The 50,573-nt window shown below is 68.9% G+C and carries 51 protein-coding genes (1 of these 51 running past the window's edge); 29 read left to right on the forward strand and 22 right to left on the reverse strand.

What is annotated here, in order from left to right; translation table 11 throughout:
* The 3 genes in view from DI276_RS42615 to DI276_RS42625 are tightly spaced (at most 10 nt apart) and all read right to left on the reverse strand, a layout consistent with a single transcriptional unit that may run on beyond the window.
* A protein-coding gene (locus DI276_RS42615; RefSeq protein WP_112274688.1) for a hypothetical protein crosses the window boundary here: on the reverse strand, window positions 1-135 show its 5' portion. Its footprint begins 111 nt before the window's first position; only the first 135 of its 246 coding nucleotides appear in the window; it begins with the start codon at window positions 133-135; its stop codon lies beyond the left edge, outside the window.
* Window positions 136-145: 10 nt separating this feature from the next.
* Window positions 146-511 carry an Imm63 family immunity protein gene (locus DI276_RS42620; RefSeq protein ID WP_112274690.1) on the reverse strand — a complete coding sequence of 122 codons (366 nt, stop codon included), beginning with the start codon at window positions 509-511 and terminating at the stop codon, window positions 146-148.
* Window positions 508-933: a winged helix-turn-helix transcriptional regulator gene (locus tag DI276_RS42625; protein WP_112274692.1), complete on the reverse strand. Its 426-nt coding sequence runs from the start codon at window positions 931-933 to the stop codon at window positions 508-510. The genes DI276_RS42620 and DI276_RS42625 overlap by 4 nt, the downstream gene beginning before the upstream one ends.
* An 80-nt stretch (window positions 934-1,013) precedes the next feature.
* Here DI276_RS42625 and DI276_RS42630 point away from each other — a divergent pair, with 80 nt between their 5' ends.
* From DI276_RS42630 to DI276_RS42650, 5 genes are all read left to right on the forward strand, one after another.
* Window positions 1,014-1,670, forward strand: a complete 657-nt coding sequence (locus DI276_RS42630; RefSeq protein WP_112274694.1) for an SDR family oxidoreductase — start codon at window positions 1,014-1,016, stop codon at window positions 1,668-1,670.
* A gap of 113 nt (window positions 1,671-1,783) precedes the next feature.
* Window positions 1,784-3,232 carry a multicopper oxidase family protein gene (locus DI276_RS42635; RefSeq protein ID WP_112274696.1) on the forward strand — a complete coding sequence of 483 codons (1,449 nt, stop codon included), beginning with the start codon at window positions 1,784-1,786 and terminating at the stop codon, window positions 3,230-3,232.
* A 154-nt stretch (window positions 3,233-3,386) separates the two neighbouring features.
* Entirely contained in the window at window positions 3,387-6,506 is a 3,120-nt protein-coding gene (locus tag DI276_RS42640; protein ID WP_112274698.1) for an efflux RND transporter permease subunit, read from the forward strand.
* Window positions 6,499-6,939 (forward strand): hypothetical protein, encoded by a 441-nt coding sequence (locus tag DI276_RS42645; protein WP_112274700.1) that lies wholly within the window; start codon window positions 6,499-6,501, stop codon window positions 6,937-6,939. Before DI276_RS42640 ends, DI276_RS42645 begins: the two co-directional genes overlap by 8 nt.
* Before the next feature lie 6 nt (window positions 6,940-6,945).
* Window positions 6,946-10,122, forward strand: coding sequence for an efflux RND transporter permease subunit (locus DI276_RS42650; RefSeq protein ID WP_112274702.1), 3,177 nt, complete (start codon window positions 6,946-6,948; stop codon window positions 10,120-10,122).
* 61 nt (window positions 10,123-10,183) lie between these two features.
* Here DI276_RS42650 and DI276_RS42655 read toward each other — a convergent pair whose 3' ends face one another.
* The 3 genes from DI276_RS42655 to DI276_RS42665 are packed head-to-tail and all read right to left on the reverse strand — an operon-like array spanning window position 10,184 to window position 12,398.
* A complete protein-coding gene (locus tag DI276_RS42655; RefSeq protein WP_112274704.1) occupies window positions 10,184-10,702 on the reverse strand; it encodes a hypothetical protein in 519 nt (172 codons plus the stop codon).
* Window positions 10,699-11,469 carry an ABC transporter permease gene (locus tag DI276_RS42660; protein WP_112274706.1) on the reverse strand — a complete coding sequence of 257 codons (771 nt, stop codon included), beginning with the start codon at window positions 11,467-11,469 and terminating at the stop codon, window positions 10,699-10,701. Before DI276_RS42660 ends, DI276_RS42655 begins: the two co-directional genes overlap by 4 nt.
* Window positions 11,466-12,398 (reverse strand): ABC transporter ATP-binding protein, encoded by a 933-nt coding sequence (locus tag DI276_RS42665; RefSeq protein WP_112274709.1) that lies wholly within the window; start codon window positions 12,396-12,398, stop codon window positions 11,466-11,468. Before DI276_RS42665 ends, DI276_RS42660 begins: the two co-directional genes overlap by 4 nt.
* A 236-nt stretch (window positions 12,399-12,634) precedes the next feature.
* On the opposite strand from DI276_RS42665, the gene DI276_RS42670 reads away from it, so the two are divergent.
* The 4 genes from DI276_RS42670 (at window position 12,635) to DI276_RS42685 (ending at window position 17,017) form a co-directional block, all read left to right on the forward strand.
* Complete coding sequence (locus DI276_RS42670) at window positions 12,635-14,101, forward strand: BTAD domain-containing putative transcriptional regulator (RefSeq protein ID WP_198681253.1); 1,467 nt, start codon at window positions 12,635-12,637, stop codon at window positions 14,099-14,101.
* The gene (locus DI276_RS42675; RefSeq protein WP_112274713.1) at window positions 14,098-14,787 is read left to right on the forward strand and encodes a response regulator transcription factor; all 690 of its coding nucleotides are present in this window, start codon (window positions 14,098-14,100) and stop codon (window positions 14,785-14,787) included. Before DI276_RS42670 ends, DI276_RS42675 begins: the two co-directional genes overlap by 4 nt.
* Before the next feature lie 215 nt (window positions 14,788-15,002).
* Window positions 15,003-16,256, forward strand: a complete 1,254-nt coding sequence (locus tag DI276_RS42680; protein ID WP_232837301.1) for a sensor histidine kinase — start codon at window positions 15,003-15,005, stop codon at window positions 16,254-16,256.
* Window positions 16,257-16,297: 41 nt separating this feature from the next.
* The gene (locus tag DI276_RS42685) at window positions 16,298-17,017 is read left to right on the forward strand and encodes a phosphatase PAP2 family protein (RefSeq protein ID WP_112274717.1); all 720 of its coding nucleotides are present in this window, start codon (window positions 16,298-16,300) and stop codon (window positions 17,015-17,017) included.
* A gap of 20 nt (window positions 17,018-17,037) precedes the next feature.
* On the opposite strand, the gene DI276_RS42690 is transcribed toward DI276_RS42685, so the two are convergent.
* Window positions 17,038-18,234 (reverse strand): MFS transporter, encoded by a 1,197-nt coding sequence (locus DI276_RS42690; protein ID WP_112274860.1) that lies wholly within the window; start codon window positions 18,232-18,234, stop codon window positions 17,038-17,040.
* An 80-nt stretch (window positions 18,235-18,314) separates the two neighbouring features.
* Window positions 18,315-19,271 (reverse strand): LysR family transcriptional regulator, encoded by a 957-nt coding sequence (locus tag DI276_RS42695; RefSeq protein WP_112274862.1) that lies wholly within the window; start codon window positions 19,269-19,271, stop codon window positions 18,315-18,317.
* An 85-nt stretch (window positions 19,272-19,356) separates the two neighbouring features.
* Between DI276_RS42695 and DI276_RS42700 the strand changes: the two genes are divergently transcribed.
* From DI276_RS42700 to DI276_RS42725, 6 genes are read left to right on the forward strand one after another with little or no spacing between them, the layout of a single operon-like run.
* Window positions 19,357-20,319 (forward strand): cyclase family protein, encoded by a 963-nt coding sequence (locus DI276_RS42700; protein WP_112274719.1) that lies wholly within the window; start codon window positions 19,357-19,359, stop codon window positions 20,317-20,319.
* A gap of 37 nt (window positions 20,320-20,356) precedes the next feature.
* The gene (locus DI276_RS42705) at window positions 20,357-21,487 is read left to right on the forward strand and encodes an FAD-dependent monooxygenase (RefSeq protein WP_112274721.1); all 1,131 of its coding nucleotides are present in this window, start codon (window positions 20,357-20,359) and stop codon (window positions 21,485-21,487) included.
* A gap of 19 nt (window positions 21,488-21,506) precedes the next feature.
* On the forward strand, window positions 21,507-22,445 hold the full coding sequence (locus DI276_RS42710) for a VOC family protein (RefSeq protein ID WP_112274723.1): 939 nt from the start codon (window positions 21,507-21,509) through the stop codon (window positions 22,443-22,445).
* Between the two features lie 9 nt (window positions 22,446-22,454).
* A complete protein-coding gene (locus tag DI276_RS42715) occupies window positions 22,455-23,411 on the forward strand; it encodes a fumarylacetoacetate hydrolase family protein (protein ID WP_112274725.1) in 957 nt (318 codons plus the stop codon).
* On the forward strand, window positions 23,408-24,151 hold the full coding sequence (locus tag DI276_RS42720) for an SDR family NAD(P)-dependent oxidoreductase (RefSeq protein ID WP_232837302.1): 744 nt from the start codon (window positions 23,408-23,410) through the stop codon (window positions 24,149-24,151). Before DI276_RS42715 ends, DI276_RS42720 begins: the two co-directional genes overlap by 4 nt.
* Window positions 24,152-24,173: 22 nt before the next feature.
* The gene (locus DI276_RS42725) at window positions 24,174-25,340 is read left to right on the forward strand and encodes an alpha/beta hydrolase family protein (RefSeq protein WP_112274740.1); all 1,167 of its coding nucleotides are present in this window, start codon (window positions 24,174-24,176) and stop codon (window positions 25,338-25,340) included.
* Here DI276_RS42725 and DI276_RS42730 read toward each other — a convergent pair.
* From DI276_RS42730 to DI276_RS42745, 4 genes are all read right to left on the reverse strand, one after another.
* Entirely contained in the window at window positions 25,337-25,840 is a 504-nt protein-coding gene (locus tag DI276_RS42730) for a GNAT family N-acetyltransferase (protein ID WP_112274742.1), read from the reverse strand. The genes DI276_RS42725 and DI276_RS42730 overlap by 4 nt on opposite strands.
* Entirely contained in the window at window positions 25,818-26,414 is a 597-nt protein-coding gene (locus DI276_RS42735) for a dihydrofolate reductase family protein (protein WP_112274743.1), read from the reverse strand. The genes DI276_RS42730 and DI276_RS42735 overlap by 23 nt, the downstream gene beginning before the upstream one ends.
* A gap of 87 nt (window positions 26,415-26,501) precedes the next feature.
* Window positions 26,502-27,074: a dihydrofolate reductase family protein gene (locus DI276_RS42740; protein ID WP_112274744.1), complete on the reverse strand. Its 573-nt coding sequence runs from the start codon at window positions 27,072-27,074 to the stop codon at window positions 26,502-26,504.
* Window positions 27,071-27,964 (reverse strand): ornithine cyclodeaminase family protein, encoded by an 894-nt coding sequence (locus DI276_RS42745; RefSeq protein ID WP_112274745.1) that lies wholly within the window; start codon window positions 27,962-27,964, stop codon window positions 27,071-27,073. Before DI276_RS42745 ends, DI276_RS42740 begins: the two co-directional genes overlap by 4 nt.
* Window positions 27,965-28,008: 44 nt before the next feature.
* On the opposite strand from DI276_RS42745, the gene DI276_RS42750 reads away from it, so the two are divergent.
* Window positions 28,009-28,326: an ArsR/SmtB family transcription factor gene (locus DI276_RS42750; protein WP_112274746.1), complete on the forward strand. Its 318-nt coding sequence runs from the start codon at window positions 28,009-28,011 to the stop codon at window positions 28,324-28,326.
* Window positions 28,323-28,772, forward strand: coding sequence for an SRPBCC family protein (locus DI276_RS42755; RefSeq protein WP_112274753.1), 450 nt, complete (start codon window positions 28,323-28,325; stop codon window positions 28,770-28,772). The genes DI276_RS42750 and DI276_RS42755 overlap by 4 nt, the downstream gene beginning before the upstream one ends.
* Before the next feature lie 159 nt (window positions 28,773-28,931).
* Here DI276_RS42755 and DI276_RS42760 read toward each other — a convergent pair whose 3' ends face one another.
* From DI276_RS42760 to DI276_RS42770, 3 genes are all read right to left on the reverse strand, one after another.
* Window positions 28,932-29,939: a hemolysin family protein gene (locus tag DI276_RS42760; RefSeq protein WP_112274866.1), complete on the reverse strand. Its 1,008-nt coding sequence runs from the start codon at window positions 29,937-29,939 to the stop codon at window positions 28,932-28,934.
* Window positions 29,940-29,953: 14 nt separating this feature from the next.
* Complete coding sequence (locus DI276_RS42765; protein ID WP_112274755.1) at window positions 29,954-31,261, reverse strand: hemolysin family protein; 1,308 nt, start codon at window positions 31,259-31,261, stop codon at window positions 29,954-29,956.
* Window positions 31,262-31,369: 108 nt separating this feature from the next.
* Window positions 31,370-32,386, reverse strand: coding sequence for a LacI family DNA-binding transcriptional regulator (locus tag DI276_RS42770; protein ID WP_112274868.1), 1,017 nt, complete (start codon window positions 32,384-32,386; stop codon window positions 31,370-31,372).
* A 122-nt stretch (window positions 32,387-32,508) separates the two neighbouring features.
* Between DI276_RS42770 and DI276_RS42775 the strand changes: the two genes are divergently transcribed.
* From DI276_RS42775 to DI276_RS42785, 3 genes are read left to right on the forward strand one after another with little or no spacing between them, the layout of a single operon-like run.
* Window positions 32,509-33,651, forward strand: coding sequence for a Gfo/Idh/MocA family protein (locus DI276_RS42775; protein WP_112274757.1), 1,143 nt, complete (start codon window positions 32,509-32,511; stop codon window positions 33,649-33,651).
* A gap of 22 nt (window positions 33,652-33,673) precedes the next feature.
* Window positions 33,674-34,678: a dihydrodipicolinate synthase family protein gene (locus tag DI276_RS42780; RefSeq protein WP_232837303.1), complete on the forward strand. Its 1,005-nt coding sequence runs from the start codon at window positions 33,674-33,676 to the stop codon at window positions 34,676-34,678.
* Window positions 34,660-35,466: a sugar phosphate isomerase/epimerase family protein gene (locus tag DI276_RS42785; RefSeq protein WP_198681261.1), complete on the forward strand. Its 807-nt coding sequence runs from the start codon at window positions 34,660-34,662 to the stop codon at window positions 35,464-35,466. The genes DI276_RS42780 and DI276_RS42785 overlap by 19 nt, the downstream gene beginning before the upstream one ends.
* A gap of 112 nt (window positions 35,467-35,578) precedes the next feature.
* Here the strand turns inward: DI276_RS42785 and DI276_RS42790 are convergent, their stop codons facing one another.
* Window positions 35,579-36,613, reverse strand: coding sequence for a serine hydrolase (locus DI276_RS42790; RefSeq protein WP_232837304.1), 1,035 nt, complete (start codon window positions 36,611-36,613; stop codon window positions 35,579-35,581).
* Between the two features lie 50 nt (window positions 36,614-36,663).
* Here DI276_RS42790 and DI276_RS42795 point away from each other — a divergent pair, with 50 nt between their 5' ends.
* Window positions 36,664-37,347, forward strand: a complete 684-nt coding sequence (locus tag DI276_RS42795) for an SDR family oxidoreductase (RefSeq protein ID WP_112274870.1) — start codon at window positions 36,664-36,666, stop codon at window positions 37,345-37,347.
* 6 nt (window positions 37,348-37,353) lie between these two features.
* On the opposite strand, the gene DI276_RS42800 is transcribed toward DI276_RS42795, so the two are convergent.
* Both DI276_RS42800 and DI276_RS42805 read right to left on the reverse strand, forming a co-directional pair.
* Window positions 37,354-38,706 (reverse strand): FAD-binding oxidoreductase, encoded by a 1,353-nt coding sequence (locus DI276_RS42800; protein ID WP_112274768.1) that lies wholly within the window; start codon window positions 38,704-38,706, stop codon window positions 37,354-37,356.
* 84 nt (window positions 38,707-38,790) lie between these two features.
* Window positions 38,791-39,216 (reverse strand): MarR family winged helix-turn-helix transcriptional regulator, encoded by a 426-nt coding sequence (locus tag DI276_RS42805; protein ID WP_112274771.1) that lies wholly within the window; start codon window positions 39,214-39,216, stop codon window positions 38,791-38,793.
* An 82-nt stretch (window positions 39,217-39,298) separates the two neighbouring features.
* Between DI276_RS42805 and DI276_RS42810 the strand changes: the two genes are divergently transcribed.
* Complete coding sequence (locus DI276_RS42810; protein WP_112274773.1) at window positions 39,299-40,171, forward strand: hypothetical protein; 873 nt, start codon at window positions 39,299-39,301, stop codon at window positions 40,169-40,171.
* Here the strand turns inward: DI276_RS42810 and DI276_RS42815 are convergent.
* From DI276_RS42815 to DI276_RS42825, 3 genes are read right to left on the reverse strand one after another with little or no spacing between them, the layout of a single operon-like run.
* Window positions 40,155-40,958, reverse strand: coding sequence for an alpha/beta fold hydrolase (locus DI276_RS42815; RefSeq protein WP_112274775.1), 804 nt, complete (start codon window positions 40,956-40,958; stop codon window positions 40,155-40,157). The genes DI276_RS42810 and DI276_RS42815 overlap by 17 nt on opposite strands.
* A 10-nt stretch (window positions 40,959-40,968) precedes the next feature.
* The gene (locus DI276_RS42820) at window positions 40,969-41,400 is read right to left on the reverse strand and encodes a cupin domain-containing protein (protein WP_112274777.1); all 432 of its coding nucleotides are present in this window, start codon (window positions 41,398-41,400) and stop codon (window positions 40,969-40,971) included.
* The gene (locus DI276_RS42825) at window positions 41,397-42,881 is read right to left on the reverse strand and encodes a diguanylate cyclase domain-containing protein (RefSeq protein WP_232837305.1); all 1,485 of its coding nucleotides are present in this window, start codon (window positions 42,879-42,881) and stop codon (window positions 41,397-41,399) included. The genes DI276_RS42820 and DI276_RS42825 overlap by 4 nt, the downstream gene beginning before the upstream one ends.
* A 147-nt stretch (window positions 42,882-43,028) precedes the next feature.
* Here DI276_RS42825 and ruvC point away from each other — a divergent pair, with 147 nt between their 5' ends.
* From ruvC to DI276_RS42860, 7 genes are all read left to right on the forward strand, one after another.
* The gene (ruvC, locus tag DI276_RS42830) at window positions 43,029-43,595 is read left to right on the forward strand and encodes a crossover junction endodeoxyribonuclease RuvC (protein ID WP_198681254.1); all 567 of its coding nucleotides are present in this window, start codon (window positions 43,029-43,031) and stop codon (window positions 43,593-43,595) included.
* Window positions 43,596-43,625: 30 nt separating this feature from the next.
* Window positions 43,626-44,207 (forward strand): Holliday junction branch migration protein RuvA, encoded by a 582-nt coding sequence (gene ruvA, locus DI276_RS42835; protein ID WP_112274786.1) that lies wholly within the window; start codon window positions 43,626-43,628, stop codon window positions 44,205-44,207.
* Window positions 44,204-45,229 carry a Holliday junction branch migration DNA helicase RuvB gene (gene ruvB / locus DI276_RS42840; protein WP_112274788.1) on the forward strand — a complete coding sequence of 342 codons (1,026 nt, stop codon included), beginning with the start codon at window positions 44,204-44,206 and terminating at the stop codon, window positions 45,227-45,229. Before ruvA ends, ruvB begins: the two co-directional genes overlap by 4 nt.
* A gap of 89 nt (window positions 45,230-45,318) precedes the next feature.
* Entirely contained in the window at window positions 45,319-45,672 is a 354-nt protein-coding gene (gene yajC / locus DI276_RS42845; protein ID WP_198681255.1) for a preprotein translocase subunit YajC, read from the forward strand.
* A 129-nt stretch (window positions 45,673-45,801) separates the two neighbouring features.
* Complete coding sequence (gene secD / locus DI276_RS42850; RefSeq protein ID WP_112274799.1) at window positions 45,802-47,574, forward strand: protein translocase subunit SecD; 1,773 nt, start codon at window positions 45,802-45,804, stop codon at window positions 47,572-47,574.
* A 1-nt stretch (window position 47,575) separates the two neighbouring features.
* On the forward strand, window positions 47,576-48,730 hold the full coding sequence (gene secF, locus DI276_RS42855) for a protein translocase subunit SecF (RefSeq protein ID WP_112274812.1): 1,155 nt from the start codon (window positions 47,576-47,578) through the stop codon (window positions 48,728-48,730).
* 23 nt (window positions 48,731-48,753) lie between these two features.
* Window positions 48,754-49,245, forward strand: coding sequence for an adenine phosphoribosyltransferase (locus tag DI276_RS42860; RefSeq protein WP_112274814.1), 492 nt, complete (start codon window positions 48,754-48,756; stop codon window positions 49,243-49,245).
* Between the two features lie 310 nt (window positions 49,246-49,555).
* Here the strand turns inward: DI276_RS42860 and DI276_RS42865 are convergent, their stop codons facing one another.
* The gene (locus tag DI276_RS42865) at window positions 49,556-50,011 is read right to left on the reverse strand and encodes a hypothetical protein (protein ID WP_119724501.1); all 456 of its coding nucleotides are present in this window, start codon (window positions 50,009-50,011) and stop codon (window positions 49,556-49,558) included.
* Window positions 50,012-50,573 lie beyond the last annotated feature (562 nt).

The following is a 50,573-nucleotide window of genomic DNA, read 5'->3' on the forward strand; positions in this document are numbered from 1 at the left end:
CGCGATGTAGCTGGCGCCTCCGCACAGGTGGCAGACCGTGCGCGGTTCGGGCGTGACGGCGAAGAGGTCGTCCGGGTCTTCCTCGTCCTCGAAGTCGTCGTCCTCGGCGAACTCGTCCTCGTCGTCCTCACTCATGGTGCACAACCTAGTGGGTCGGCCGGGATGCACGCGCACGCTCCGCCCAGCGCGGGTCCAGCGTGCCGAGCAGCTCCTCCTGCCGCCGGAACGCCGTGAACCGCTGCTCCTCGCCGGGAACCGGGTGCTGCACGGCCCACGAGTACGCCATCGTCCGCGTGACCTCGAACAGCGCCCAGTACAGGATCTCGTCGAGCTTCGTCGTCTCCTTCGCGAACAGCCGCTGCCCGCGCTCGTACGCGACCAGCCGGTAGACCGGCCCCTCCGACACCTCGATGAACGGGTGGCCACCGTCGAAGTTCTCGAACCCGACCATCCACGAAGCGCCGATCTGCTGCCGCAGAGCCTCCAGCCGGGTGGCCAGCTCGGACTTCACGACGCCGCCGAAGAACGGGTCAGCGACTCCATGGAAGCCTCGCCGCCGCACGACGCGCACACGACGCGTGGCTCCAGCAGGTGCCCACAAGAGTGCTCGTACACGAGCGGGAGGGGCCCCTCGGTCACGTAGGCGTCGCCCCACTCCTTGAGCATCAGGAGCACGTTGTGCAGCGCGCGGCCCGCGTCGGTCAGGTGGTACTCGTGCCGTGGCGGATGCGAGGAGTACTGGTGCTTCTCCAGCACGCCGAACGCGACCAGCTTCTTCAGCCGCGCGGCGAGCACGTCGCGGGAGGCGCCGGTGTTCGCGGCGATCTGGTCGAAGCGGGTGTTGCCGAAGAAGACCTCGCGCAACGCCAGCAGTGACCAGCGTTCGCCGACTACCTCCAGCGCGTTCGCGACGGAGCAGCTTCGAGGGGCCATGTGACCATCCTAGCAGTGGGTTGGCAAATCCAACTGACTGCCGCTACGGTTAGTTGGAAATCCCAACTCAGGAGGTAGAGATGGAACTCAACGGTGTTGCGGTGCTGGTGACCGGTGCCAACCGCGGGCTCGGCCGGGCGTTCGCCCAGGAGTTGCGGAAGCGCGGGGCGAAGGTCTACGCCGGTGCGCGCAATCCGGCGTCCGTTGTGGACGAGGGCGTGGTCCCGGTTCAGCTGGACGTGACCGACGATGCGTCCGTCGCGGCCGCGGCCAAGGCGCTCGGCGACGTCTCGATCGTGATCAACAACGCCGGGGTGGCCGTCGGCGGCGCGGATGTTGACAGCATCAAGGCAGAATTCGACGTCAACTTCTACGGGCTCGTCCGCACGACGGACGAGTTCGCACCCATTCTGAAAGCCAATGGCGGTGGCGTGCTCGTCAACGTGCTGAGCGTGCTGTCGTTCATCGGCTGGCCTGGTGCGCGCGGCTACGCGGCGTCCAAGGCGGCCGGGTGGTCGCTCACCCAGTCGACGCGGGAAGCGTTGCGAGAGCAGGGAACTCGCGTCATCGCCGTGCACGCCGGGTTCATCGACACGGACATGGCGTCCGGAGTCGACGCCCCGAAGATCGCGCCGGAGGACGTCGTTTCCCAGGTGCTGCAAGCGATTCAGAACGGTGATGACGAGGTGCTCGCGGACGACCTCACTCGTTCGGTGAAAGCCGCACTGGCCTCTTGAGACGGTTTCGGGACTAGGTGTTCCCCCTGAGCGTCCGGCGTAGGTTTCCGCCGCATCCGAACCGCTGCGGGAGCGTTCTCACGCATCCGCCTGGGGCGCTTAGGGGAACAACGATGCTCAACAGACGAGGCGTGCTCGCCGCGGGTGGTCTCGCGGCAGGCGTTTTCGGTGTGCCGCAACTGCTCACGCCCGCTCAGGGGCACGAAGCGCACGGGACTGAGTTTCAGGAGTCGAAGACCTTCACCGGAGCCAAACCGGAGATAGTGCCGTGGACACGGCCGATGCCCGTGCCGCCGGTGCTCAGACCACTGGTGTCGACACCGAAGCAGGAGATCTACCAGCTCTCGATCGACCGGACGACCGCGGAGATCCTGCCCGGCCTGCAGTCGCCCGTCATGGGGTTCGGCGGGCAGTTCGTGGGCCCGACGATCAAGGCGAAGACCGGTCGCAAAACGCTGATCATGCTGCAGAACAAGATGGACGAGGCCGCCAACGTCCACCTGCACGGCGGGCACGTGCCGGCCGAGCACGACGGCCACCCGAAGGATCTCGTCGAGCCCGGCCGCACCCGGCTCTACCTCTACCCGAACACCCAGCAGGGCACGACCCTCTGGTACCACGACCACAGTCACGGCAACGAGGCCGCACACGTCTACTTAGGACTGCACGGCGCCTACGTCATCGAGGACGACTCCGAGCGCGCGCTGAACCTGCCGTCCGGCGCGTACGACGTCCCGATCCTGTTGCGCGACATCCAGTTCGACGACAGCGGCAACATCGTGGTCTTCGACGACCCGGCCAAGCGCACGGTCGTCCTCGCGAACGGCGTCCCGCAGCCCTACTTCGAGGTCGCCGCGCGCAAGTACCGGTTCCGCCTGATCAACTCCGCCAACCAGCGCGTCTTCAAGCTCAGGCTGACCGGCGACACGTTCACCCGCATCGGCTCCGACGGCGGCCTGCTCGCCAATTCCGTCGAGGCGGAGGAGCTCATCCTCTCCTCCGCCGAACGGACTGACGTCGTCATCGACTTCACGAAGTACCCGGTCGGCACCAAAGTCCTCCTGACCGACGCCGCCGCGGGCGAGATCCTGCGCTTCGACGTCGTCCGCCGCGCCTCGGACTCGAGCCGCGTCCCCGCCGTGCTGCGCCCGCTGCCCGCGATGCCACTCTCCACAGTGGACCGCGAGGTCGACCTGGCGTTCGTCTTCAAGCCCAACGAGCGCCCGGACGGCGTGATCAACGGCAAGGTCTTCGACATGGACCGCGTCGACTTCACGATCAAGCGCGGCTCCACCGAGACGTGGCTCATCAAGAGCTCCGACCCGGCCGGCGTCAAGCACAACTTCCACCTGCACCTGGTCCAGTTCCGCGTGCTGGAGCGCAACGGCGGCCCGCCCCTGCCGAGCGACGCGGGCCTCAAGGACACGATCCCGATCAGCGCGGGCGAGACCGTCAAGGTGCAGGCCACGTTCACCGGCTACACCGGCCGCTACGTCTACCACTGCCACTTCCTCGAGCACTCGTGGATCGGCATGATGGCGCAGCTCGAAATCGTGCCCTGAGCCGAGTGGAGGAGTCCCCGCGCGAACGGCCGAGGCCGCCCAGGTGACGAGCACGGTGTGAGAGGACTATGAGGCTGCTATGAGCGGCCTGTGACCAGGTGCGTTCATCTTCGCTCCATGCCTGCAGGGTCATCGGAGTGAAGGGTCCCCGGCCATGATGCGTTGGATCGTCGGGTCGAGCCAGAAGTACCGCCGTCTCGTCCTGGCGGTCGCGGTCGCCCTGATCGCGCTCGGCTTCGTGCAGCTGCGCAACAGCAGCGTTGAGGCACTGCCCGAATTCGGGCCAGTGAGGGTCGACGTCCAGGTGGAGGCGCTGGGACTGTCCGCGGAAGAGGTCGAGAACCTCATCACGAACCCCATCGAGAACGAGTTCTTCAACGGGATTCCGTGGCTCGCGAAGCTGGAGTCGCGCACCATTCCCGGTCTCACGTCGATGGAAATGACGTTCGAACCGGGCACGGATCCCATCCGTGCCCGGCAGGTCGTGCAGGAGCGCCTGACCATGGCGCCGGCGCTGCCACAGGCGTCGTCCAAGCCGCCGCTGGTGGTGCAGCCCCTGTCGTCCACCGGCCGGTTGATGATGATCGGGTTGTCGTCCAAGGACAAGTCGCTGATCGACATGTCGCTGTTGTCGCGGTGGACGGTCGTGCCGCGGTTGCTCAGCGTGCCCGGCGTGGCGAACGTGGCGATCTGGGGCTTCCGCGACCGGCAGTTGCAGGTGCAGGTCGACCCGTCACAGCTCGCGACGAACGCCGTGACGCTGGACCAGGTGCTGCGCACGTCGGCCAACGCGCTGTGGGTGTCACCGCTGACGTTCGTCGAGGCGTCCACGCCAGGGCTCGGTGGCTTCGTGGACACGAAGAACCAGCGCATCGAGATCCAGCACAACCAGCCGATCAAGACGGCCGCCGAGCTCGGCAAGGTGACGATCCAGGGTGCGGAGGACCGCGGCCTGAAGCTCGCCGACGTCGCCTCGATCACCGAGGACCACCAGATCCTCATCGGTGACGCGGTCGTCAACGACCAGCCGAACCTGATGCTCGTCGTCGAGCGGTTCCCCGGCAGCAGCGTCTCCGAGGTCACCAAGAACGTCGAGGCCGCGCTGAACGAGCTGCGGCCCGGCCTGCCCGGCGTGCAGATGGACACGACGGTCTACCGGCCGGCGTCGTTCGTCGACCGGATGAAGGAGAACCTGGTCGCGACGCTGCTCATCGGTGCTCTCCTGCTGCTGCTCGTGCTCGGCGCCTTCCTGTTCCACTGGCGCAGCGCGCTGGTCAGCCTCGTCACCGTGGCGGCATCGCTCGGGGCGACCGTGCTCGTCCTGTCCTGGTTCGGAATACCGCTGAACCTGATGACGGTGGCGGGCCTGGTGATGGCGCTGGCTGTGGTGATCGACGACGCCGTCGTGGGTGTGGAGAACGTCCGGCAACGGCTGCGGGAGCGCGGTGAGACGTCCGCCGGCGACGTGATCGGCGCGGCGATCGTCGAGGTGCGGGGGCCGTTGTTCGTCGCGGCGGTCATCACCGCGGTGTCGGTCGTGCCGCTGCTCGTGCTCGACGGTGTGCGGGGCGCGTTCCTCACGCCGGTGGCGGTCGCGTTCCTGATCGCGACGACGGTGTCGCTGCTGAGCGCGTTGATCGTGGCGCCCGTGCTGGCCACGATGCTGCTGGCGAAGGAGTCGTTGGCGCACAAGCCATCCCCGGTCGCGGCCTGGATGGAACGCCGCTACGACGGGCTGGTGTCGTACTTCGTGCGCTTCCGCTTGGCGGGGTACGCGCTCGGTGCGGTGTTGCTGATCGCGGCCGCGGTGGCGCTGCCGTTGCTCGGTGCCCAGCCGCTGGCGCCGACGCTGCAGGAACGCGACGTGCTGATCAAGTGGGAGGCAGCTCCCGGCGCTTCCCGCCCGGAGATGAACCGGATCACGTCCGCGCTCACCGCCGAACTGCGCTCGACGAACGGCGTGCGCAACGCGGGAGCGCACACCGGACGCGCGCTGGCGTCCGACCAGATCGTCAACATCAACTCCGGTGAGGTCTGGGTCAGCATGCGCCCGGAGGCCAACTACGACAGCACCTTGAACGCGGTGCGCTCGGTCGTCGAGGGCTATCCCGGCATCCGCAGCGAGGTGGTCACCTACTCGGACCGCCAGGTCCGTGACGTCCTCAGCCGCGGCACGACCGCCGACCTCGTCGTGCGCGTCTACGGCAACGACTACGGCGTGCTCAACGACAAGGCGAACGAGGTGCTGGGCATCATCAAGGGCATCGAGGGCGTCACCGACCCGCGGATCAACTCGACCGAGGTCCAGCCGACCATGGAGATCGAGGTCCTCGTGGACCGCGCGGCGAAGTACGGCCTCAAGCCCGGCGACGTCCGCAGGCAGTCCGCGACGCTGGTCGCGGCCACCGTGGCGGGCAACCTGTTCGACGACCAGAAGATCTTCGAGGTCGTGGTGTGGGGCAAGCCGGAACTGCGCCGCAACCCCGACTCCGTCAAGAACCTGCTGATCGACGCGCCGACCGGTGGACCGGACGGCGGGCCGACCCAGGTGAAGCTGAGCGAGGTCGCGGACGTCCGGGTCTCGCCGAAGCCCGCGATGATCACGCACGACCAGGTGTCGCGCAGCATCGACGTGGTCGCGAACGTCCGCGGCCAGTCGCTGGCCGACGTCACGGCCACCGTGTCCGACCGCGTCAAGGGTGTGAGCTTCCCGCGTGAACACCACCTCGAGGTGCTCGGCGAGAGCCAGGCCCGGTCGGCGTCGGACTTCCGCGTGTGGACCTACATCGCGGGCGCCGCGGTCCTGATCTACTTCCTGCTCCAGGCGGGTCTGCACAGCTGGCGGCTGGCCACACTGCAGTTCCTCCTGCTGCCGGCGGCTCTGTCGGGTGGCGTGGTGGCCGCCGTGCTCGCCGGGTCCTCGATGTCGGTCGCCGCGTTGCTGGGCCTGCTCGCCGTGCTGGCTGTGGCCGTGCGCACCGGCGTGCTGCAGATCGCTGCGCTGCAAGGACAGGCGGCCACCGGTCCCGATGTCGTGCGGAGTGCGCGAGAACGGTTCACCCCGGCGGTGACCGGACTGCTGGCGACCGGCCTCGTCCTCGTGCCGTTCGCGGTCTACGGCGCCGTGACCGGACTCGAGGTTCTCGCCCCGCTCGCGCTGGTCGTGGTGGGCGGCCTGGTCACCACCGCACTGGTGAACCTGTTGGTGCTACCCGGTCTCTACCCCCAGTTCGCCGCTCACGAGAAGACAGCTGAGGAGAACGCGGATGTCTAGCCAACGATGGGCCGCGGCGGCCCTGATCGTCCTCGGCCTGGGAGCGGCGGGCTGCAACGCCCCCACCTCGGCCACCGGTCCCGCCCAGGAGAAGCCGGCGAAGGTGGAAGCGATCCAGGGCAAGAGCGTGAAGAGCGTGACCCTGACCGACCAGGCTGAGAAACGCGTCGGCGTCGAGACGACCACGGTCGCCACCGCCGCCACCGGAACGGTGGTGCCGTATCAGGCGGTGCTCTACACACCGGACGGCAAGACCTGGGTCTACACCGTCGCCGGAACGCGCCAGTACGTGCGCGAGGAGGTCACCATCGCGAACGTGGGCGGCAACGCGGGCGACGAGGCGTTCCTCTCCTCCGGCCCCAAGGCGGGGACCACGATCGTCAAGATCGGTCTGATCGAGCTGTACGGAGCCGAACTCGGCGTCGGGAAGTAGCCGGCCATGATGCGATGGATCATCGGTTCGAGCCTGAAGCTCAAGTTCCTCGTGGTCGTCGGCGCGTCGATGATGATGTTCTTCGGCATCCTGCAAGTGAAGGACATGTCGATCGACGCGTTCCCGGAGTTCGCGCCGCCCCGCGTGGAAATCCAGACCATCTGCATCGGACTGTCCGCCAAGGACGTCGAAGAGCTCGTGTCGGTGCCGTTGGAACAGGGGCTCAACGGCATCGAGGGACTGACCGCGATGCGGTCGAAGTCCGTGTCCCAGCTGTCGTCGATCGTGATGATCTTCGAACAGGGCACCGACCTGATGAAGGCGAGGCTGCTGATCCAGGAACGCGTCAACGCGATCACGCCGCGGCTGCCGCGGTGGGCGAACCCGCCGTTCATGATCCAGCCGTTGTCGTCGACCAGCCGCGCCATGAAGATCGGCATCTCGCAGGCGGACAAGTCCGACCATGCCCACGTCGACATGGCGCTGCTGGCGTACTGGACGCTGCGGCCGCGGCTGATGCGCGTGCCGGGCGTCGCGAACGCGGCGATCTGGGGCGACCGGTGGCACGTGAAGCAGGCGCTGGTAGACCCGGATCTGATGGTGAAGCACAACGTCACCATGCAGCAGGTGCTCGACTCGGCGGGCAACGCCGTGGACGTCGGGCAGCTGAAGTTCAAGGGTGGCTTCGAGATCGGCACCGGCGGGTACGTCGACACGGCCAACAACCGGTTCCCCGTGCAGCACCAGCTGCCGCAGCTGAGCGGGCAGCAGCTGGCCGAGATTCCGATCGAGACCAAACCCGGCCAGCCGAAGGTCTACCTCAAGGACGTCGCCGAGATCCGCGACGACGTCATGCCGCCGTCCCTGCTGACCGGCGACGCCGTCATCAACGACGGCCTCGGCATCATGATCATCATCGAGAAGCTGCCGTGGGCCAACACGCTGGAGGTCACGAAGGGCGTCGAAGAGGCGATCAAGGACTTCCAGCCGGGCATGCGCGGGCTGGAGGTCGACACCGAGATCTTCCGGCCGGCGACGTTCATCGAGACGTCCGTGGGCAACCTGGGCCGCGCGATGCTGATCGGCTTCGGCCTGGTGGTGCTGATCCTGATCTTCTTCCTGTTCGAGTGGCGGGTCGCGCTGATCAGCGCGATCACGATCCCGTTGTCGCTCATCGCCGCGGGGCTCGTGTTGAACGCCATGGGTGCGACGATCAACGTGATGATCCTGGCAGGCCTGGTCATTGCGCTCGGCGTCCTCGTGGACGACGCGATCATCGACATCGAGAACATCGTGCGGCGAATACGCCAGCACCGCCGTGAGGGCAGTGACAAGTCGACCGCGGCCATCATCCTGGAGGCCTCGATCGAGGTACGCGGCCCGATCGTGCACGCGACGCTGATCATCCTGGCGTCGACGGCACCGGTGTTCCTCCTCAGTGGACTGACGGGTGCGTTCTTCCGGCCGCTGGCGTTCGCGTACGGGTTGTCGATCCTGGCGTCGCTGCTGGTGGCGTTGACGGTGATCCCGGCACTGGCGCTGATCATGCTGCGCAACGCCCCGATCGAGCAGCGCGAGTCGCCGTTGGTGCGGTGGCTGCAACGCGGCTACACGGCACTGCTGGCGAGGATCGTGCCGCGTCCGGGTGTGGCGTACTCGAGTGTGGCCGTGGTGATGGTCGCGGGCATCGCGGTCGCGCCGTTCCTCGGCCAGAACCTGTTCCCCGCGTTCAAGGAACGGGACTTCCTGATGCACTGGGTCGCCCAGCCGGGCACCTCGCGCGAGGAGATGGTCCGCATCACGCAGCAAGCCAGCAAGGAGCTCCGCGCGATTCCGGGCGTGCGCAACTTCGGCGCGCACATCGGCCAGGGCACGCTCGCCGACGAGGTCGTCGGCATGAACTTCACCGAGAACTGGATCAGCATCGCCCCGGAGGTCGACTACGCGAAAACCGTTGCCGCCGTGCAGAAGGTCGTCGACGGCTATCCGGGTCTGCAACGCGACGTGCAGACCTACCTCAAGGAACGCACGAAGGAGGTGCTGACCGGGTCCAGCGACGCGATCACGATCCGGATCTACGGCGACGACCTCGACGGCATCCGGCAGAAGGCCAACGAGGTCAAGGACCTCATGGCCGGGATCGACGGCATCATCGAGGAACACGTGACGCTGCAGACGAACATCCCGCAGGTGGCCGTGGAAGTCGATCTGCAGAAGGCCTCGCAGTACGGGATCTCCCCCGGTGAGGTGCGGCGCACGGCCGCCGCGTTCATCTCCTCCGAGGAGGCCGGCGACATCTGGCGCAACGGCAAGAACACCGAGGTGCACGTGTGGTCGCAGCCCAAGGCCCGCTACAGCGTGGAGTCGGTGCGCCAGTTGCTGATGGACGCGCCGGACGGCCGGAAGGTGCCGATCGGTGACCTCGCCTCGGTGAAGGTCGTGTCCACACCGAACCAGATCCTGCGCGAGAACGGATCACGCCGGATCGACGTGGGCGCCAACGTGGCCGAGGGCGCCGCGCTCGGTGACGTGGCGGGCGAGGTCGAGCGGCGGCTGGCCCAGGTTTCGATGCCCGCCGGGTTCCACGCCGAACTGCTGGGCGAGTACAAGGAGGCCACCGCGGCACAGAACCGGTTGCTGCTCTTCGCCGGTGGCGCGGTGATCGCGATCCTGCTGATCCTGGTGACCGCGTTCGGCAGCTGGCGGCTGGCCGTGCTGGTGATGCTCACGTTGCCGATGGCACTGGCCGGTGGCGTGTTCGGGGCGTGGCTCACCGGCGGGATCCTCTCGCTCGGGTCACTCGTCGGGTTCTTCACGGTGCTCGGCATCGCGGCCCGCAACGGAATCCTGATGATCAACCACTTCCAGCACCTGGAACGGGAGGAGGGTGTGCCGTTCGGCCGCGAGCTCGTGCTGCGCGGCGCCCGCGAACGTCTCGCGCCGATCCTGATGACCTCACTGGCCGCCGGTCTGGCCCTGGTGCCACTGGCCATCGCCGGCGACCTGCCCGGCCACGAGATCGAGCACCCGATGGCGATCGTCATCATCGGCGGCCTCTTCACCTCCACCTTGCTCAACCTCTTCGTGACCCCGTCCCTCTACCTCCGCTTCGCCGCCCCCCGCCGAGCCAAACCAACCCCGTCCCCCGAACCAGCCCCGCCCCCCGAACCGGTCCCGGCCTAGCTGAAAACGATGAACGGCGCTTTTGTCCACCTCACGTGGACAAAAGCGCCGTTCATCGTTCTCACGCCGTGTTGCGAAGGCGGCGGCGGACCGCGAAGACCGCGAGGCCCAGCAGGATCGGCACGATCACCGCGATCGGCAGTGCTCCGCCGGCGCTGAGCGTGCGCCGGCCCGCCACGTCGACGTGGATCGGCGGACTGACCGACAGCGACTCGGAGCCGTTGGGCAGCACGACCGCGTAGACGTTGAACACCCCGGCGTTCACCGCCTGGACGTCCCACGACACCTCGGCGCGCTCCCCGGGCCTCAGCGGCGGCAGCGACTGCGTCGGCGCGGCGGTCCAGTCCTCCAGGTCCACGTACACGTCGTTCAGCGAGGCGACGTTCAGATGTGCGATCAGCTTCCCGGTCGGCGACGAACCGGTGTTGGTGACCGTCGACCTGATGTTCAGGTACTGCCCGACGGTGCCGGTGATGCGGGACTCCGACACCGCCACCTCGACGGTCGCCGACGCCATGGCGGGGAACAGCGTCAGCACCAGCAAGGCGAGCAGCAGTCTCGTTCCGATGCGCGATCTCATCCGGAACCAACCCCTCCCGTGAGCCGGACGATGCGCGGCCCGGTCACGGCCAGCGCCACGGCGGTGGCCAGCACGGCCACCACCGGTGAGATCAGGTACGACAGGTCCTGGGTCCACGAGTGCCCCTTGAGCAGGACCAGGCCGATGTAGTGCATCCCGGCCGTCACCGGGTTGATCCGCACCAGCAGATCGCCCACCGACGACGTCGGCATCGCGGGCAACTGCGTCGGCGCGAACAACGCGAGCAACAGGAACAGCGACGCGGCCAGGCTCACCTTGTTGGTGGAGGACCTGGCGCTGATCAGCAGCCCGATCGCCGCCATCGACAGCGCCAGCAGGGTCCCGATCACCAGGCCGAGCAGCACCGCCTCGCCCACCACCGCGACACCCTTGCCGAGCACCCACAGGTACGGCAGCGCGACCACGAAAACCGCTGCCCACAACGACATCGCGGCCACCAGCTTGCCCAGCACGATCGCACCGCGGGACACCGGCGTCAGCAGCAGGCTTTCGAGGGTGCCGCGCTCGCGTTCGCCGCTGATCGCGTCCGCGGCGACGACCAGCGTCAGCAACACCCCGACCGCGACGGCGATCTGCAGCACCAGGTTCACCGACTCCCGCTGTTCCAGGAAGTTCAGGATCTGGTTGGTGGCGGCCAGGTAGGTCACCACGCTGAGCAGCACGGCGTAGGCGAACGTCAGCACCGGGCCGCGGCCGCTCAACCACAGGTCACGGCACTCCTGGCCGGCGATGACCCGCGCGTTCACGGCGTACCTCCCCGCGTCATCGCCAGGAAGGCGTCGCTCAACCGCGCGCCGTCGACCTCGAACGACAGCACCGTGACCCCTGCGCCGAGCACCGCGGACAGCACGTCGTTCAGGCCGTCCGCCGACGTGACCGTGACGACGTCCTTGGACACCTCGGCCGACACGCCGGGCACGCGCCGCACTGCCTCGGCCGTCCGCGTCACCTCGCCCGGCGGGACGCGCAGCCGGCCGGACTGGCGGCTGGCCGGCTCCGTGCTCGTCACCTCCGCCACGCTGCCGGACACCACGACCTTGCCCTGGTTCATGATCAGCACCGCGGAGCACACCTGCTCGACCTCGGGCAGTGTGTGCGTCGACAGCACGACGGTCGTACCGCGCGCCTCGGCGATCGTCCGCACCAGCGTGAGCACTTCCCGCTGCCCGGCGGGGTCCAGGCCCAGCGTCGGCTCGTCGAGGAACACCACGGAAGGGTTGTTCACCAGCGCCCGCGCGATGCCCAGGCGCTGTCGCATGCCGCGGCTGTAGGTCGCTATCCGCGACTGCCCGCGGTCCGCGAGGCCCACCTGGCCGAGCAGGCGCACGGCCGTCTGCCTGGCCTCGTCACCGGACAGCCCGAAGAGCCTCCCGTGGTACATCAGATATTCCAATCCCGTCTGATATGCGGGATAGCCGGCGCTTTCCGGCAGCACGCCGATGCGCGCCCGGATCTCCGCCGGCCGGGACGACGGCACACCCGCGACGGCGAAGTCGCCGCCGGTGGGTGCCAGGACGGTCGAGAGCATGCGGATCGTCGTGGTCTTTCCCGCCCCGTTCGGGCCGAGCAGACCGATCACCTCTCCCTCGTGCACGGTGAAGCTCACCGAGTCGACCGCTGTCCGGGAACCGAACCATTTCGACAACTCACGAGCTTCGAGAGTGACACCTGACATGACACCTCCTTTGCCGTTCGGAGTAACTGCCCATAAGTGGACTTGATGGAGATAAGAGGACCGTGAGAATGAATTCAATTGGCTTCTTAAGTGCCTTCAACCTGCAGCGATAGCTCATGCACAGCCGGTGATTCACGCCAATGGAGCAACAACGAAATGCGCGACTCGACCGATTCACAGATAGGGGAACTGCAGGGGAGGGGGCCGCCGCCGTGGAGTTTCGGCTACTTGGCGCAGTGGAGGCTTGGGAACAAAAACTTCAACTCGATCTGGGGCCGCGCAAACAACGGTTCGCCTTCGCGGTGCTCGCGTTGCACGCGAACCAGCTCGTGCCGGTGGAGCGGCTGGTCGACCTCACCTGGCCGGCGCAGCCACCGCGCACCGCGCAGCACGCGATCCACGTCAGCGTGTCGCGGTTGCGCCGGGCGATCGCCGACGCGAGGTCAGGCCAGAACGACGCGGACATCATCACCCGCGGCTCCGCCTACATGCTGAAGGTCAACCCGCTGTCCGTGGACGTCCACCGGTTCCGCACGCTGGTCGCCGGCGCCAGGCAGGAGACCGACGACGCGGTCAAGGTGTCGCTCCTGCGACACGCGCTGTCGATGTGGCACGGCCCGCCGCTCGCGGACGTGACCACGCCGGATGCCGCCGCCGTGCTGTGCCAGGGACTGGAGGAAGCCCGGCTGGCCGCGCTGGAGGAGTGCCTGGACGCCGAACTGCGCCTAGGCCGGCACACCGCGGTCGTCGACGAGCTGACCGACCTCGTGGCGCAACACCCGCACCGGCAACGACTCCAGGCGCTGCTGATGCTGGCGCTGTACCGCTGCGGCCGGGTGACCGACGCACTCGACGCCTACCGAGCGGCCCGCGTCCGGCTCGCCGACGAGCAGGCGCTCGAACCCGAGGCGCGGCTGAGCGACCTGCACCGCGCGATCCTGCGTGCCGACCCGGCGCTCGAGGCACCTCTCGTGCGCGCCCTCGCCAGAACCCAGCTGCCGCACGAGATCTGGTCGTTCGTGCGCACCGACCCGCTGTCCGACGATATCGCCGTTGAGGTGCGCGACCTGTCGAAGTGGTACGGCAGGCGGCAGGCCGTGGCCGGGCTGAGTTTCACCGCGCGCAAGGGTGAGGTGCTCGGGCTGCTCGGACCGAACGGCGCGGGCAAGACCACCACCCTCCGCATTCTGTCCACTGTGGTCAGTCCGACCAGCGGGGAGTTCTCCGTCGCCGGCGTACCCGGTACCAGGGAGCACGACCTGCGCAGGCGCATCGGCGTGCTGCCCGAGAACGCCGGATATCCAGGCCACCAAACGGGTGTGGAGTTCCTGACGTACCACGGGCGGCTCTTCGGCCTGACCCGCGCCGAGGCGCGCGAGCGTGCCGTCCGCTTGCTCCGTCAGGTCGGGCTCGGTGACCGCGGCGGCGCCCGCATCGCCACCTACAGCCGCGGCATGCGCCAACGCCTTGGCATCGCACGGGCTTTGGTGAACGATCCGGAGGTCGTGTTGCTCGACGAACCCACGATCGGCCTGGATCCACCCGGTCAGCGGGACGTCCTCACGCTGGTGCGCACGGTGGCCGAGGCACGTGGAATCACGGTGGTGCTGTGCACGCACGCGTTGCCCGAGGTTGAACGGATCTGCACCGGTGTGCTGATACTGGAGCGAGGCAGGCTGGTGTCGAGTCAGGTGTTGACATGACCCCGTTGGGCCGGGTGCTGGTGATCGAGGACGAGACGTCGCTCGCCGACGTGCTCGCGGAAGGCCTGCGCCAGGACGGCTTCGAGGTCGAGACCGTCGCCGACGGCCTGCTCGGGCTGGACGCCGGGCTCACCCGCCCGTTCGACGCGATCGTGCTCGACCTGATGCTGCCGAGCCTCTCGGGTCTCGACCTGTGCGCGCAGCTGCGCCGCGCGGGCATCCGGGTGCCGGTGCTCGTGCTGACCGCCCGCAACGGCGAACTGGACCAGCTGCGCGCGTTGCGCATCGGCGCGGACGACTTCCTCACCAAACCGTTCTCGTACCGGGTGTTGCTGGCCCGGCTGCACGCACTGCTGCGGCGCTCGGGACTGCGGCGGGCGGACGTGCTGACCGCCGGTGACCTCGCACTGGACCGGGTGGCCCGGCGCTGCCGCCGCGGCGAGACGGCGATCGAGCTGACGCCACGCGAGTTCGCGTTGCTGGAGCTGCTGATGTCGCGGCCGGGTCAGGTGGTCTCGAAGCGGTTCGCGCTGGACGAGGTGTGGGACTCGGCCATCCCGGCCGGGTCGAACGTGCTGGAGGTCTACGTCGCCTATCTGCGGCGCAAGATCGACCTGCCGTTCGGCAGGCACGCCGTCGAGACCGTCCGCGGCTCCGGCTACCGGCTGGCTCCCGATGGCGGGTAGTGCGATGACCACAATCTTCACCGTGTCGTTTGGGCGCTCAGCAGGGCACCTCGCGGCACCACCCCCGCGCCCCCATATGCCCGATGTGAGGGCGCGGGGGTGGTGCCGCGATGCACCCGCCTGAACGCCGAAACAACGCGCCAAAGGTTGGTGGTCACCGCACTCGCCGGCGATCCGGGGTCCGCGTCCGGCTGACCGCGCTCGCGGTGCTGGTCGTGGGACTGGGTCTGGTCGCGGGCGGCGCGGTGGCGCTGACGTTGGTCCGCGACCAGCTCATCGGCAACGCCGAGGCGGAGGCCCGCCGGCAGGCCGGCTCGTTCGCCCCGATGATCTCCAGCGGTCTGCCGGCCACCATGCCGTCGCTGGTCCAGGTCGTCGCGCAGGACGGCACCGTGCTCGGCGCGAGCACCGAGCTCGCCCACACCAGGTTGTCGGCGCTGTGGCCGGAAAACGGTGTGGTGACCGGTACTTCGCGGTTGCCCGACGGCGAGCACCACGCCGTCGCCGGGGTGCCGGCCTCGATGCTCGGCCGGCCCGTCGCGGTGTACGCGGCAGTGTCGCTGGAACACGCCGACGAGGGCGTAGAAGCGGCCACGACGGCGTTGGCGATCACCTTGCCGCTCCTGCTGATCGCGGCCGGCGGTACCGCGTGGCTCGTGGTGGGCCGCACCTTGCGCCCGGTGGAGGCGATCAGGGAACGGGTCGCCGAGATCACCGCGAGCCAGCTCGACCGCCGCGTGCCGGAACCGCCGTCCGACGACGAGGTGGGCAGACTCGCCCGCACCATGAACGAGATGCTGTCCCGCTTGGAAGAGGTGCACGAACGTCAGCGCCGCTTCGCCGCCGACGCCGCCCACGAACTGCGCAGCCCACTGGCGAGCGTGCGCACCCGGCTGGAGGTCGGCCTCGCCCACCCGTCCCGCACCGACTGGGTCCGCCTCGCGGCCGACCTGCACCGCGAATCGGTCCGGCTGGGCGACCTGACCGACGAACTGATCGTGCTGGCACTGGCGGACGGCATCACCGACCCCGTCGAGCAGGTGGACCTGGACGAGGTGGTCCTGGCCGAGATCGACGCGGTCCGCACCCGCGGAGCCGTGGAAGTCGAGCTGTCCCCGTTCTCCGCGGCCAGGTTGCGCGGCCGGGCAGGCGAGCTGAGCCGCGTGGTGCGCAACCTCCTGGACAACGCCGAGCACCACGCCCGGCACCGGATCACGATCGGCCTGCGGTCCGCGGAAGGGTTCGCCGAACTGATCGTCGCCGACGACGGCCCCGGCGTCCCCCTTCCGGACCGCACCAAGGTGTTCGACAGGTTCTTCCGCTCCCAACGCGCCCGCGAACGCGACACCGGCGGCGCAGGACTGGGCCTGGCCATCGTGCGCGAGGTGACCGAACGGCACGGCGGCACGGTGTGGCTGGCCGACTCGGCCGAGGGCGCCTGCTTCCACGTGCGCCTGCCCCTGGCCTGATCCTCACGATCCTCTAATGAACCGGCCGCACTGTTGGTGAGATGAGATTCCGCGCGTCCGATGCCAGATTCGGCATCCGATCCGTGCTGACGCTGGCGGCGCTCACGATCGCGGCCGTCCCGTTCGGCCTGCTCCTCCTGCTGGTGCGAACCAGGTGGACACCTCTGCTGTCCGTCGACCACAGCGCCTGCGACCAGTTGCACCGCTACACCGCCGAGCACCCCGCCTTCGCCACCGCGATGAAAACGATGAGCACCCTCGGTTCCTCAGCGGTCTACCTGACGGGATTCGCCCTGGTGACAGCCTGGCTGCTGTACCGCCGCCGCCCGAGACCGGCCGCGTTCACCGTGGTGACCGTGACCGGCAGCGCCGTGCTCAACGCGGCGGTCAAGCGGGCAGTCCAGCGAGCCCGTCCGGTGGTGACCGACCCGCTCACCACCGCCACCGGCCTGAGCTTTCCCAGCGGCCACGCCCAATCCTCCGTGGTCACCTACGCCACTCTGCTGCTGATCTTCTGGCCGGCGATGCGTGCCACCTGGCGCCGAGTCGCCGTGACGGTCGCGGCGGCGATGGTGCTCGGCATCGGCCTGTCTCGAGCCGCCCTGTCGGTGCACTACGTGTCCGACGTGCTGGCGGGCTACCTGCTCGGCATGGCCTGGTTCGTCACGATGACCGCGATGTTCGCCGCCTGGCGCCAGGAACGGCGATCTGCTTCTTCGGCCGTCGGGACGACAGGACTTGAACGACCCGGTGCCGGCTGAGTCAGCGCTCCACCGCGCCATCAGGCGACACGGAGGAACCGGACGCCGAGGGCCACGAGAAGGGCGGCGGCTCCCACCGCGAGCAGGGCCGCGGACAGGCCACCGAAGGCGCCGGCGAGAGCCAGCACGGCGAGCGGGCAGGCGAACTGACCGATGAACACGGCCGAGGTCCAGACTCCCGTTCCCCTGCCGCGTTGTTCGAAGGTCAGCGAGCCCAACGCCCAGGTGAGCAACGCGGGGAGCATCAGGCCGTTGCCCAGTCCGGCGATCACGGCGCTGACGGCTGCGACCGGCACGGTGCCGGCGAGTGCGAGGCCGAGGATTCCGAGGCCGCAGAGGACGAACGCGGCCGGGATGGTGATCGCCGGACCGAAGCGGGCGACGCGGGCGTACATGGCAGCAGCGATCGCGGTGGCCAGCGCGCCGATGGCGCTGACCGCGCCGATGGTGGCGGTGGACGTCACGCCGATGCGATCGAGCACATAGGACAGTTCGACGATGAGGACGTAGAACACGAGCCCACCGACGAGGCTGACGCCGACCGGGACCAGCAGGGTCCGCCACGGCAGTGCGGGCAGCTTCGCTCGCGGCTGAGCAGGCGGCTGCCAGATGTGGCGGGCGGCCAGGAACGCGAGCGGCAGGCTGACGGCGTAGAGCCAGAACGGGGTGCGCCACCCGTTCGCGCCGAGCAGTCCTCCCACGGCGAAGAACACGGTCGCCGCGACGGTGGTGTAGACGACCTGGAGCCCGAAGTAGCGCTGTCGCTGGGCGCCGTGGAAGTAGTCGGCGAGCAGGGTGGTGCAGCAGGTCATGATCGCGGCCTCGGTGAGGCCGACCAGCACGCGGCTGGCGAGGATGAGCGGCAGGGAATCAAGCCACAGCGGCGCGGTGCCGACGAAGGCGTAGACGACGAGGGCGCCGACCAGCAGCCGCTTCCGTCCGAGGCGGTCGATGATGCGGCCGGCCAGGGGCGCGGTGAGGCCGATGACGAGGGCGGGCACCGTCAGCACGATCGGCGTGAGCGTGGCGACGCCGGGAGTGTCGGCGAAGGCGTTCTGGATGGCGGGGAGAACGGGTGCGAGCAGCACCGCGCCGAGCACCGACAGGCAGCTGGACAGCAGGAGCACCACGGCTTGGGCGGTGCCGGCGGGTTTGCCGGTGGCCGGGTCCTGGACAGGCGCGGCGACGGGGTGCGCGGAAAGCGTGTGATCCGACACGGGCATCTCCGGGGGTAGGCGCCGGTCCTCGATGACCTGCGTCACGCCGAAGTGTCAGCAGCCGTGCACGGCCAGGGAAATCACTTCTGCCTAAGTGGACTATCCGTGCCGTCGATGTGGATCTCGTCGCCGGTCATGACCGCGGTCGCGCGCACGAAAAGATCGCGCAGGTAACGATGTTCGGGGTCGTCGTCGTGCATCGGGTGCCACCACATGGCCTCCACCAGCGGACTGACCTCGACCGGGCACGGCAGCACGCGCACGCCGAGGTCGGCAGGGACGCGGTCCGCCAGACGCCGCTGGAGCAGGGCGACCCGGCCGGTGTCGCGGACCAGACCCGGCACGGTCAGGAACGTCTCGGTGACCACCTGGATGTGCGGCTCGACACCGGACATCCGCATCTGCCGCACAGCGGGCGTGAACGCGGTCGGCCCGTGGTAGGTGACCACCCACGGCATGGTCGCCAGCTGCTCGACGGTGAGGGCGTCGCCCACCTCGTCGTTGGCGGACGCGACGAGGCACACCCACTCGTCGCGGTAGAGGTCGCGGTGGGGCAGGTCCTCGACGAACCCGTGCGGGATGATCATGAGATCCGTGCCGACCAGGGTCCTCGCGGCATCGTCGACCAGCGCAGTCGTGTTGGAGATCATCCGCAGCCTGGTCCGCGGCGCCTCCGCGGCGAGCAGCCCCGCCACCGCCGAACCGAGGGTCGCCACCGCGTAGTCGCTGATCAGGACGGAGAACTCGCGGGTCGACGACGCCCGGTCGAAGTCCGGTTCGGCGGCGAAGACCCGCTCCGCACCGGACAGCACCACCCGCACGCGTTCCTTGAGCTGGATCGCGAGCGGGGTGAGCCGGTACTGGTTGCCCGTCCGCGTCAGCAGGTCGTCGTGGAAGTGCCGGCGCAGACGAGCGAGCTGGGCCGACACCGCCGGCTGACTGAGTCCCATCTGCTCGGCGGCACGGGTGACGCTTCGCTGCTGCAGCAGCGCGTCCAGCGCCACCAGCAGGTTCAGATCCAGGCGCGCGAGGTTCACGACCACAACGGTATCAACGGCAGTGATACGCAGCATCAGTGAATTCGGCTTCCCTGATGCGCACGCTGACCGCGATCGTCTGGTCATGGACCGGAACGATCCCGAGGGCGCGATCGCGGCGGCGGCCAAGCGGTGCTCCAACTGGGGCCGCTGGGGCGCCGACGACGTCCTGGGCACCCTGAACTTCCTCACCGACGCCAAGCGCAGGGAAGGCGCGGCGCTCGTCCGCAGGGGTGCGAGTTTCTCGTTGGCCCAGCGGTTCGACGCGAACGGCCCGCAACGGGGCTGGCGGCGGCGCACCAACCCGGTGCACACCATGCTCGACACCGGCGTGGACGCCGAGCGCGGCACCCAGGGCTTCCCGCACGGCATCGGCGGCGCCGACGACGTGATCTTCATGCCGTTGCAGGCCTCGACGCAGTGGGACGGCCTCGGCCACATCTTCGACCACGGGCTGGCCTACAACGGCCGCCGTGCCGGTGACGTCGTGACCAGCGAGGGCGACCGGATCACCGGCATCGAGACCACGGCCGGGCTGATCGCGGGCCGCGGGGTGCTGCTGGACGTCGGGCGAGTGTCCGGTGTGGACGGTGAGCTGCCCGACGGCTTCGCCATCACCGCCGAGCACCTGGACGCCACGATCGCCGCACACGGGCCCAGCGCCCGGATCGGCCGGGGTGACCTCGTGCTGGTGCGGACGGGACGGCTGGCCAGGGCCAGGCGGGAGGGCTGGGGCGACTACGCGGGCGGCGACTCCCCAGGCCTGTCCTTCACCACGCTGGACTGGTTGCACGGCAACGAGATCGCCGGGATCGCGACCGACACGTGGGGCCTCGAGGTGCGGCCCAACGAGTTCGACGGCGCGTTCCAGCCGCTGCACCAGGTGGCGATCCCGCACATCGGCCTGTTCCTGGGCGAGATGTGGGACCTCGACGCGCTCGCCGAGGACTGTGCCGCGGACGGCGTCCACGAGTTCTGGTTGACCGCCGCCCCGTTGCCCGTGACTGGCGCGGTCGGCGCCCCGGTCGCCCCCATCGCAGTCAAGTAGTCGAAGTCAAGCAAACCGCACGGACGAAGGAGTCCTCATGCCCGCGGTGAACAACGTGCTCGTGATCGGCGGTGGTCTCGCCGGGACGGCCGCGGCGATCCAGCTCGCGCGCCACGGTGTGGCCGTCGATCTCATCGAGGTCAAGCCCGACATCGCCGCCATCGGTTCCGGGATCACGTTGCAGGGCAACGCCTTGCGCGAGTTGCGGCGGCTCGGGGTGTGGGAGCGCGTGAGCCGGGCGGGCTACGCGTACGACAGCCTCGGCCTGCGCGCACCCGACCGCGACGGCACCCTGCTCGTCGAGCTGCCGGACGTGCGCAGCGGTGGCCCCGACCTGCCGGCCACGATGGGCATGCCCCGCCCGCTGCTGGCGCGAATCCTGCTGGACCAGGCAACCGCGACCGGGGTGAAGACCAGTTTCGGCGTCTCCGTGGCCGGGCTGGAGCAGGATGCCACCGGAGTCGAGGTCACGTTCACCGACGGCGCGGCGGGCAGGTACGACCTCGTGGTCGGTGCGGACGGCATCCGTTCGGCGACCCGCCGGATGCTCGGCATCGAGCTGGAACCGAAGCCGACCGGCATGGGGATCTGGCGCGTGTTCGGCCCTCGCCCGGCGAGCGTGACTCGCACCGACCTGTACTACGGCGGTCCGTGCTACCTCGCCGGGTACACCCCGACCGGCGAGGACTCGCTCTACGCCTACGTCGTCGAGGACTCGTCCGACCACAGTGGACTGACTCCGGAGCAACGGCTGGAACGAGTGCGTGAGCTCGCCTCCGCCTACCACGGACCGTGGGACGAGATCCGGTCCGCGCTCACCGATCCGAGCCGCGTGAACTACACCAACTTCGAGACCCACCTGCTGCCGGCGCCGTGGCACCGCGGCCGGGTCGTGCTGATCGGCGACGCCGCCCACTCGTGCCCGCCCACCCTCGCGCAGGGCGGCGCCCAGGCACTGGAGGACGCGGCCGTGCTGACCGAACTGCTGATCGACGCCGATGCCTTGGACGACGACCTGTGGGACGCGTTCACCGCACGCCGCCACGACCGCGCCGCGGAGGTCGTGGCGGCGTCGAACCAGCTCGCCCAGTGGCTGTTCGACCGCGAGCAGGGCGACGCGCCCGGTCTCATCCGCCGCATCGCCGGCCTCGTGTCCCACCCCGCGTGATCGCACTGGAGGAATCACCGTGACCGACCGCCTGATCACCCACCTGAGGCACGTCGACCTCGCCGTGCCCGACCTCGCCCGTCAGCAGGACTTCTTCACCGGCGCCTGGGGGCTGACCGCCGAGCACGGCGACACCGGCATATCCTTCCTGGCAGCGGAAGGCTCGCCGGAGCAGTACGTGGTCCGGCTGCGCCAGGCCGCCGACAAGCGGATCGACCTGATCGCTTTCGGTGCCGCCAGCCCCGCCGACGTCGACGCCCTCGCCGCACGACTGGCCGTCTCGGGTGTCACGCTCGTCAGCGAACCGGGCGTGCTGCAGACCCCCGGCGGCGGCTACGGGTTCCGGTTCTTCGACAACGAGGGACGCACCATCGAGGTGAGCGCCGACGTCGCGATCCGCAAGCACCGCAAGGTCGAGGAGGGCGAGTCCGTCCCGGTGCGACTGTCGCATGTGGTCGTCAACTCAGCGGATCCCGAGGGCACCGTCGCGTTCTACGAGCGTCACCTGGGCTTCCGCCTGTCCGACACGCTGATGCACCCGCGGATGGGCGAGATGATGTGGTTCATGCGGGTGAACTCGTGGCACCACAGCATGGCCATCGCCCGCGGCCCGCACCCGTCGCTGCACCACGCGTCCTTCGAGCTGCGGGGCCTCGACGAGTACATGCGCGGCACCGGCCGTCTGCTGCGAGCCGGGGTCGAGAAGATCTGGGGTCCCGGCCGGCACCTCGCGGGCAACAACACCTTCAGCTACTTCCTCGACCCGCACGGCAACACCGTCGAGTACACGACCGAGCTGGAACTGGTCGACGAGGACAGCTGGCACCCGCACCTGTACGACTTCAGCCGGCCCGAGGTCTCCGACCAGTGGGGCACGGCCAACGCGATGAACGAGTTCGTCGCGCAGAAGTCCTTCAACGACCCCGACAAGGGCCTGTTCGTCGCCCCGCCCGTGTGAGGACTCCCGATGCGTTTCGCCACCTACGAACTGGACGGCTCGGTGCACGCGGGCGTGGTCTCTGACGACGGCCTGCACGCACTGCCTTCCGGCACCACCGTCCTCGACCTCGTCCGCACCGGACTACCGGCGGCACTGGCCGCCGGCACCGCAGCGCTCACCGGCCCTCCCACACCCCTTGACCGGGTCCGGCTCCTGCCGCCGCTGACACCGCCCACCATCCGGGACTTCGTGGCGTTCGAGGAGCACGTGGAAGGCGTCGTCGCCAGCGTGTCCGGCGGCTCCGGAGTACCCGCGGAGTGGTACGAAGCGCCGACGTTCTACTTCACCAACCCTTACGCCCTGATCGGCGCCCACGACGACGTCCCGGTGCCACCGGGCTCGCGCCTGCTCGACTTCGAACTCGAGGTGGCGGCGGTCGTCGGGCGCGATGGGTCCTCGCTGACGCCCGCCCAGGCCCGTGCCGCGATCTTCGGCTACACCGTGTTCAACGACTGGTCCGCCAGGGACCTGCAACGCCGCGAGATGAAGGTGAACCTCGGCCCGGCCAAGGGAAAGGACTCCGCCACCACGCTCGGTCCGTGGCTCGTGACGGCCGACGAACTCGCGCCGTTCCACGACGAGGACGGGTTTCTCGCGCTGGACATGCGGGTCTCGGTCAACGGCGTCGAGGTCGGCCACGACCTGCTGTCGAACATGGGGTGGCCGTTCGAGGAGCTGGTCTCCTACGCCTCGCGCGGCACATGGGTCCGCGCCGGCGACGTGCTCGGGTCCGGTACCTGCGGCAACGGCGGCTGCCTCGCCGAGCTGTGGGGCAGGCGCGGCGAGCAGGATCCACCGGCGCTGCGGCCAGGTGACGTCGTCGAGATGACCGTCGAGGGCATCGGGACCATCCGCAACCGGGTCGTTCCCGGGATCGAGCTGCCACCGGTCCGCGCCGCCCGTTCCCGGACGCGTGCCCGGTGACCAGCCGGGTGGCCGGGAAGGTCGTGCTCGTCACCGGAGCCGGTCGTGGACTGGGCGCGGCAGTGGCACGTCTGCTCGCCGCGGAGGGCGCCGAGGTGATCGGCGTCGACCTCGACACCTCCGACGAGTCCGATGTGGACTTTCACCGGCTCGACGTCACCGACCCGGACGGCTGGTCCGGTCTCGCCGCCCACGTCGCCCGGCAATACGGCCGGATCGACGGCCTGGTCACCAGTGCGGGCGTCACCCTCCGCCCGCGGCTGGGCGACCTCGATCCGGCGGACCTCGCCCGCGTCCACGCGATCAACGTCGGCGGCGTGCTGCTGGCCGTCCAGTCCGTGCTGCCGTTGATGAGCGCGGGCGGCTCGATCGTCACCTTCGGCTCGGCGGCGGCGCTCACCGGGCACTACCCGCTCGCCTACACCACCAGCAAGTGGGCCGTGCGAGGACTGACGAAGAGCGCCTGCCTGGAGCTCGGCGGTCGCGGCATCCGCGTGAACGCCGTGCACCCCGGCTACATCGAGACGCCGATGACCGCGTCGGCGTCCCCGGCGTTCCGCGACGCGAACATCGCCGAGACACCGCTGGGCCGCACCGGGTCGGTCGACGAGGTCGCGCCGCTGGTGGTGTTCCTGATCAGCGACGACGCCTCGTTCATCACCGGCGCCGAGATCCCCGTCGACGGTGGCCTGACCGCCCACGGCGGCGTGAAGTCGATCAGCGACGCCCTCCGCCCCTGACATCCGCACGAGAGGACCAACCGTGTTCGAGTACTTCCCCGGCAACTACGTGTGGAACCTGAGCGTCGTGGCCACGCTCAACAGCGGTGGTCTGATCGACGAGGTCGACCGCGCCTGCCGGCCGATCCGCGAGGCCGCCGGGCGCGGTGAGGACGCCGGCACCGCCGAGTTCCTCCAGGCGTGGACACAGCTGGCCGACACCCTGGTAAGCCAGGCGGAGGCAGCCGAGAAAGCCGGCCGGACCCGCAACGCGGGCCGCCTCTACGCGCGGGCGACGAACTACCTGGTGCAGGCCGAACGCATGCAGAGCGCGTCCTCTCCCGACCGCGTCGCCACCTACGAGCGGTGCCTCGACCTCATGCAGAAGTCCTTCGCCCTGGCGGATCCCCGCACCAGCCGGGTCTCCATCCCCTTCGAGGGCACCACATTGCCCGCGTACTTCACCAAAGCACCCGCGGCAGACCACGCCCCGGCACCCGTGATGATCATGTGGAACGGCCTGGACAGCACGAAAGAGCACATCTACCTGTCCGGAATCTCCGACGAGCTCGCCGCACGCGGCATCTCGACGCTCATGGTCGACACCCCCGGCACCGGCGAGGCGCTGCGCCTGGGCGGCCTGACGTCACGGATCGAGACGGAGGTGTTCGCCGCCGCGTGCGTCGACCACCTGGAGACCCGCGACGACGTCGACCCGCGACGAATCGGCCTGGCCGGATGGTCACTCGGCGGCTACTACGCCCCACGAGCGGCCGCGTTCGAAAAGCGCCTGGCGCTCGTCGTCGCCTGGGGCGCCAACCACGACTGGGGCGCGGTGCAGCGCCGCCGCGTCGAACGCGAGGGCGAGCGCCCGGTTCCCCACTACTGGGAGCACGTCCTGTGGGTGTGGGGCTTCGACGACCTCGACTCCTTCCTCACCTACGCCGACGACGTGCGGCTCGACGGAGTAGTGGAGAAGATCACCGTGCCGTTCCTGATCTGCCACGGCGAGAACGACCGGCAGATCCCTCTCGCCTACGCGCACCGCTCCTACGACCAGGCGGTCAACAGTCCCAAGCGCGAGCTGCGGATCTTCACCGCAGCCGAGGGAGGCGCGGAGCACGTCGGGCTGGACCACCTGCCGCACGTCCGGGACTTCGTCGCCGACTGGGTGGAGGAGACGTTCGCGAGCTTGCCGTCTCTCTCCTAGCGCTTCAGTTCCCACACCACGTCCACGCCGGCCTCGTTGCCGAACGCGGGTTCGCGCGGCGGCGTGCGGCGGTCGATCTCGGAGAACCCGAGGCGCCGCGGCACGCCACCGCTCGCGATGTTGGCTTCGTCGTGCCAGATCTGGACTCTGCGCACGCCGTCGAGCGCGAGCGCGAACGCGAACTCGACCAGCTCGGCGGCCGCTGCGGTGGCGAGGCCGCGGCCGGTGTGGGCGGGGTGCAGCCAGTAGCCGATTTCCACCACGTCGCCGGCGCGGTCCGCGCCGGCGACGCCCACGATGGCACCGTCGACCGTGATGGCGTGGTTGAACAGCCTGCCGTCCGCCCAGCCTTTCGCCGAATTGGCGAGGAAGCCGGCGGCGGTAGCAGCGTCGTAGTCGTTGGTGGCCCACGACATCCACGGCTTCAGGTGTTCGAGCGACTCCGTGACGACCTGGAGCAACTCCGACGCGTCGGCGTCACTTACCTTGCGCAGCTTCATACTTGACTTTGTAGCGCAGGTGCGTGACGCCCACGCTCTCAATTACCGAGAGCGGGCCCTCCAGCTCGTAACCCTTGCCCGGTGCGAAGAACGGCGTGCCTCCGCCGAGGATCACCGGCACCAGGTCGAGGAAGATCTCGTCCACGAGGCCGGCGTCGATGGCTTGCCGCGCTACCTCGCCCGAGTTGAGGCCGACGACCTTGTCGCCGGCGTGCGACTGCGCGATCTCGATCGCCTTTTCGATGCCGTCGCTGCAGAACGTGAAGTGCTCGTTGTCCTCCAACGGGCGATGGGTTAGCACGACGGTGTGCACGCCCAGGGGGTGCTGGCCGTCCCAACCGTTGGTGACGTCGTAGAGCTTGCGTCCCACCACCAGCGCGCCGGTCGCCTGGATCAGGCCGCTGAAGTAGGCGGCGCTGGCCGGCGTGAGGTTGAAGGTCATCGTGCCCGTCGGGACCGTGAGCGCCACGTCGCCTGCGTCGTACCAGCGGAACAGCTTGTCGAAGCCGGAGAAGTCCGGGCCGGAGACGTACCCGTCGATCGAGGTGCTTGCGCCCGTGTAGACCTTGCCCATTTCGTGTGCCTCCCTGTGTTTGGCCGTCACCTGTAGGTCGAACGAGCGACATGGATTTCGACGGGGCCGCAGGGGCGCATACCGGCGTCACGCTCGAGATTCGTACTGCACCCGGTACCGGAGGTGCGTGACCCCGACACCCTCCACCACGGAAAGCGGCCCCTCCAGCGCATAACCCTTGCCAGGCGCAAAAAACGGCGTACCTCCACCCAGCAACACCGGAACCAGGTCCAGGCAGACCTCGTCCAGCAACCCGGCGTCGAGCGCCTGCCGGGCCATCTGCCCGCTGTTGACCACGACATCGCGCGATCCGGCGTGCGACCGCGCGATCTCGACCGCCTTCTCGATTCCCTCGCTGCAGAACGTGAAGTGCTCGTTGTCCTCCAACGGCCGGTGTGTCAACACCACCGTGTGCGACCCGACCGGCGACGTCCCACCCCAGCCGTTCGTGTGGTCGTAGAGCGTGCGCCCCACCACGCCGGCACCGGTGTTCGCCAGCAACGCGCCGTAGTAGTCCGCACTGGCCTGGGACGTCCTCATCCCGGCCACCTCGACGTCGCCGGAGTTGAACCACTTGAAGAGGTGCTCGAACCCGGAGAAGTCCGGCCCCGACACGTACCCGTCGATCGAGGTGCTGGCCCCCGTGTAGACCCTGCTCATCGCCCTGCCTCCTGTTGTCGCCGGCTCACCCCCACGTCGAACACGGCGGGCGACTTTCGACAGGCGTTGCGGTACGCATGCCAGGCGATCACCAGGTCCTGCATCGGCAACCCGGCCGGGCTGTACACGGTGACCTGATCCGCGCGGGTCCGCCCGGGATGCTCGCCGCGCAGCACCGCCCCGATCGTGGTGTCCGCGGCAACGTGCGCGAGCTCGGGATCGTCCACGACCACCAACGCGTCGTCGAGGAGTTCCTGCGCCAGCTCGACCTTGCCCGGCTCGTCGGCACCGAGGCTGGTGACGTGGGTGCCGGGCGCGACCTGGTGCAGCACCGGTTCCCGTGACCAGGTGGCCATCAGCACGATCTCCCCGGCCCCACCGGCGTCGATGCCGAGTTCCTCCGCCCAAGCAACGAACTTCCGTTCCGCCACGGGGTTCGTGTCCCGCACCTGCACCGAGTCGATCGGCCGCAGCGCCGCCAGCGCCGCCAGCTGCGCCCGCCCCTGAGCCCCAGCGCCGATCACCGTCACGGTGCGCGCCTCGGGCCGCGCCAGCACGTGGGCTCCCAACGCGCCGCCCAACCCCGTGCGCAACGCGGTGAGCCCGGCGCTGTCGATCAGCGCCAGCAGATCACCGGAAGCCAGGTCGTGCAGGCAGATCACGCCGGTGATGGCGGGGGAGCGCCGAGGGTTCTTGGCGTGCACCTTCACCGTGTAGGCGGGTATGTCCGGCGCCAGCCCCGGCACCAGGATCATCGCCGTGACGTCCGCGGTCACCGGCACCCGCACCCGCTGGCCAGGCGAGATCGGAGCACGCAGCGCCGCGGTCAGTTCGTCGGCCAGGCGGGGCAGATCGATCTCGACGTCCCCGGCCCCCAGCACGATCGTCATCGCGAAACCTCCAGGGCTTGACACGCAGGATAATACTTAAGGACATGCTTAACTATCAGCTCGACCGGCTGTTCCACGCGCTGGCGGACGCCACCCGCCGCGCGATGGTCGAGCGGCTGTGCCAGGGGCCGGCGACGGTGAGCGAGCTGAAGGAGCCGTTCGCCATGTCGCTGCCGGCCGTGGTGCAGCACCTGAAAGTCCTCGAAGAGGCCGGTCTGGTCACGACCAGCAAGCAGGGCCGCACCAGGACCTGCCAGATCGAGCCGCGAGCGCTGCGCGAAGCCGAGCGGTGGCTGCAGCACCAGCGCACCGAGTGGGAACGCAAGCTCGACCGGCTCGGCGAACTACTGGAGGAGACATGAGCATCAAGCACGCCTCGTTCACCATCGAGCGCACCTACCCGGCACCGGTCGGCAAGGTCTGGCAGGCCTGGGCCGACCAGGCGAGCAAGGCGAAGTGGTTCGCCGCGCCCGACGGGTGGGAGTCGCAGGGGCACACCCTCGACTTCCGGGTCGGCGGCACCGAGCACGTGGCCAGCACCGACACGAACGGGACGGTGCACGCCTACAACGCGCTGTACCACGACATTCGACCCAACGAGCGGATCGTGTCCACGTACTCGATGCACGCCAACGACAACAAGACGAGTGTCAGCCTCGCGACCGTCGAGTTCGAGGAAGACGGCGACCAGACCACGCTCACGATCACCGAGCACGGCGCGTTCTTCGACGAGCTCGACCGGCCCGAGTGGCGGGAGGAAGGCACGAACGGATTGCTCGACGCGCTCGGCAAGAGCCTGACGAGCTAGTGCCGTGACCGCTGACCTTCACCGCGTGTTCGACGCTCAGCAGGGCGCCTCGCGGCACCGGCCCCACGCCCCCGTACAACCAGTACGAGGACGTGGGGCCGGCACCACGATGCACCCGTCTGACCGCCGAACACGGGGCAAAGGCCAGCGGTCACGGCACTAGACCCAACGCACGTGGGTGCCGTCGCGCACGGTGCCCACGTACTCCTCCAACAGGTCCTCCAACGCCACGACACCCAGCACGGCACCGTCAGCGCCAACCGCGCGCGCGAGGTGCGACTGCGCCCGACGCAACGCGGCCAAGGCCTCGTCCAGGCGGGCATCCGCGGGCACCTCGGGCAACCCGCGCACCCGAGCACGCGGCACCGAAGTCGCCGCACCCTCCAGGTCCAGCACGTCCTTCACGTGCAGGTACCCGATCAACCCGGCATCCGACAGCACCGGAAAGCGCGAGAACCCGGTCGCGGCGACCGCGGCCTCGATCTCGCCCACGGTCGGCGAGGCGGACACCGTCGTCAGCCGGTCCAGCGGCACCAAAACGTCGGCCACCGTGCGTGCGGCGGAGGACAACGTCTGCGCCAGCCGACGGTGCTCGGAGTCCTCCAGCAGCCCCTCGGAACGCGACTGGCCGATCAGCAGCGCCAGCTCATCGGGCGTGTACGCCGACTCCAGCTCGTCGACGGTCTCGACCCCGAACCGGCGCAGCACCCAGCGTCCGACTGCCGTGAACATCGCCAGCACCGGCGCGATCATCCGCGAGAACCCGTAGTGCACCGGCACCAGCCACACCGCGGCCCGTTCCGGCCCGGCGATGGCGAGGTTCTTCGGCACCATCTCGCCGAGGATCGTGTGCAACGCGACGACGATGACCAACGCCACCGCGAACGCCACACCGTGCACCACGGCCGACGGCAGCCCAACGGCGCCGAGGGGCCCCTCCAGCAACGACGCCAGCGCGGGTTCGGCGATCGCACCCAGACCGAGCGAACAAAGCGTGATGCCCAGCTGCGCGCCGGCGATCAGCAACGGCAGCTCCTGCGACGCCTTGATCGCGGTACGAGCGCGCGCGGAACCCCTGTCCGCCAACGCTTCCAGGCGGTCGCGGCGAGCGGTGATCACGGCGAACTCGGCGCCGACGAAGAAAGCGTTGCCCGCCAGCAACAACATGACGATCAGGAAGTTCACGACGACACCACCCGCAGCTCGGCCACGCGGTGGCGGTCCATCCTCATCACGGTCACCCGCCAGCCGTCGACGCGGATCTCGTCGCCGACGTCCGGAATCCGGCCGAGCCGGGCCAGCACAAGTCCGGCCAACGTCTCGTAGTCGCCCTCAGGCATGTGGAACCCGGTCGCCTCGGCCACCTCGTCGTCGCGCAACAGCCCCGACACGAGCCAGCTGTCCTTGCCCAGCGAGCGCACCGGCGGCGCCTCGCGGCGGTCGTGTTCGTCGCGGACGTCGCCGACGATCTCCTCGACGACGTCCTCCAGCGTCACCATGCCGGCCGTGCCGCCGTACTCGTCGACGACCAGCGCGGTCTGCAGGCCGGAAGCGCGCAACCGGTCCAGCAGCGCGTCACCCTCCAGCGTTTCCGGCACCGAGTAAACGGGCCGCGTGAGAGCAGAGAGAGGAGTCGTCCCACGCAGTGCAGCGGGCACGGCGAATGCCTGCTTCACGTGCACAATGCCGCGCACCTCGTCCAACGACCCGTCGTGCACCGGGAACCGCGAGAAGCCGGTCTCCCGAGCCTTCAGCACCAGATCAGCCACGGTCGCGTCGGCACGCAGCGCCTCGACTCGCACGCGCGGCGTCATCAGCTCGCCCGCCGTGCGGTCGCCGAAGCGCAACGACCGGTCCAGCAGCACGGCCGTGCCCTGGTCGAGAGTTCCGTGTTCGGCGGAGGTCCGCACGAGAGCACCGAGCTCCTCGGGCGACCGCGCGGAGGCGAGCTCCTCGACCGGCTCCACGCCGAAGCGGCGGACCAGCCAGTTCGCCGAGTTGTTCATCCAGTTGATCAGCCAGCGGAACACCGTGGAGAACCCCGCCTGGATGCCCACCACCAGCCGTGCGGTCTCCAGCGGCCGGGCGATCGCGAGGTTCTTCGGCACGAGCTCGCCGAACACCATCGACAACGCCGTGGCGATCGCCAGCGCCAGCGCCAGCGACAACCAGCCGGCCACCGACGACGGCACGCCCAGACCGGTGAGTCCCGGCTCGATCAGTGCGGCGATCGCGGGCTCCGCGATGTAACCGGTGATCAGCGTGGTCAGCGTGATGGCGAGCTGGGCGCCGGAGAGCTGGAACGACAGCGTCCGGTGCGCACGGTCGATGGTTCGCGCCTTCGCGTCGCCGACCTCGCTCACGTGCCGCTCGACGGTGCTGCGTTCCAGTGCGGTCAGCGAGAACTCCGCCGCCACCGCGATGAAGGTGCCGGCGGTCAGCGCCACGACGGCGAGCAGACCGAGCACGCTCAGAACGATTCCGGTCACCTACGCGCTCCAAGGCAACGTGGGACCGGGTTGGTATGCCAGCCAGGGCCAGACCCCATGGGGACGGCTCAACTCCTCATGACTAAGTACGTGAACAGCCAGACGAGTCTAATTGTGGGCAGTGGAGGCCCTGAGCACCACCTCGCCCGCTACCCGGACGGTGCGGGCCTCGTCACCACCAGCGTCCAGCACGAGACCTGCGGCGATCTCGCCCATCTGCTCCAAGGGCAGCCGCACGGTCGACAGCGCGGGCACCGTGTCGCGCAGCGTCGGGATGTCGTCGAACCCGGCGATCGACATGTCCTCCGGCACCCGCACGCCGCGTTCGCGCAGCGCGGCCATGGCGCCCATCGCCATCACGTCCGTCACGGCGAACACGCAGGTAACGCGCGACTTCGAGCTCAAAAGCTGCAGAGCAGCCTCGTAGCCGCCGTCACGGGTGAACGCCCCGTTGATCACCACCGGCGGTGCGACACCGGCGTCGGCGAGACCGGCCTTGAAGCCCGCGAGCCGGTCGCGGGCCACCACGAGTTCGGAAGGTCCACCCAATACGGCGAACTTCTTGTGGCCGAGCTCCGCCAGCGAGCGAGCCAACGCCCGGCCTCCCGCGCGGTTACCGGGCACGACCGTGTCGGTACCGAGCTTGGCCTGCGACACGCACGCGACCCGCCCGCCCTGCTCGGTGAACGCGTCGATCTCGGCGGCGAGCCGGGACTGCGCCACACGGTCCGTGGTGCGCGAACCGGCCAGCACGACCGCACGGGCCCGATGCGCACGCAACGTGGAAAGCAGTTCCACCTCACGCTCGGGACGGCGCCCGGTCGTGCCCAGGACGACGACGAGCCCGGCCTCCTCGGCCACCCGCGTCACCCCCGCCGCGATGCAGGAGAAGTACGGGTCGGTGATGTCGTGCACCACCAGCCCGACGAGCGAGCTCGAGTTGCGGGCCAGCGCCTGCGCGGACGCGTTCGGTACGTAACCGAGCTGCTCCGCTGTGCGCAGGACGCGGTCGCTGAGCTCCTCGCTGACCTGTCGCGTGCTGCCGTTGAGCACGCGCGAAGCGGTCGCCAGCGACACACCCGCCTGCTTGGCCACCTCAGCGAGCGTCACCTGTCGTGCGGACACGACCACCTCCGTCAACGTGCATGTGAGCGCTGAGACTAACTCGCGCGGAGGTTGACGGCCGTCAACTACCGCGATTAGCGTGGCGGGAAAGCGCTTTCCAGCGCTGCTACCAGGGAGGTGCGATGGCGGTTCGGACCATTGGAGTGGCGGTCAACGGCGTCACCGGACGGATGGGATATCGCCAGCACCTGGTCCGGTCCCTGCTCCCGCTGCGCGAGGAGGGCGTGCGGTTGCCGGACGGGACCGTGCTCAAGGTCGAACCGGTGCTCGTGGGCCGCAACGCGGACAAGCTCAAGGAGATCGCGGAACGGCACGACCTCGCGCGCTGGACCACGGACCTCGACGCCGCGCTGGCCGACCCGTCGGTCGAGATCTACTTCGACTCGCAGGTCACGTCGAAGCACGTCGAATCGATCACCAAGGCCCTGGAAGCCGGTAAGCACGTCTACACCGAGAAGCCGGTCAGCGAGACCGTCGACGAGGCGCTGCAGCTCGCGAAGCTCGCCGACGAAAAGGGCCTCAAGCACGGCGTGGTCGCGGACAAGCTCTACCTGCCGGGCATTCGCAAGCTCAAGCGGTTGATCGACGGCGGCTTCTTCGGCCGGATCCTCAGCGTGCGCGGGGAGTTCGGCTACTGGGTCTTCGAGGGCGACTGGCAGCCAGCGCAGCGCCCCAGCTGGAACTACCGGCAGGAGGACGGCGGCGGCATCGTCATCGACATGTTCTGCCACTGGAGCTACCTGCTCCACAACCTCTTCGGCCGCGTTGAGGCGGTGACCGCCAAGGCCGTCACGCACATCCCGACGCGCTGGGACGAGCAGAACAACGCCTACGAGGCCACCGCGGACGACGCCGCGTACGGGATCTTCGAGATCGAGAACGGCGTCATCGCCCAGATCAACTCGTCCTGGTGCGTGCGGGTGCGCCGCGACGAGCTCGTCGAGTTCCAAGTGGACGGCACCGAGGGGAGTGCGGTCGCGGGGCTGCGCGAGTGCTTCGTGCAGCCCCGCGCCGCCACGCCGAAACCGGTCTGGAACCCGGATCTCCCGGTCACGCACCCGTTCCGCGAGCAGTGGCAGCAGGTGCCGGACAACGAGGAGTTCGACAACGGCTTCAAGGTGCAGTGGGCCGAGTTCCTGCGGCACGTCTACCAGGGCACGCCGTTCCCGCACGACTTCCGCGCTGGCGCACGGGGCGTCGCGCTGGCGGCCGCCGGGCTGCAGTCCTCTTCGGAGGGTCGTCGCGTGGAGATCGGGAATGTCTAGCCAAGATCAATGTGAGCGCATCGTGTTCGCCGCAGCACACGTTGTTGCGAAAGACGAGCGGACGGTCGACTGGGACGCGACTTTGGCGTTCCGGCACCACCTCTGGTCGCACGGCCTGGGTGTCGCGGAGGCGATGGACACGGCGCAACGCGGCATGGGCCTCGACTGGCCGACCGCCGCCGAGCTGATCCGCCGCAGCGCTGCGGAGAAGGCCGGTCGGATCTGCGCAGGCGTTGCCACCGACCACCTCACCGGTGAAGTCGACCTGGACGACGTGTTGAAGGCGTACCTCGAACAGCTCGACATCGTGCAGGAGGCGGGCGCACAGCCCGTGCTCATGTGTTCACGTCAGCTCGCCGCGTGCGCGCGCGGCCCCGAGGACTACGAGAAGGTCTACGGGACGTTGCTCGACCGCGTGAGCGAACCGGTGATCCTGCACTGGCTCGGCACCGCGTTCGACCCGGCGCTGGCGGGCTACTGGGGCGCGGCCGAGGTCGACCAGGCCACCGACAACTTCCTCGCGATCATCGCGGCCCGTCCGGACAAGGTCGACGGCGTGAAGGTCTCGTTGCTCGACGCGGACCACGAGATCGGGCTGCGCCGCAGGCTGCCGGCCGGAGTTCGCTGCTACACCGGCGACGACTTCAACTACCCGGACCTGATCGCGGGCGACGCCGAGGGCTACAGCGACGCGTTGCTCGGCATCTTCGACCCGATCGCACCTGTGGCTTCGAAGGCGCTGAAGAAGCTCGCCGAGGGTGACACCGACGAGTTTCACCGGATTATGGCGCCGACGGTTCCGTTGTCCCGCCATTTGTTCAGCACGCCGACCTACTACTACAAGACCGGCGTGGTTTTCCTGGCGTGGCTGGCTGGGCACCAGGACCAGTTCCTGCTGCTCGACGGCCTCGAAACCGCCCGCAGCGTCGAGCACCTGGCCGAGGCGAAACGGCTCGCGGAGATCGCGGGCGTCATCGAACCCGAGTTCGCGGAACGGCGGTGGCAGCAGTGGCTCGCCTCTCGCTGAACCAGGCGACGATCAAGCGCGCGACGGTCGTCGAGGCCGTCGAGGGCTGCGTGCGGCACGGGATCTCGTCGATCGGGTTGTGGCGCGAACCGGTCGCGGACCACGGCCTGGAGCGCACCGCGAAGCTCGTCGCGGACGCGGGCCTGCGGGTGTCGTCGTTGTGCCGCGGCGGGTTCCTGACGGCGGTCGACAACCGCGCCGCGCTGGACGACAACCGGCGCGCGATCGAGGAAGCGGCGACGTTGCGGACCGACACGCTGGTGATGGTCGTCGGCGGCGTCGCTGGCGACAAGGACCTCATCGGCGCACGTCAGCGCGTTGCGGATGCCATCGCGGAACTGTCCGTTGAGGCAAAAGCGGCGGGCGTGACGCTGGCGCTGGAACCGATGCACCCGGTGTTCTGCGCGGACCGCGGCGTGTTGTCGACGTTGGCGCAGGCGCTGGACATCGCCGAGAAGCACGAGTCGGTCGGTGTCGTCGTGGACGCGCTACATGTGTGGTGGGACCCGGACCTCGACGCGCAGATCGTGCGCGCGGGGGAGTACATCGCGTCGTACCAGGTGTGTGACTGGCTCACGCCGGTGCCGGCGGACGTGCTGCTGGGCCGCGGTTATCCCGGCGACGGCGATATCGATCTGGATCGGTTGACCAGGCAGGTCGCCGCGACGGGCTATGCCGGTGACATCGAAGTGGAGATCTTCAACGCCGACATCTGGGCGGCGGACTTCGACGAGGTGATCGAGGAGGTTTCGCGGCGGTACCACTCCATTGTGGAACCGGCGCTGTAGAACAACGCGGGGAAGCCGGTCGTCGACGGCGGCGACGACCGACCCCGGCGTTGGTATGTATATATCCGAAAACCAGAGGTCTTTGGTCCAGTTTTCAGATAAATCTCAGGAATCAGCCGCCGTTGACCATCCTGTAAACCTTTGCACGATGTTTCGGCTTCGTGGTCGTGATCTTGATGACCGCGTCGAACATGGACCGTCCGAGCTCGGCGCGAGCTGCGACAGCAGGGTGCGTGGTGCTGAAGTCCTGGTCGTTCTGCGCCTTGTCACCGGCGAACGTGCCGGACGCGAACATCGAGTAGATCAGGATTGCCCGATTGTCCTCGCTGAACATGATCCCGGCCTCGTTTCGGCCGTCCTCGAACCAGCCGGCCTTCGTGGCGACGCGCAGCCGCTCGTTGGTCGTGAGGTTCAGCCGGACGCCGTCGGTGAAGCTCGCCGTGGCCCGCAGGATGTTGAGCAGGTAGGCCGTCGACGCCGCCGACAGGAGCTGTCCGTCGACCAGCTTCTGCAGCAACGTGTGCGTCTCGCGCGCCGTCGTGGTGCCGAGGAAGAACCGGTTCGGGTTGGTGACCGGCACGACCTGCGTGTGCACGAATCCCTTGTCCCGCAGGATCTGGTTCAGCTCGAGCGCCGGCACGACCAGGCCGCACAGCCGGACCGCGGTGTTGTCGGAGACGGTGAGCAGGTTCGCGAGCGCGTGCCCGATGGTGACCTCGCTCGGGTACGCGCCGTCGAGCGCGAAGATCCCGTCGGTGTCCTGGATGACGATCGCGGAGGACACGGTGACCGTCTGGTCGAGCTTGATCAGCCCTCGGTCCACCTTGTCCAGCACGGCGACCGCCACGGCGATCTTGTTGACGCTGTAGGCCTCGACGACCGTGTCGGCGTTCTCGTCGACCGCGGACTTCGTGGTGCCGTCGAGGTCGGCGATCGTGATCAGCGACGACCAGGTGCCCCGCGCCTTGCGGGTCTGCCGCCGGTAGATCTGCGCCACGCGCCTGCGTGACCGGTCGGCGGTGGTCGGTGACCGTTCGATCTCGACCTCCGCGTCTTCCTGTGCCTGTGCTGCTCCGTTGGAGCCGAGCACGGCCGTCGCGGCCGCGACGGTTCCCAGCCCGAACACGGACCTGCGGTTCAAAGTCATGCACAACATCAAAACAGGCGCCACTGACAGTTCACTGACTAGGGTTGGCGATCATGGAACAGGTCTTCGTGGTGACCGGTGCTTCCCGCGGCATCGGGGCAGCTACGGCGGCGTTGGCGGCCGATGCCGGCTACCGCGTCGTCAGGGCGTCCCGGTCTGCCGAAGAATCTGTCGGGGACCGCGGGTGGGACGCGAAATGCGACGTCTCGTCGTGGGAGTCCGTGCAGGACCTCATGTCTCGGGTGGAATCCCGATGGGGCCGGATCGACGTGGTCTTCGCGAACGCCGGCGTCTCCGTGGACACTTCGTTCGTTTCGGACGCCGGCGCGAAGCCGACCGAGTGGACGGACATGGTGGTCACGAACGTCTGCGGACCGGCTTTCACGGCTCGTGCGGCGATGCCCGCGTTGCTCCGGTCCGGCGGACACCTGGTGCTGACCGGGTCGGCGGCCGGGCGCGGGGTGCGGCCAGGCAACTTGTATTCGGCGACGAAGTGGGCGATCACCGGGCTGGCGCAGGCGATCCGGGCGGAAGCGGTGGGCACGGGCGTGCGGGTCACCGTCGTCCAACCCGGACTGGTCGACACCGACGCCATTCCGGCGTCGCGGGCCGCTGACCCGAAGCTGGCGCCGGAAGACGTTGGCAGGGCGGTGCTTTACGCGGTGTCGCAGCCGTCCACGGTGGACGTGAACGAGATTCTGATCAGGCCAACCGGGCAGGCCGCGCACCGCTGAGCCCTGTCAGGAGCTGACCTTCGCCGGCACGATGTTGTGCCACCGGTTGAAGACGTTGCTGGGGTCGTACTCGGCCTTGATCGCGGTGAGCCGGTCGTAGTTCTGCCGGCCGTAGCCCGCGACGACGCGGTCCATGCCCTCGTCGCCGATGAAGTTGAGGTAGACCGCGCCTGTGGACCACGGCGCGAGCACGTCGCGGAGGTGGTGCGCCCAGTCCCGAGCCCGCTGGTCGTCCGCCGGGTTCTCCCACAGCCCCAGCGGGTGCGCGACCCACGGCGTGTCGCGGTTGGCCATCGGCCAGTCGGCGGCGTTGCGGGCGACCGCGCCGCCCCACGGGATCATGCCGTGCTGGGAGGGGGACGGGGTGATCATCCGTTCGGCGGCGGCGCAGAACGCGCGCACTGCCTCGTCCGGCAACGACCGCAGGTACTCGGCGGACCAGTAGTTCCGGTAGCCGGGCGGATCGTCCAACATGGACTGCAGGTCGGCGTAGGGGATGTCGGTCAGCACCAGTGCGCGCGGCTCCAGGGCCGTCAGAGGGGCGATGAGGCTTTCCAGTTCCGCGGCGGTGCCCAGGTACGTCACGAGAACACCGCAACAGAGCTTGCCGACGAGCTCGGAGGGTACGAAGTCCTCCGGCGGCCCGGTCAGGTAGATCGCGCCGCCACCGGCCTCCTCCGGCGCGCTCTCCACGAAGTCGCGGAAGGCGCAGGTGGCGGCTTCACCCTCGTCCGCCGGCCACAGCATGAGCGCGATGGAGAACTCCGGCAGCGGGTGCAGCCGGAACGTGAACGACGTGGCCACGCCGAAGTTGCCCCCACCGCCGTGCAACGCCCAGAACAGGTCGGGGTGCTCGGTCTCGCTCGCGGTCACCGTCCTGCCGTCGGCGAGCACCAGGTCGACCGCGAGCAGGTTGTCGCACGCCAGCCCGCACTTGCGCTCGATCCAGCCGGACCCGCCACCGAGCGTCAGCCCGCCGACACCCGTGGTGGAGACCCTGCCGCCGGTCGTGGCCACCCCGAACGGTTGCGCGGCCCGATCGAACACCGCCCACGTGGCGCCGCCGCCGACCACGGCGCTGCGGGCGTCGGGCGAGATCGAGACGCCGTTCATCCGGCGCAGGTCCAGCACGAGCCCGTCCTGCACGAGGCTCGCGCCCGCGACGCTGTGGCCACCGCTGCGGACCGCAACCGGCATGCGCTTCTGTTGCGCGAACGCGAGTGCTTCTTGCACGTCAGCGGTGTTCTCGCACTGGGCGATCACCGCCGGTCTCGTCTCGATGGCGCTGTTGAAGACGGCTCGCGCGGCCTCGTACGCCTCGTCGTTCGGGGTGAGCAGGGTGCCGGAGAAGTTTTCCATGCCTGGCCCTCCGTGGGTGACTGGTGTCACACAGGTTGCGCCGTCTGGCGGATGCGCGCTCGTCCAGTAAGAACTCCCTAAGGTTCAGCTCTCGCTGAGCACCTCGGAGCATCGCTGCAGGAGCGCGCGTAGCTGCGCGCGCTCTTCTTCGGTGAACGCGTCGGCCAGCTTCTGCTCCACCGCAACAGCACCCTTGTCGGCCTTGCGGAACGTCGCGTAGCCCGCCTCGGTCAGCCGGTTCTCCAGAACGTTGCGCTGCCACTGGTGCGGTGTGCGCTCCACAAGGCCCATGGCGACCAGGTTTTGCAGGATCGTCGTCATCGTCTGCGGCGTGACCAGGCACAACCGCGCGAGTTCCGCTGCGGGGGCGCCGGGGTGGTCGCTCAGCGCCAGCAGGGCCGAGTACTGCGGCACGGTCAGGCCCGCCGGCTTCACCGCGGCCGCCTTCGCGGTCATCAGCTCCAGCTCGGCGCGCTTGATGTCTCCGCCGATCCGTTCGCTGCTGCGCATCCGCTCATCGTAGGAGTGTGGTAAGAGTATTGATAGTTATCAGAACTCTGATAGCTGTCAGAGCTCTTACTGGAGGGCAGACATGCGCATCGCGCTTGCCGTCATGGCGGCGTTGTTGCTGTTCACGGGCACGGCGGTGGCCGCGCCCCGGCACATCGAGGGGATGTCGCCGTCGCTGCACCCCGAGGGCGTGCAGTGGGATCCGTCGCGCGGCCAGTTCCTGGTCAGCTCCGTGCGCCACGGCACGGTGTCGCTGGTTCGCGCGGATGGCAGTGTTCGGCCGTTGGTCACGGGCACGAAGATGGTGTCCACGTTCGGCATCCAGGTGGACCGCGGCCGGCTGCTCGTCGCGTACGGGGACATCGGCTTCGGCGAACGGTCGGTGCCAGGCCAGTCCGGGCTCGGGGTCTTCGACCTGCGCACCGGGCGTCCGATCAAGTTCGTGGACGTGCCCAACGGTGCCAACGACGTGGCGGTCGACCCGGTCGGCAACGCCTACGTCACCGGGCCGGCGGGCGACACCATCTGGAAGGTGTCACTCGGGGGCGAGGTCTCGGCGTTCGCTGCGGACCCGCGGCTCGCGGCGGCCATCGGCAACAACGGAATCGTCTGGGACCCCAGGGGATTCCTCGTCACGGGCAACTACACCGACGGCACGTTGTTCAAGGTCACCCGTGGGCTCGTCCAGGAGCTGCCCGCACCGAAACTGGTGGGCGCGGACGGGTTGACGCTGACCCGCGACGGGCTCGTGGTGGTCACCAACAGTCTTGGTGCGCCTGGGAAGAACGCGGTCACCGTGCTCGACACCCGCACTTGGAAGGTGAAGTCCCAGCGTGAGTGGAAGACCGCGCCGACCACGGCAGCTCGCACGCCGCACGGCACCTATGTGCTGAGCGGCTACCTGGACGTGCTGCTCAAGGGGGAGCGCACGGACGAGTTCAGCCTCGACCGATGAACTCGACCAGCAGCCGGTTCACCTCGTCCGGCCGCTCCAGGTACCCGATGTGCCCGCACCCGGCGACCTCGGCGTAGCGAGCACCGGGGATCGCGTCCGCCACCTCGCGTGACAGGCGGGGTGGCAGGACGAGGTCGTCGGCGAACCCGATCACCAGCGAGCGCACCGAAATCCCGCGGTAAGCCTCCAGGCGCGGCTCGTGGTCGCTCAACGCGAGCTGCGCGCGTTCGCCGGGGCCGATGGAGGAGCCGCCGAACTCGTACATCTCCAGCCAGTCGCACGCGACGACAGGATCGGCCAGCGTGGCGGGGGAGAGGTTCCGCATCACCGAGGCCGCCGCGTAGAACGACGGCGGCACCTCGACGCCCTTGTCGTACAGGTCCATCAGGCTGCGCGACCACGCCTGCTGCACCGGTTCGGGACGGCCGGCGGTCGCCATCATCACCGCGGAACGCACCAAAGCAGGGTGGGCCAACGCCAGCTCCTGCGTGACGCGAGCGCCGAGCGAAGTGCCGATCACGTGGGCCGGGCCGCCGAGATGGGTGATGAGCGCGGCGGTGTCGGCGACCATGTCGTGGATCGTGAAGCCGTCGGCGCACTCGGACGACGGCTTGATGCCGCGGTTGTCGAAGTAGGCGACGCGGTAGCCGGCCTGCACCAGCGCGGCCACCTGGTGCGTGCGCCAGACGCGGCCCGGGCTGCCGGTGCCCATGACCAGCACCACCAGCTCGCCGGTGCCCTCGGTCTGCACGTTCAGCTCGATGCCGTTGAGCGGGATGATCGCCATACCCAAGATCCTAGAAGCGGCACAAAGGCCGAATAACAGCCTCGTGCGTGGGATAACGCGCGCACAGGTCGTCCGCGTGGCCGAACGAGACGATGTCGTCGGTGTACGGCGGCACCACCACCGTGCCGACCAACGACCAGTCACCGGCCGGAGCGCTGCCCTGCCACACGCCGGCGGGCACGACCACCTGCGGGTTGGTGGCGGACAGCAAAGGCTGGGACACCGAACCGTCCGGGAAGAGCAGCACCATCTGCAACGGCGACCCGGCGTGGAAGTTGTAGATCTCCAAGTGCGACAACAGATGCATGCCCGAGAAGTCCGGCGACTGCAGCAGGTACGCGATCGCGGACGCCTCGGCGGACCGGTGGGTCTGCGCGAAGTAGCCGCCCTCGACGGGGAGCTCCTGCATGCCCAGCGAGGAAATCAACTGCTCAGGGGTCACGTCATCTCCGGAAGCGGTGAACCGTGCACGACGACCATGCCCTTGCCGAGCCGCTTCGCCGTGTACATCGCGGCGTCCGCGGCACCGAGCACGTCGTCGGCCGTAACAACAGGATCGTAGGAAAGCCGTTGCGCCACACCGATACTGGCGTGCACGTGATGAACGCGGCCGTGCACCTCGTGCGGATGTGACAACGCGCCGAGCAACCGCGCGCCGATCTCGTCCGCATCGCCGCCGTCGACCAGCACGCCGAACTCGTCGCCGCCGAGCCGGGCGACTGTGTCGTCCGGTCGCACCGAGTTTTCCAGCCGCGCCGCCACGTTCCGCAGCACGATGTCGCCCTCGGCGTGGCCGAACCCGTCGTTGACCGCCTTGAACCCGTCGACGTCGATGAACAAGAGGATCAACGGCCGCGAACGATCCCGGACCGCCAAAGCACAATCCAACCGGTCGCGGAACAGCGAACGGTTCGCGACGCCCGTCAACGGGTCGTGCGTCGCCTCGTGCCGTAGCTGTTCGCGAGAGACACGGAGCTGGTCCATCAAACGGACGTTGTCCATCATCGTGAGCAACTGACGCACGATCACGAGGCACACGACGGCAAGGCCGACGTAGATCTCCACCGGGTTGAGGCGGCCGCCGGTCGCCGTGTTCCACATGATGAAGAGACCAGTGATCGCCAGCGGCAGGTACGGCACGAGCAGATGCAGCAGGTCGGCCATGCGCATGCGGCCGGACGACGGTTCGCGGTTGCGTGACGGTGCCAGCGCGCTGAGGAAGAAGAAGGCCGGGCACAGCATGAAGCCGATGTCCGCGGTCGCCGGGATCGCCGTGATGCCCTTCGAGATGTAGAACGCGAACACCCAGCCCGACGACGACTGCGCGACACCGGCCAGTGCCACGAAGAACATCGGCCACTGACGCACGGACTGATGCGTCCACGACATCACGACGATGGCTACGAGCAGCACGAGGTATGCGGCGGGATGTGCGACCACCGTGGCGAAACCGGGGCCAGAGGTCGCCCACGCGCGGGTCAGCGACTCCAGCGCCGACACCCACGTCAGCACGAACAGCGACCCGATCACGATCAGCCCGTCGAGCACCACGACCGTGCGGCTGCGGTAGTTGGGCAGCAGATCGTCGGCGCGGCGTTTCTGCGCTTCCACGACCACGGCGGCCAGGCACAGCACCGGCACCAAGGTGAACCCGAGCGGCGCGATCGTGGACGTCGGCAGCTGCACGCCCATGATCTGCTGACCCCAGATCCACGCGGACAGCCCGACGGTGAGGCTCGCCATGGCCGCCGTCATCCAACGGTTGCGCAACCGCCAGTAGGCGACCAACGCCGCCACGGCGAACACGAGCTGCACGACCTTGTCGATCGCGAGGCCGACCTCACGCGGCGCGGCGAGCGCGGTGAGGATGGTGATCGTCATGAAGGTGCCGACGCACCCCACAACGAGCCAGAACCTCTTCACCGCGTCTCCTGTGATCGAAACCCGACCACCGTAGTGATGGCGACGTGGACTTGTCGAACTGTGTCGAACACGTGTCGGTGCAAGTCCCTCACGAGTGCACCGGATATGGTTCGAACTGTTGTTCGTTCGGCGATCCGGGGAGCTGTTGTGCGGGTGTTCGGGGTCGACCCCGGTCTGACCAGGTGCGGCTTCGGCGTCGTCGACGGCGGGCCTGGCCGGACCGTGCGCGCCGTCGCCGTCGACGTACTGCGCACGCCCGTGGACGCTCCTCTGTCCGTGCGTCTCCACGAGTTGTACATCGGCGTTGCGGAATGGCTTGATCGCTACCAGCCGAACGTCGTCGCCATCGAACGCGTTTTCGCGCAGCACAACGTCCGCACCGCGATGGGGGTCGCGCAGGCTTCCGGCGTGGTGGCGTTGGCTGCGGCGCAACGGAACCTGCCGGTCGAGTTCCACACGCCGTCCGAGGTGAAGGCCGCCGTCACGGGGTCGGGCCGCGCGGACAAGGCGCAGGTGACCGCGATGGTGACGAAGCTGCTCGGGCTGAAGGTGGCGCCGAAGCCGGCCGACGCGGCGGACGCGCTGGCGCTGGCCATCTGCCACCACTGGCGCGCACCGATGCGCAACCGCATGGAGGAAGCGCAGGCCAAGGCCGCCGAGCTGGCCCGCATCCACAAGGCCCGGCTCGCCGAAGCCGCCAAGCGCACGAACTAAGGTCCAGCACGTGAAGTCCGGAGGAACCAGGTGATCTCGTCACTGCGCGGCCAGGTGCAGCACGTCGGCCTCGACCACGCCGTCGTCGAGGTGGGCGGGGTGGGCTTCGCCGTCCAGATGACCCCGAGCACGCTCGCCACCCTCCGCCGCGGCGAGGAGGCCAGCCTCGCCACCACGCTCATCGTCCGCGAGGACTCGCTGACGCTGTTCGGGTTCGCCGACGCCGAAGCCCGCGAGCTCTTCGGGCTTCTCCAGACGGTCAGCGGCATCGGCCCGCGGATCGCGCTGGCGACGCTCGCCGTGCTGGAACCGGACAAGCTCCGGCACGCGCTCGCCGAAGGCAACATCACCGTGCTGACGCAGGTCCCGGGCATCGGCAAGAAGGGCGCGGAACGCCTCATCATCGAGCTCCGCGACAAGGTCGGCGCCCTGCCGACGCCCACGATGCCCGCGCACAGCCAGACGCGTGACCACGTGGTCGAAGCGCTGCTCGGCCTCGGCTTCCCGGCCAAGTCGGCGGAAGCCACCGTCGACAGCGTCCTCGCGGACAACCCGGACCAGTCCACGTCCGCCGTCCTGCGCCGGGCGCTCGCGACCCTGGGGCGCAAGTGACCGAGGACGAGCCCAAGGACGAACTCAGCCCCTTCGCCGCGCCCGCCGAGCGCGACCTCGAGACCAGCCTCCGACCGGCCGACCTGCACGAGTTCGTCGGCCAGCAACGCGTGAGAGAACAGCTCGAACTGGTCCTGCACGGCGCCATGCGTCGCGGCACGGCACCGGACCACGTGCTGCTCAGCGGCCCTCCCGGCCTGGGCAAGACCAGCTTGGCCATGATCATCGCCAAGGAGCTGAACTCAGCCATCCGCATCACCAGCGGCCCGGCCCTGGAGCGTGCGGGCGACCTGGCCGCGATGCTGTCCAACCTCGTCGAAGGCGATGTGCTGTTCATCGACGAGATCCACCGGATGGCCCGCCCGGCCGAGGAGATGCTGTACCTCGCCATGGAGGACTTCCGCGTCGACGTCGTCGTCGGCAAGGGCCCAGGAGCGACCAGCATCCCGCTCGACATCGCGCCGTTCACGCTGGTAGGAGCCACGACGAGGTCCGGAGCGCTGACCGGGCCGCTGCGGGACCGCTTCGGCTTCACCGGCCACATGGAGTTCTACAGCGCCGACGAGCTGGACCTCATCGTGAAGCGCAGCGCCAAGATCCTCGGCGTCGACCTGCACGACGACGGCGCGAGCGAGATCGCCGGCCGGTCACGCGGCACACCCCGCATCGCGAACCGGCTGCTGCGCCGCGTCCGGGACTTCGCCGAGGTCAGGGCCGACGGCAGGGTCACGGAAGAGATCGCGAAGCAGGCGCTGAAGGTCTACGACGTCGACGAGCTCGGCCTCGACCGGCTCGACCGCGCGGTCCTGCACGCCCTGGTCAAGAGCTTCAACGGCGGCCCGGTCGGGGTGTCAACGCTCGCCGTCGCGGTCGGTGAGGAGCCGACCACGGTGGAAGAGGTGTGCGAACCGTATTTGGTGCGGGCTGGCATGCTGGCCCGGACACCGCGCGGCCGAGTGGCGACGCCGGCCGCGTGGCACCACCTGGGGCTGGAACCGCCCGCCGGTGATCAACTGTGGTGACCTGGCACAATCGGTGAAAGCACCTGGACATATCGGATGTGCGTCGAGGCATGTCCACTGATCGGAGAATGATGGACATCGGTTCTTTGATGTTTCCGTTGCTGCTGGTTCTGCTGGCAGTGCCGCTGTTCCTCAGCGCGCGCAAGCAGAAGCGGGCGATGGCCGAGCAGCAGAAGCTGCAGAGCTCGCTCGCTCCGGGCGACAAGGTCATGACCACGTCTGGCCTGTACGGCACCGTCGCCGACGCGAGCCACGACACCACCATCGACATCGAGATCTCCGAGGGTGTCGTCACGCGCTGGCTGCGCGCGGCCATTCGCGAGAAGGTCGACGAGAAGGCCGCCGAGGCGAGCGAGGTCATCGCCAAGGACGACGACGAGGCCGAGGAGCAGCCGACCACCGCACAGGTCGCCGAGCCCCTGGACCACAACGCCAAGAAGTAACTGCATAGGCTTGCACTCCTGGAGTTGGCAACTGTGAAATCCGCCAACTCCAGGTAGTGACGCCCAGCTCACGCGGCGCGCGTTACGCTGCGCGCTCGGAAACCATCGCTACTAGGAGACGGACGGATCGTGGCACCTCCGGCCGGGCAAATTCGCCCTGCGAAGTACTTGGCGAGTTTTGTCCTCATCGTGGTCGCTCTTTACGCCCTGGTGTTCTTCACCGGGAACGGTTCGGCCAAACCCAAGCTCGGTATCGACCTCCAGGGCGGCACCATCGTCACGCTGACCGCGCGTCAGGAAGACGGTGCCCAGCCCAGCGAGGAGGCGCTGAACCGCGCGCGTGACCTCATCGAGGTGCGCGTCAACGGTCTCGGTGTCTCCGGTGCCGAGGTCGTGCGCGACGGCATCAACCTGACGATCACCGTGCCCGGCGCGGACAGCGAAGGCGCGAAGGGCCTCGGCCAGACCGCCCGCCTGTCGTTCCGCAAGGTCCTCGGCCAGCCGATCCCGGCCGCCGCTGCGCCCAACACCGAGGCGCCGTCGTCGAGCACCCCGCCGTCGAGTGGCGCGAGCACGCCGCCGTCCTCCGGTCAGACCGCCTCGCCGCCGTCGAGCGGCGCCCCCCAGGGCCGCCCCGCTCCGAACCTGGCCGCGCAGCCGTCGAGCACCCCGCCGTCCTCCAACGCGAGCACGCCGCCGACCACGCCGTCCGCCCCCTCCAACGTCGACCCGAAGCTGGCGAAGGAGATCCAGGAGGCCAAGGCGCTGCGCCAGGCCACGGACCAGCAGATCCTGCAGCAGGCCGCGCTCATGCTGGACTGCACGAAGCCGGACCCGTTGCGCGGCAACGACGACCTGGACAAGCCGCTCGTCACCTGTGGCGAGAAGGGCGCGTACAAGTACATCCTGGCGCCGGTCAACCCGCCCAAGGAAGACACCCAGACCAAGGCGGACGACTTCTCGACCTACTCCCGCCTGTCGGGTGAGGACATCAGCAACGCCGCGGCCAACAAGAACCCGAACGGCACCGGCTACGTCGTCAACCTCGACTTCAAGAGCGAGGGCGGCACGAAGTGGGGCAAGTTCACCGCCGCCAACGTGCAGCAGGCCGTCGCGGTCGTGCTCGACGGTGAGGTCATGTCCGCGCCGACCATCCAGTCGGCCATCACCGGTGGTTCCACCGAGATCAGCGGCAAGTTCACGCTGCCGGAGGCGCAGAGCCTCGCGAACACCCTGAAGTACGGCGCGCTGCCGCTGTCCTTCGACGCCTCCGAGGCGCAGACCGTCTCGCCGACGCTGGGCCTCGCCTCGCTGAAGGCCGGTCTGATCGCGGGTGGCCTCGGCCTTGCGCTGGTGTTCGTCTACTGCATGTTCTACTACCGCCTCCTGGGCATCCTGACGATCCTGTCGCTGGCGCTGTCCGGTGTGATCGTCTACGGCGTGCTGGTGCTGCTCGGCCGCTGGATCGGGTTCACCCTCGACCTCGCGGGCATCGCCGGTTTCATCATCGCGATCGGTATCACCGCCGACTCGTTCATCGTCTTCTTCGAACGACTGAAAGACGAAGTGCGTGAAGGCCGAACGTTCCGTTCAGCCGTGCCGCGCGCGTGGGTCCGTTCCCGCCGCACGATCCTCTCCGCCGACGCGGTCAGCTTCATCGCCGCCGCCGTGCTGTACGTGATCGCGGTCGGCCAGGTGAAGGGCTTCGCGTTCACCCTGGGCATGTCGACGGTCCTCGACCTCGTGGTCGTGTTCCTCGTGACGCACCCGCTGGTCGCGCTGGCCTCCAAGTCGAAGTTCCTCTCCAACCCGAAGCTGTCCGGCCTGGGCGGCGCCCTGCGCGAGGGTGCGTCCCACCGCGCCGGCATGTCCGGCAAGTCCGCCGCCGCGAAGGAGGCCTGACATGGGCAACGTGTTCACGCGCCTCTACGTGGGCAACGGCGCTTTCGACATCGTCGGCAAGCGCACCCGCTGGTACATCGTCTCGGGCATCATCCTGCTGGTCTGCATCGGCTCGATGGTGTTCAACCAGTTCAACCTGGGCATCGACTTCAAGGGCGGCACCAAGATCTCGATGCCGTCGGTCTCCGCCTCCGGGCAGACGATCTCGGTGGGCGCCGTCGAAGACGCCTTCGCGAAGGCCCTGTCGGGCAAGCGCCCGACCTCCGTGCAGGCCGTCGGCTCCGGTGACAGCGCCACCATCCAGATCAAGTCGAGCACGCTGACGATCAACGAGGTCGCCCAGCTCAAGGCCGGTCTCGCGCAGGACGCCAACCCGCGTGGCGGCCAGGGCGCGATCTCCGACAGCGCCGTGTCCGCGTCCTGGGGTGGCGAGATCAGCGTCAAGGCCCTGTGGGCCTTGTTCTGGTTCTTCGTCCTGGTGACGGTGTTCCTGGTGTTCTACTTCGAGTGGCAGATGGCCGTCGGCGCGCTCGTCGCCGTCTTCCACGACGTCATCATCACCGCGGGCGTGTACTCGCTCGTCGGCTTCGAGGTGACGCCGGCGACGGTCATCGGTCTGCTCACCATCCTCGGTTTCTCCCTGTACGACACGGTCGTCGTGTTCGACAAGGTCAAGGAGAACACCCGAGGCCTGCTGGGGCTGACGCGTCGCACCTACGCCGAGGCCGCCAACCTGGCGCTGAACCAGACCCTGATGCGCTCGATCAACACCTCGCTGATCGCGCTGCTGCCGGTCATCGGCCTGCTGGTCGTCGGCGTCGGCATCCTGGGCGTCGGCACGCTGCAGGACCTGGCGCTCGTGCAGCTCGTCGGCATGTTCGTCGGTGCCCTGTCCTCGATCTTCATCGCCACCCCGGTGCTGGTGGACCTGAAGATGCGCGACCCGAAGTACATCGCGCAGGCCAAGCGCGTGGCCTCCCGCCGCGCCAAGGCCTCCGGCCCGCAGACCGCCGAGGGCATCGAGTCGGTCGACGAGGACGCCCTCGCCTCCGACCTGCGCAAGGAAGAGGCGATGGCCGCCGCCGCAGCGGTGCCCCACCGCACCGCCAAGGCCGCGGACGCCCGTCGCCGCCCGACCGGAAAGCGTCAGCGTTGAAGTTGGAACCAGCTCTGGGACTGATGCGTGAGGTCCCCGACTTCCCCCAGCCGGGGGTCGTCTTCCGGGACCTCACGCCCGTCCTCGCCGACCCGGACGCCCTGCGCGCCGTGGTCGACGCCCTGCAGGACAAGATCGACGACAGCACCCAGGTGATCGCCGCCATCGAGTCGCGCGGCTTCCTCCTGGGTGCTGCCCTGGGCTACGGCTGGCGCTACGGCGTCGTGCCGCTGCGCAAGCCGGGCAAGCTCCCGGTCGTCGCCGACTCGGTGTCGTACGCGCTGGAGTACGGCACGGCGTCGCTGGAACTGCCCGCCGACGCCATCCAGCCCGGCCAGCGCGTCGTCGTGGTGGATGACGTGCTCGCCACGGGTGGCACCGCAGAGGCCGCCTGCACGCTCGTGGAGCGCGCCGGCGGCATCGTGACGGGTGTGTCGGTGGTGCTGGAGATCACGGCCCTGGGCGGCCGCTCCAGGCTCGCCGGGCGTGAGGTCAACGCGCTGCTCGCCGTCTAGCGTTGACCGGATAGTTCCCGCTCCACAGGACTTCTCGCGCCCCCGCGCCTCATGGTTGAGGCGCGGGGGCGCCCCCGTCTCACCGCGAATTCGCCCAGCGGTGCAGTCGTCGTGGTCTCCCCTTGCATCCTCTCTGTACCGCAATCGCACCGGCGGGTGTGACGGTTCTGCCGCGCGCATCTCCGTTCACCGGACCTTGTGTTGTGGGGAGGAATTCGGTCGTGACGTCCAAGGAAAGCCGGATAGGCCGGGCAGCGCTGTACGCCGCATCGGGTGGTCTTCTGACGCTGGCGTTCGGTGCCCTGGGTGCTCAGGAGGCGGAGGCCGCGCCGAAGCCGTCGAGCGCCAAGAGCACCCGCGCCGCTGCGCCGAAGGCCGTGAAGAAGGCTGCAGCCAAGCCGAAGCCGGCAGCGAAGAAGCCCGCGGCGAAGAAGCCCGCCGCGAAGAGCAAGCCGAAAGCCGCGCCGAAGAAGGCGGCACCGAAGCCGGCAGCGAAGCCCAAGGCAGCACTGAAGAAACCGGCGCCGAAGCCACCGGCACCGAAGCCGGCAGCGAAGCCCAAGGCAGCAGTGAAGAAATCGGCGCCGAAGCCACCGGCCTCAACGCCCAAGGCGTCCGCAACCAGGACGACGCCTCCGAAGCAGGGCGTCAAGCAGTCACCTTCGCGAGCGCTGACCTCGAAACCACGCCAGGCCAAGTCGCTGAAGCCCGCGCCGAAGCCCGTCGATGCGCGGAAGTCGACGCCCAAACCGGTGATGCGCTCCACAGCCCGGGCACCTGAGGCACCTCGTCCGCGGGTGGTACAGCGGCCGACCGACCCCCGTGCGCAACGCACGTCGTCGGTCAAGGCGCGTGACGGGGCGGCTGGCAAGATCGTGGCGAAGTCGGGGCTGCGCAAGCCTTCAGCCGGTGTCCCGCTGGCACAGCGGTTGTCCTCGCATGCTCGGCCTGCGGCCACGAGTCGTGGCGGTTCGCCGTCTGCGAGGTTGGGCCAGTCGGACAGCAGGCAGCCTGGGAACAGGGCCGCGCCCGCGGTGACGGACAAACAGCGTGAGGAACGGGAGCGCGCGCAGGCTCGGGCGCGGTTGTTGCGTGCCAATCCTGATGGTGCTCCGCGTCCGGCTCCGACTGCACAGGCAACCGCGCCCGCGATACCTCCTGCGCCACGTCACAGCCCCGCAGTGGGTGGCAAGGGCGGTGCAGGCACCCCTGTCGATCTGCGCAAGTTACGCGAACTCGGACGTGGCTCGGACCAACGACGCGAAGCCGAACAGCAGCGCCGAAAGGCCGAGGAGGTGCGGCGGCAGGCTGGGCCGCCGCCGGCGGTG

The sequence above is a fragment of the Lentzea terrae genome (assembly GCF_003265345.1).
GTDB classification, from domain to species: Bacteria; Actinomycetota; Actinomycetes; order Mycobacteriales; family Pseudonocardiaceae; genus Lentzea; species Lentzea terrae.

Excerpts from the sequence above, each read along its gene's own strand:
- DI276_RS42800 (WP_112274768.1), bottom strand. The coding sequence starts at position 38,706 with ATGGAAAACTTCTCCGGCACCCTGCTCACCCCGAACGACGAGGCGTAC.
- DI276_RS42815 (WP_112274775.1), bottom strand. The coding sequence starts at position 40,958 with ATGGCGATCATCCCGCTCAACGGCATCGAGCTGAACGTGCAGACCGAG.
- DI276_RS42650 (WP_112274702.1), top strand. The coding sequence starts at position 6,946 with ATGATGCGATGGATCATCGGTTCGAGCCTGAAGCTCAAGTTCCTCGTG.
- DI276_RS42640 (WP_112274698.1), top strand. The coding sequence starts at position 3,387 with ATGATGCGTTGGATCGTCGGGTCGAGCCAGAAGTACCGCCGTCTCGTC.
- DI276_RS42675 (WP_112274713.1), top strand. The coding sequence starts at position 14,098 with ATGACCCCGTTGGGCCGGGTGCTGGTGATCGAGGACGAGACGTCGCTC.
- DI276_RS42750 (WP_112274746.1), top strand. The coding sequence starts at position 28,009 with ATGCTTAACTATCAGCTCGACCGGCTGTTCCACGCGCTGGCGGACGCC.
- DI276_RS42655 (WP_112274704.1), bottom strand. The coding sequence starts at position 10,702 with ATGAGATCGCGCATCGGAACGAGACTGCTGCTCGCCTTGCTGGTGCTG.
- DI276_RS42625 (WP_112274692.1), bottom strand. The coding sequence starts at position 933 with ATGGCCCCTCGAAGCTGCTCCGTCGCGAACGCGCTGGAGGTAGTCGGC.
- DI276_RS42735 (WP_112274743.1), bottom strand. The coding sequence starts at position 26,414 with ATGGGCAAGGTCTACACGGGCGCAAGCACCTCGATCGACGGGTACGTC.
- DI276_RS42635 (WP_112274696.1), top strand. The coding sequence starts at position 1,784 with ATGCTCAACAGACGAGGCGTGCTCGCCGCGGGTGGTCTCGCGGCAGGC.
- DI276_RS42760 (WP_112274866.1), bottom strand. The coding sequence starts at position 29,939 with ATGTTGTTGCTGGCGGGCAACGCTTTCTTCGTCGGCGCCGAGTTCGCC.
- DI276_RS42810 (WP_112274773.1), top strand. The coding sequence starts at position 39,299 with ATGCGCATCGCGCTTGCCGTCATGGCGGCGTTGTTGCTGTTCACGGGC.
- DI276_RS42705 (WP_112274721.1), top strand. The coding sequence starts at position 20,357 with ATGCCCGCGGTGAACAACGTGCTCGTGATCGGCGGTGGTCTCGCCGGG.
- DI276_RS42715 (WP_112274725.1), top strand. The coding sequence starts at position 22,455 with ATGCGTTTCGCCACCTACGAACTGGACGGCTCGGTGCACGCGGGCGTG.
- DI276_RS42745 (WP_112274745.1), bottom strand. The coding sequence starts at position 27,964 with ATGACGATCGTGCTGGGGGCCGGGGACGTCGAGATCGATCTGCCCCGC.
- DI276_RS42685 (WP_112274717.1), top strand. The coding sequence starts at position 16,298 with ATGAGATTCCGCGCGTCCGATGCCAGATTCGGCATCCGATCCGTGCTG.
- DI276_RS42740 (WP_112274744.1), bottom strand. The coding sequence starts at position 27,074 with ATGAGCAGGGTCTACACGGGGGCCAGCACCTCGATCGACGGGTACGTG.
- DI276_RS42645 (WP_112274700.1), top strand. The coding sequence starts at position 6,499 with ATGTCTAGCCAACGATGGGCCGCGGCGGCCCTGATCGTCCTCGGCCTG.
- DI276_RS42665 (WP_112274709.1), bottom strand. The coding sequence starts at position 12,398 with ATGTCAGGTGTCACTCTCGAAGCTCGTGAGTTGTCGAAATGGTTCGGT.
- yajC (WP_198681255.1), top strand. The coding sequence starts at position 45,319 with ATGTTTCCGTTGCTGCTGGTTCTGCTGGCAGTGCCGCTGTTCCTCAGC.
- DI276_RS42630 (WP_112274694.1), top strand. The coding sequence starts at position 1,014 with ATGGAACTCAACGGTGTTGCGGTGCTGGTGACCGGTGCCAACCGCGGG.
- DI276_RS42700 (WP_112274719.1), top strand. The coding sequence starts at position 19,357 with ATGGACCGGAACGATCCCGAGGGCGCGATCGCGGCGGCGGCCAAGCGG.
- DI276_RS42860 (WP_112274814.1), top strand. The coding sequence starts at position 48,754 with ATGCGTGAGGTCCCCGACTTCCCCCAGCCGGGGGTCGTCTTCCGGGAC.
- secF (WP_112274812.1), top strand. The coding sequence starts at position 47,576 with ATGGGCAACGTGTTCACGCGCCTCTACGTGGGCAACGGCGCTTTCGAC.
- DI276_RS42805 (WP_112274771.1), bottom strand. The coding sequence starts at position 39,216 with ATGCGCAGCAGCGAACGGATCGGCGGAGACATCAAGCGCGCCGAGCTG.
- DI276_RS42775 (WP_112274757.1), top strand. The coding sequence starts at position 32,509 with ATGGCGGTTCGGACCATTGGAGTGGCGGTCAACGGCGTCACCGGACGG.
- DI276_RS42790 (WP_232837304.1), bottom strand. The coding sequence starts at position 36,613 with ATGACTTTGAACCGCAGGTCCGTGTTCGGGCTGGGAACCGTCGCGGCC.
- DI276_RS42755 (WP_112274753.1), top strand. The coding sequence starts at position 28,323 with ATGAGCATCAAGCACGCCTCGTTCACCATCGAGCGCACCTACCCGGCA.
- DI276_RS42730 (WP_112274742.1), bottom strand. The coding sequence starts at position 25,840 with ATGAAGCTGCGCAAGGTAAGTGACGCCGACGCGTCGGAGTTGCTCCAG.